The organism is Algoriphagus sp. SE2 (assembly GCF_039563885.1).
GTDB lineage: Bacteria > Bacteroidota > Bacteroidia > Cytophagales > Cyclobacteriaceae > Algoriphagus.
Map to the genome: position 1 here is coordinate 1 of NZ_JBCLWJ010000024.1, position 43955 is coordinate 43955.

34 protein-coding genes are annotated in these 43955 nt (G+C 38.1%); 27 read left to right on the top strand and 7 right to left on the bottom strand.

Annotated features, from left to right (window positions below):
* The 10 genes from coaBC to AAGF08_RS18990 form a co-directional block, all read left to right on the top strand.
* Positions 1 to 987 (top strand): bifunctional phosphopantothenoylcysteine decarboxylase/phosphopantothenate--cysteine ligase CoaBC (coaBC, locus tag AAGF08_RS18945; protein ID WP_343512970.1); only part of this gene is annotated, 987 nt, incomplete at its 5' end.
* Between the two features lie 28 nt (positions 988 to 1015).
* Entirely contained in the window at positions 1016 to 1918 is a 903-nt protein-coding gene (locus AAGF08_RS18950) for a DUF4835 family protein (protein WP_343512971.1), read from the top strand.
* Between the two features lie 39 nt (positions 1919 to 1957).
* The gene (recN, locus tag AAGF08_RS18955) at positions 1958 to 3610 is read left to right on the top strand and encodes a DNA repair protein RecN (protein ID WP_343512972.1); all 1653 of its coding nucleotides are present in this window, start codon (positions 1958 to 1960) and stop codon (positions 3608 to 3610) included.
* Positions 3611 to 3696: 86 nt separating this feature from the next.
* Entirely contained in the window at positions 3697 to 4512 is an 816-nt protein-coding gene (locus AAGF08_RS18960; RefSeq protein ID WP_343512973.1) for an SDR family oxidoreductase, read from the top strand.
* 135 nt (positions 4513 to 4647) lie between these two features.
* On the top strand, positions 4648 to 6240 hold the full coding sequence (locus AAGF08_RS18965) for an amidohydrolase family protein (RefSeq protein ID WP_343512974.1): 1593 nt from the start codon (positions 4648 to 4650) through the stop codon (positions 6238 to 6240).
* Between the two features lie 85 nt (positions 6241 to 6325).
* On the top strand, positions 6326 to 7126 hold the full coding sequence (locus tag AAGF08_RS18970) for an alpha/beta hydrolase (protein ID WP_343512975.1): 801 nt from the start codon (positions 6326 to 6328) through the stop codon (positions 7124 to 7126).
* A gap of 167 nt (positions 7127 to 7293) precedes the next feature.
* Entirely contained in the window at positions 7294 to 7746 is a 453-nt protein-coding gene (locus AAGF08_RS18975; protein ID WP_343512976.1) for a MarR family transcriptional regulator, read from the top strand.
* 87 nt (positions 7747 to 7833) lie between these two features.
* Positions 7834 to 8379 (top strand): YceI family protein, encoded by a 546-nt coding sequence (locus AAGF08_RS18980; RefSeq protein WP_343512977.1) that lies wholly within the window; start codon positions 7834 to 7836, stop codon positions 8377 to 8379.
* 78 nt (positions 8380 to 8457) lie between these two features.
* Positions 8458 to 9408 (top strand): ring-cleaving dioxygenase, encoded by a 951-nt coding sequence (locus AAGF08_RS18985; RefSeq protein WP_343512978.1) that lies wholly within the window; start codon positions 8458 to 8460, stop codon positions 9406 to 9408.
* A complete protein-coding gene (locus tag AAGF08_RS18990; RefSeq protein WP_343512979.1) occupies positions 9401 to 10012 on the top strand; it encodes a dienelactone hydrolase family protein in 612 nt (203 codons plus the stop codon). The genes AAGF08_RS18985 and AAGF08_RS18990 overlap by 8 nt, the downstream gene beginning before the upstream one ends.
* A gap of 42 nt (positions 10013 to 10054) precedes the next feature.
* On the opposite strand, the gene AAGF08_RS18995 is transcribed toward AAGF08_RS18990, so the two are convergent.
* Positions 10055 to 13087 (bottom strand): SMC family ATPase, encoded by a 3033-nt coding sequence (locus AAGF08_RS18995; protein WP_343512980.1) that lies wholly within the window; start codon positions 13085 to 13087, stop codon positions 10055 to 10057.
* The gene (locus AAGF08_RS19000; RefSeq protein WP_343512981.1) at positions 13084 to 14313 is read right to left on the bottom strand and encodes an exonuclease subunit SbcD; all 1230 of its coding nucleotides are present in this window, start codon (positions 14311 to 14313) and stop codon (positions 13084 to 13086) included. Before AAGF08_RS19000 ends, AAGF08_RS18995 begins: the two co-directional genes overlap by 4 nt.
* Positions 14314 to 14381: 68 nt before the next feature.
* Here AAGF08_RS19000 and AAGF08_RS19005 point away from each other — a divergent pair, with 68 nt between their 5' ends.
* The 5 genes from AAGF08_RS19005 (at position 14382) to AAGF08_RS19025 (ending at position 23703) form a co-directional block, all read left to right on the top strand.
* On the top strand, positions 14382 to 14954 hold the full coding sequence (locus AAGF08_RS19005; RefSeq protein WP_343512982.1) for a septal ring lytic transglycosylase RlpA family protein: 573 nt from the start codon (positions 14382 to 14384) through the stop codon (positions 14952 to 14954).
* A 58-nt stretch (positions 14955 to 15012) separates the two neighbouring features.
* Complete coding sequence (locus tag AAGF08_RS19010) at positions 15013 to 16083, top strand: efflux RND transporter periplasmic adaptor subunit (protein WP_343512983.1); 1071 nt, start codon at positions 15013 to 15015, stop codon at positions 16081 to 16083.
* A gap of 3 nt (positions 16084 to 16086) precedes the next feature.
* Complete coding sequence (locus AAGF08_RS19015; RefSeq protein ID WP_343512984.1) at positions 16087 to 19134, top strand: efflux RND transporter permease subunit; 3048 nt, start codon at positions 16087 to 16089, stop codon at positions 19132 to 19134.
* The gene (locus AAGF08_RS19020; RefSeq protein ID WP_343512985.1) at positions 19131 to 22343 is read left to right on the top strand and encodes an efflux RND transporter permease subunit; all 3213 of its coding nucleotides are present in this window, start codon (positions 19131 to 19133) and stop codon (positions 22341 to 22343) included. Before AAGF08_RS19015 ends, AAGF08_RS19020 begins: the two co-directional genes overlap by 4 nt.
* Positions 22344 to 22515: 172 nt before the next feature.
* A complete protein-coding gene (locus tag AAGF08_RS19025) occupies positions 22516 to 23703 on the top strand; it encodes a hypothetical protein (protein ID WP_343512986.1) in 1188 nt (395 codons plus the stop codon).
* Positions 23704 to 23705: 2 nt separating this feature from the next.
* Here the strand turns inward: AAGF08_RS19025 and AAGF08_RS19030 are convergent, their stop codons facing one another.
* Complete coding sequence (locus AAGF08_RS19030) at positions 23706 to 24401, bottom strand: outer membrane beta-barrel protein (protein WP_343512987.1); 696 nt, start codon at positions 24399 to 24401, stop codon at positions 23706 to 23708.
* A 246-nt stretch (positions 24402 to 24647) separates the two neighbouring features.
* Between AAGF08_RS19030 and AAGF08_RS19035 the strand changes: the two genes are divergently transcribed.
* On the top strand, positions 24648 to 25706 hold the full coding sequence (locus AAGF08_RS19035) for a cellulase family glycosylhydrolase (protein ID WP_343512988.1): 1059 nt from the start codon (positions 24648 to 24650) through the stop codon (positions 25704 to 25706).
* A 70-nt stretch (positions 25707 to 25776) separates the two neighbouring features.
* On the opposite strand, the gene AAGF08_RS19040 is transcribed toward AAGF08_RS19035, so the two are convergent.
* The 3 genes from AAGF08_RS19040 to AAGF08_RS19050 form a co-directional block, all read right to left on the bottom strand.
* Positions 25777 to 26076, bottom strand: a complete 300-nt coding sequence (locus tag AAGF08_RS19040) for a hypothetical protein (protein ID WP_343512990.1) — start codon at positions 26074 to 26076, stop codon at positions 25777 to 25779.
* Positions 26077 to 26174: 98 nt separating this feature from the next.
* On the bottom strand, positions 26175 to 27542 hold the full coding sequence (locus tag AAGF08_RS19045; RefSeq protein ID WP_343512991.1) for a DUF5723 family protein: 1368 nt from the start codon (positions 27540 to 27542) through the stop codon (positions 26175 to 26177).
* A 40-nt stretch (positions 27543 to 27582) separates the two neighbouring features.
* Positions 27583 to 29592 carry a dehydrogenase E1 component subunit alpha/beta gene (locus tag AAGF08_RS19050; RefSeq protein WP_343512992.1) on the bottom strand — a complete coding sequence of 670 codons (2010 nt, stop codon included), beginning with the start codon at positions 29590 to 29592 and terminating at the stop codon, positions 27583 to 27585.
* A gap of 521 nt (positions 29593 to 30113) precedes the next feature.
* On the opposite strand from AAGF08_RS19050, the gene AAGF08_RS19055 reads away from it, so the two are divergent.
* The 6 genes from AAGF08_RS19055 to AAGF08_RS19080 all read left to right on the top strand — a co-directional run bounded on the left by AAGF08_RS19055 (position 30114) and on the right by AAGF08_RS19080 (position 38439).
* A complete protein-coding gene (locus AAGF08_RS19055; RefSeq protein WP_343512993.1) occupies positions 30114 to 31031 on the top strand; it encodes a hypothetical protein in 918 nt (305 codons plus the stop codon).
* Between the two features lie 78 nt (positions 31032 to 31109).
* Positions 31110 to 32423, top strand: a complete 1314-nt coding sequence (gene rimO, locus AAGF08_RS19060; RefSeq protein ID WP_343512994.1) for a 30S ribosomal protein S12 methylthiotransferase RimO — start codon at positions 31110 to 31112, stop codon at positions 32421 to 32423.
* A gap of 145 nt (positions 32424 to 32568) precedes the next feature.
* The gene (locus AAGF08_RS19065) at positions 32569 to 33732 is read left to right on the top strand and encodes a hypothetical protein (RefSeq protein WP_343512995.1); all 1164 of its coding nucleotides are present in this window, start codon (positions 32569 to 32571) and stop codon (positions 33730 to 33732) included.
* A gap of 81 nt (positions 33733 to 33813) precedes the next feature.
* Entirely contained in the window at positions 33814 to 34809 is a 996-nt protein-coding gene (locus AAGF08_RS19070) for an adenosine kinase (RefSeq protein ID WP_343512996.1), read from the top strand.
* Between the two features lie 225 nt (positions 34810 to 35034).
* A complete protein-coding gene (locus tag AAGF08_RS19075; protein WP_343512998.1) occupies positions 35035 to 36363 on the top strand; it encodes a pitrilysin family protein in 1329 nt (442 codons plus the stop codon).
* A gap of 27 nt (positions 36364 to 36390) precedes the next feature.
* Positions 36391 to 38439 (top strand): pitrilysin family protein, encoded by a 2049-nt coding sequence (locus AAGF08_RS19080; RefSeq protein ID WP_343512999.1) that lies wholly within the window; start codon positions 36391 to 36393, stop codon positions 38437 to 38439.
* Positions 38440 to 38464: 25 nt separating this feature from the next.
* On the opposite strand, the gene AAGF08_RS19085 is transcribed toward AAGF08_RS19080, so the two are convergent.
* Complete coding sequence (locus tag AAGF08_RS19085; protein ID WP_343513000.1) at positions 38465 to 40105, bottom strand: M61 family peptidase; 1641 nt, start codon at positions 40103 to 40105, stop codon at positions 38465 to 38467.
* A gap of 136 nt (positions 40106 to 40241) precedes the next feature.
* Here AAGF08_RS19085 and rpmH point away from each other — a divergent pair, with 136 nt between their 5' ends.
* Genes rpmH through AAGF08_RS19110 form a run of 5 tightly spaced genes read left to right on the top strand, consistent with a single transcriptional unit; the run spans position 40242 to position 43698 of the window.
* The gene (rpmH, locus tag AAGF08_RS19090; protein WP_092900477.1) at positions 40242 to 40400 is read left to right on the top strand and encodes a 50S ribosomal protein L34; all 159 of its coding nucleotides are present in this window, start codon (positions 40242 to 40244) and stop codon (positions 40398 to 40400) included.
* A gap of 50 nt (positions 40401 to 40450) precedes the next feature.
* Positions 40451 to 40843: a ribonuclease P protein component gene (gene rnpA / locus AAGF08_RS19095; RefSeq protein ID WP_343513003.1), complete on the top strand. Its 393-nt coding sequence runs from the start codon at positions 40451 to 40453 to the stop codon at positions 40841 to 40843.
* Positions 40836 to 42497, top strand: coding sequence for a S41 family peptidase (locus AAGF08_RS19100; protein ID WP_343513004.1), 1662 nt, complete (start codon positions 40836 to 40838; stop codon positions 42495 to 42497). The genes rnpA and AAGF08_RS19100 overlap by 8 nt, the downstream gene beginning before the upstream one ends.
* Positions 42498 to 42499: 2 nt before the next feature.
* A complete protein-coding gene (gene tsaB / locus AAGF08_RS19105) occupies positions 42500 to 43192 on the top strand; it encodes a tRNA (adenosine(37)-N6)-threonylcarbamoyltransferase complex dimerization subunit type 1 TsaB (RefSeq protein ID WP_343513005.1) in 693 nt (230 codons plus the stop codon).
* Entirely contained in the window at positions 43189 to 43698 is a 510-nt protein-coding gene (locus tag AAGF08_RS19110) for a DUF2480 family protein (RefSeq protein ID WP_343513006.1), read from the top strand. Before tsaB ends, AAGF08_RS19110 begins: the two co-directional genes overlap by 4 nt.
* The last annotated feature ends 257 nt before the right edge of the window (positions 43699 to 43955 follow it).

Below are 43955 nucleotides of genomic sequence, written 5' to 3' on the forward strand. Positions count from 1 at the left end.
CACGTAGAACTTGGACTTTGGGCAGATTTATTTTTAGTAGCCCCTATAACTGCAAATTCCATTGCCAAATTTGCAAACGGTCTTTGTGACAATCTTTTGACAGCTACATATCTTTCAGCTAGATGCCCCGTAATACTTGCTCCGGCTATGGATCTAGATATGTTCCAACACCCCTCTGTTCAGGCTAATCTAGCAAAGCTAAACTCTTTTGGGAATAATATTTTGGATCCTGAATCGGGTGAATTGGCTAGTGGTTTATCCGGCCAAGGAAGAATGATGGAACCAGAAAACATTCTAAAAAGATTAGAGAAATTTTTTAAGGATAGAGAAGATTTTAAAAAGAAGAAGGTTCTTATTACAATGGGGCCAACTCAAGAAGCTTTGGACCCAGTCCGGTTTATCAGTAACCATTCCAGTGGTAAAATGGGGATCGCCTTAGCAAATGCTTTTAGAAATAGAGGGGCTGAAGTCTATGTGATTTCAGGACCGATTTCGTTGAAGGTAGATAAAGAATCTTTTCATTGGAAAGACGTGAAGTCAGCGAAGGAAATGTATCATGAGGCTAAATTACTCCAAGCAAAAATGGACATTTGTGTTTTTGCTGCGGCAGTTGCTGATTATGCACCAGCGGAAATTGCTCCTGAGAAAATTAAAAAGAGCGATTCAGAACTTACAATTAAGATGGTTAAAAACGTTGATATTGCTTTTGAATTAGGTAAAATCAAAAAACCAGGCCAGCTTCATATAGGTTTTGCTTTGGAGACAGAAAATGAGGCAGAAAATGCAAAAGCCAAGTTAGATAAGAAAAACTTTGATTTGATCGTTTTAAACTCGATGAAAGAAAGTGGAGCTGGTTTTCAGGTAGATACAAATAGAGTTCATATTTATGGGTCGGGAGGAGGGTCAATAAGCTCCGAAGTTGCAGAAAAATCAAAAATTGCAGAATTGATTTTAGACCAAATCAAATTAGCACCAATTGGGGTTTAAGCTTGATTATTTCCTTATTTTTAAAGCTATGAAGAAAGCGATTTTATGCTTGATTTTGATTCTTGTAGCTCATTTTGGGTTCACTCAGGAATTAAACTTTACAGTAATTATTAATAGTGATCGAGCTAGAATACAGAATACTACTGTGTTTTCTACCATGAAAACTAGCTTTGAACAATTCCTGAATGGTAGATCCTGGACTAATGATGAGTTCCGACCTGAAGAGAGAATTAAGGGGAATCTACTTATTACAATTAATGACGTTCCTCAGGTGGGAGTTTATAATGCTACTGTTCAGATTCAGACCGTGAGGCCTATTTACGGGACAAACTATGAGTCTTTGCTTTTTAATTTTGCTGATAGGAATTGGAATTTTGAGTACATCGAATCACAACCTTTAGAGTTTAATAGGTTTAATTTTTTGAACAATATCAGTTCCTTATTAGGGTATTATGCACATATTGCTTTGGGACTTGATTATGATAGCTTCTCCAGTAAAGGAGGAGATGATTTCTTTGAAATAGCAAACGATATAGTAAATAATGCCCAACAATCAGGAAGACCGGGTTGGGTACAAAGTCCAACAGATCGGAGAAACAGGTATTGGTTAATAAATGATCTTTATACTTCATCTGTTTATTCCCCAATAAGAGAAGCGTACTATTTGTATCATCGTCAAGGCTTAGATATTCTACAGGTAGACCCTGAAAAAGCTTACCAAAACATGCTTGAGGCTGTAAAAATGGTAGCTGAAGCAAACAAAGCCCAACCCAACGGTATTCTTACCATTACATTTATGGATGCTAAAGGGGATGAAATTTCCCAAGTTTTCAAAAATGCCTCTTTGGAAATAAGGACAGAATTAGTCGAACTTCTACTTGAAGTAGACCCAAATAATGCGAGAAAATATAATGAGTTACTGAAAAGCTAATTCCGATTTATAACTTTGTGCTTTTCCTGTTAATTACCCATGCTTATATCACTTAGTATTCAAAATTATGCTTTAATCGATCACTTGCTGATGAAGCCAAGTTGTGGGTTGAGTATGATTACAGGTGAAACAGGTGCAGGAAAATCTATTATGCTTGGGGCAGTTGGTTTACTACTAGGAAATAGAGCAGATACAAAAGTTTTACTTTTTGATAATAAAAAATGCATAGTTGAAGGTGTTTTTGAAATTGGGGCTTATGGACTGAAAGAATTTTTTGAGCAAGAAGATCTTGATTACGATACTACTTGTATAATCAGAAGGGAAATTAGCCCGAGTGGGAAGTCTCGTTCTTTCATCAATGATACGCCAGTTCTTCTTGAGACACTGAAATATTTGGGGTCTAAATTAATGGATGTTCATTCCCAGCATGATACCTTACAATTGGGGACAGGATCTTATCAATTAAATTTGATTGATGCTTTTGCTCAAAGTCAATCTGAATTAAAAACGTATAAGTCAGATTTTAAAGCATTCAAAAAGAATCAAAAGGCATTTGAGGAATTAAAACAGAAAGCCCAAGAATTACAGAAGGAAGCGGATTTCAACCAATTTCAGCTGGAGGAATTAAGTGCTCTGTCATTAAAGCAGGGTGAGCAATCAGAGTTGGAATCAAATCAGGAAGTTCTTGAAAATGCTGAGGAAATAAAGCTAAAGATTAATGAAATGCTCTTACTCTTTGAAGATGAGCAATTTGGGATTAGTCAGGGGATGAATCAGGTTCAGCAAAATATGGGAGTCTTAGCCAGATTGGCACATAAGTTTGAGCCCTTAAAAGAGAGATTCCAAAGTTTAAATATAGAGCTTAAAGATTTGTCAGAATCGCTAAGAAGTGAAGAGTCTGAAGTGGAAGTTGATTTTGATCGATTAGATGAAATTAGAGAGCGATTGAGCAAAATTTATCAGCTCCAAAAGAAACATGGAGTTTCTACAATTGAGGAATTAATTGCTTTGGAGTCTGAATTGGCAGATAAAGTTTTTCAGTTTCAGAATTTAGATGAGACATTAACTTTTGCAAAGGATCAACTTAAGAAAGCAGAGGAGTCTCTTATTAAATCAGGAAATGCTTTAAGCAAGAAAAGAAGCTCTTGTTTTTCAGCATTCCAGAAGCAAATGGAAAATTTGTTGGCTGAATTAGGAATGGAAAATGCGAAGCTTAAAGTGGAGCAGAACCCCAGCTCTCCAACAGCTTCAGGGTTAGACGAAATTGAATTACTTTTTTCAGCAAATAAAGGGGCTTCTTTACAGCCTTTAAAGAAAGTTGCATCTGGAGGAGAGTTTTCTCGATTGCTTTTTGCCATTAAATATCTAATGGCAGATAAAATGGCCTTGCCCACATTAATTTTCGATGAAATAGACTCTGGAATCTCTGGAGAAGTAGCCTTGCAGATGGTAAGAATGATGAAGGAAATATCTAAAAACCATCAGGTTATTTGCATTACTCACTTACCACAGGTGGCAGGACAAGGAGATGTTCATTATTTTGTTTATAAAGACAATTCATCCCAAAAGACAGTAAGTAAAATAAAGGAATTGGATGCTAGCGAAAGGGTAATGGAATTAGCAAAAATGATCGGAGGAGCTAATCCTACCAACTCGGCTATCGAAAGTGCGAAAGAACTTTTAAAACGATAAGTTAAGAGTCTGATCTCCTTTGGTAGGGACCGAATGCCAAATTTTCTCTATTTTTACCCTTATTTTTGAAATCAACCCAATAGTATATGCCAGAAAATTTGCTGAAAGGAAAACTAGGTATCATCACTGGTGCCCTTGACGAGAATTCCATTGCATGGAAAACCGCTCTGAAAGCCAAAGAACAAGGAGCTAAATTTGTATTGACAAATGCACCGATTGCCATGAGGATGGGTGCAATTAATGATCTTGCAAAAGAATGTGAGACCATTGTAATTCCAGCGGATGCTACGAGTCTCGAAGATATTGAAAAGCTTTATACTGAAGCGAAGGAATATTTGGGAGGAGATTTTGATTTTATTCTTCATTCCATCGGAATGTCTCCCAATATCAGAAAGGGGCGTTCTTACGGTGACTTGAACTATGATTGGGCGATGAAGTCATATGATGTTTCTGCAATTTCGTTTCATAAAATGATGCAAGTGGCGGAAAAGATGGATGTAATGAAAGAATGGGGATCCATTGTTGGACTATCCTACATCGCTGCACAGCGAGTATTCCCTTTCTACACTGATATGGCTGATGCAAAATCTTTGTTAGAGAGCATTGCTAGAGGATATGGATATAGATTTGGCAAACTTAAAAATGTCCGTGTTAATACTATCTCACAGTCTCCAACAAAGACAACTGCTGGAACTGGAATAGGAGGTTTTGATTCATTTTACAACTTTGCGGATGCTTTATCACCCCTTGGAAATGCTTCTGCTGAAAGTTGTGCGGATTATATTGTAACGATGTTCTCTGATCTTACCCGAATGGTAACGATGCAAAATCTTTTTCACGATGGAGGTTATTCTTTTACCGGAATTTCGGAAGATATCATGGAAAAGTTTAAAGATTTATAATAAGGTTCTTTCCTTTTATAAGAGCTCTTTGGTTATCCAAAGAGCTTTTTTTGTTTAAGCAGTTCATCCTTTTCTGATTTTTTGTTGCAGCAATTTGCATTATCTTATTGCTCGTTAATATTCAAACCATCAACTATGAAAAAATCTTTGCTTCTAATTGCATTATTCTGTGGCTTTCTTTCTACCTCAGCCTATGCACAAATTGAACCAGCTCCTGACCGTATCGAAGGGGATGGCCAATATGATCGCCTCATTTTAAGAGGTGTCATTTTAATCGATGGTACCGGAGCACCACCGATTGGTCCCGTCGATATTGTAGTGGAGGAGAATAGAATCGCACAAATTCAAGTGGTTGGTTATCCGGGTCTTCCAATTAATGAAAACAGAAGACCCAAAGCAGGCGAAAATGATAAGGTGTATGATTTAGATGGACATTATTTAATGCCTGGCTTTATAGATTCACATGCTCATATTGGCGGTCGAGGTCAAGGAACACCTGCGGAATATGTCTTTAAACTTTGGTTAGCTCATGGGATAACTACAATTAGGGATCCTTCTGCCGGAAATGGCTTAGAATGGGTATTAGACCAGCGTGAAAGATCGAATAAAAATGAGATTACCGCACCTCGAATATTGGCCTACACCTCTTTTGGGCAAGGTTCTGAAGGACCTATAACCAATGCTGAAGAAGCAAAATCATGGGTGAATTCAAATAAGGCAAAAGGAGCAGATGGAATTAAATTCTTCGGGGCAAAACCTGAAGTTATGCAGGCAGCTATTTCTGAAAATAAGAAAATAGGTCTTCGTTCTGCGATGCATCATGCTCAAATGGATGTCGCTAGATGGAATGTACTAAATTCTGCCAGAGCAGGCCTTACTTCAATGGAGCACTGGTATGGATTACCTGAAGCTCTTTTTGAAGATAGAACGATACAGGATTTTCCAGTTGATTACAATTATCAAAATGAACAGCATAGATTTTCTGAGGCCGGTAAACTTTGGCAGCAGGCTGCTAAACCCTATTCAGAACATTGGAATAATGTGATGAATGAATTGTTGGCATTGGATTTCACCCTAGATCCCACGTTCAATATTTACGAAGCGAATAGAGATCTTATGAGAGCACAAAGAGCTGAATGGCATGAGGTCTATACCTTGCCTTCACTCTGGAAGTTTTATGAGCCAAGTAGACAGTCTCATGGTTCCTATTGGTTTGATTGGACGACCGCATTAGAAATCCAGTGGAAGGAGAACTATAAACTTTGGATGACTTTTGTAAATGAATACAAAAATCGTGGAGGAAGAGTAACTGCAGGTTCTGATTCTGGGTTTATCTACCAATTATATGGATTTGCTTATATCCGAGAGCTTGAATTACTTCAAGAAGCAGGATTTCATCCATTGGAGGTAATAAGATCTGCAACGATGTATGGTGCCGAGTTGATGGGGATGGATGAAGAGATCGGAACGGTGGAAGTTGGTAAATTAGCCGATTTTGTAATCGTGGAGGAGAATCCGCTTCAGAATTTGAAAGTGCTTTATGGAACCGGTGCAATTAGAATTGATGAAAATAATAAAGCAATCAGAGTAGGTGGTGTGAAATACACAGTTAAAGATGGAATCGTCTATGATGCTAAAAAGCTTTTGGAAGATGTAAAAGAGATTGTTGAAAAAGCTAAAGCTGAAGAAGGAAGCGTAAAAATTACCCAACCAGGACTGGATTGGTAATTTTATAAAGAATTAAAACTTAGAACCGGGTTGTTTTGTTAGCTTACTAGAAATTGACCCGGTTCATTTTTAAATCTCCAAACCTATGCCTCATATTATAGTAAATAATGTCAAGTTATTCTACACAGATCAAGGTATTGGAGAGGAAACAATTGTTTTCTCACATGGACTACTTTGGAGCCACAAAATGTTTGAGGCGCAAGTCGAGTTTTTGTCCGCTAGATTTAGAGTAATAGCATTTGATCATAGAGGGCAAGGAGAAAGTGAAGTTAAGACTCCTTACGACATGGATACGCTTACCGAAGATGCTTTTTTGTTAATTAAATCACTTTGTAATAAACCTGTACATTTTGCTGGGCTATCTATGGGTGGATTTATTGGGATGCGTATGGCGGCAAGACATCCAGAGATTGTTAAAAGCCTAATTCTTTTAGAAACCTCGGCAAATTCTGAGCCCGTAGAGAATTTACCAAAGTATAAAACCTTAAGCAGTATAGTGAAGTGGTTTGGTGTTATTAGGCCTGTGGCAAAAAAAGTTATGCCTATCATGTTTGCTGAAAGCTGGCTAATGAATCCAATCAACAAGGAGAAAGTAGATTTTTGGAAGAAAGAACTGATGTCTAATCATAAATCTATAACTGGACCTGTAGAGGGAGTTATATATCGAAAGGGAGTGGAGGAAGAATTGAAATTTATTACTTGTCCTACCATGATAATTGTAGGAGATGAGGATGTTGCAACAAGACCTGAAAAAGCCAAATTTATCCAAATGGGTATCCCAGATTCAAAATTGCATCGTGTTCCCGGTGCTGGGCATAGTAGTTGTATAGAGAAACCCAAAGTAATCAATCGGTTAATCGGCGATTGGTTGATTGAGAATAGTTAATCTTTTTAATCAAGTATTTAAGTCAAGTTTTTATTGAGAAGAAATTTTTGATTTGATTTTTATTGTCTCTCAATTCCTGATTTTCAGATAATTACTAATTATTTTTTGTTTTTATGAAACCTTTTCCTAGATTTACATGTATATACATTAAATACAATTGCAGTAAAATGGTGAAAATCGAAGAAGCAATACAACAAAAAGAATTTAAGGACCCTTATAACAAGGTTGTTGTTAATTTATTGTATACCAACAGCTTCTTAGTTACATCCCAAAATGCTTTATTCAAACCTTATGGTATTTCTCCAGAACAATATAATGTTCTTAGGATCCTAAGAGGTCAGAATGGCGTGCCGACAACAGTTTCCTCTATACAAGAAAGGATGTTAAATAAAATGTCCAACGCTTCAAGACTCATTGAAAAGTTAAAGCTCAAAGGTTTTGTAAAGCGTTCCGAATGTCCAAATGATAGAAGACAGGTGGATGTACTAATCACCGAAAAAGGCCTGAAAATATTGACTGAGCTACAATTAAAAGTAGAAAAAGGTAATAAGATGTTCGTTCATTTAAACATAGATGAAGTAAACCAACTTAACGATCTCTTGGACAAATTGAGAGGGTAACTTTTTTTACTCTAATCAATGTATAGACAATTAATGTATTAACAATTCAAGTAAATAACTATAAACCAAAACAAAACAACAAAGATTATGGCAACTACTAAATGGATTATTGACCCTACTCACTCTGAAGTTTCATTCAAAGTTAAGCACCTAGTAATTTCTACTGTAACAGGTTATTTCAGAAAATTTGAAGGAAGTCTAGAAACTGCTTCAGATAATTTTGATGGAGCTACTGTTAAATTCACCGCTGACATCGACAGTATTGATACCAACCAAACTGACAGAGACAATCACTTGAAGTCTGCAGATTTCTTTGATGCGGAAAACCATCCAAAATTATCTTTTGAGGGTAAATTGTCTGAAAAAGATGGAGAGTATAAATTGATCGGTGACTTGACTATGAGAGAAACTACCAAAGAGGTAGAGCTTTCAGCTGATTTAGGAGGAGTTACTGCTGATCCATATGGTCAAACTAAAGCAGGATTTGAAATCGAAGGAAAAGTAAATAGAAAAGAATTTGGGCTTTCTTGGTCTGCAGTGACAGAAGCTGGTTCTGTGGTAGTAAGCGATCAGGTAAGACTAAATTTGAGTGTTCAACTTGTTAAGCAAACTGAACCTGTATTGGCAGATTAAGTTTAAAATACCCATCATTTAAATTTGAAGCTATGGGGATTTTTTCTCATAGCTTTTTCATAAAATACCCTGATATCCATGAAAACTTTAATAAGTGGAATACACCATATCACAGCGATCGCTGGAAATCCTCAAGCCAATGTCGATTTTTATTCAGGAATCCTAGGCTTGAGATTGGTGAAAAAGACCATCAATTTTGATGCGCCTGATGTGTATCATTTCTATTTTGGAGATGAGCTGGGGCGGCCTGGAACAATCTTCACTACTTTCCCTTTTACAGGAGCCAGAAAAGGCACCAAAGGAACTGGAGAACTAACCTACACCGCATTTTCTATCCCTTCTGATTCTTTGGAATTTTGGATCGAAAGGTTGAAAAAATATGGAGTAGCGGTATCAGATGTTCTGACCCGATTTGGTTCAAAACTGATCCGTTTTGAAGATCATGATGGGATGGGGATTGAGTTGGTGGCAACTGATTCTGACGATAGAACTGGTTGGACCTATGGACAAGTTCCAAAAGAATATTCTATCAAAGGATTTTATGGAGCAACCTTAAATCTTCGGGCAAAAGATCAAACCGAAAAGCTTTTGACTGGTTTTATGAATTACAAATTCATTGGCCAAGAAGGAGATCGGTATCGATATGGAACACAAGGAAAACCTGGAGATATTGTGGATATCGTAGTAAACCCTTCTGGAAATAGGGGAATGCAAAGTGCGGGGACTGTCCATCACATCGCCTTTCGTACAGCTAATTCAGAATCGCAATTAGAGATACAAAAGCTTTTAATGGAAAATGGATATCAAACGACAGAAGTAAAAGATAGAAATTATTTTACTTCAATTTATTTCCGCGAGCCAGGAGGGGTGCTGTTTGAAATTGCTACCGATGAGCCAGGCTTTGCTATTGATGAAGATGAAGCGCGTTTAGGTGAATTGATCAAATTACCTGAATGGGCAGAACCAAGCCGTGAAGAAATTGTGAAAAATTTGATTCCGGTTTCCTTAAAAACTGAATCCTATGCCTGAGATAAAAAAAGCAGGAATTCCATTAAATGAAGCTAAAAAAGCAGCTATACTGATTCATGGACGTGGTGCTACAGCCTCCAGTATACTAACTTTGAGTAATCATCTCAATCTAAATGGTTTTGCACTTTTTGCGCCACAAGGGGAAGGTAATACCTGGTATCCTTATAGTTTTATGGCACCAGACCAACAGAACAGGATAGCTCTGGAAAGTTCAATTGCTACTTTGGAATCTGTTTGGAAGCAAATCGAACATGCAGGCATTAAGCCGGAACAGGTTTATTTCATTGGGTTTTCTCAAGGCGCTTGTTTGAGTTTGGAGTTTGCAGCTAGGAATGCTCAGAAACTTGGAGGTATTATTGCTTTTACCGGAGGTTTAATCGGTGAAAAACTTCAACCGGAAAAGTATGCTGGGGACTTCGAGGGCACTCCAGTATTTATTGGAAGTAGTGATCGGGATTTTCATGTTCCAGCTACCAGAATAAAAGAATCTGCCGCACTTATGGAAAAAATGGGGGCGAAGGTTAAAACCTGGCTTTTTGATGATCCAGAACATACAATTCGCCAAGAAGAGATAGAATGGGTCAATAAAAATATTTTAATGTGATTTTCTTATTGAAAAAATCCCCGACTTTGCCGGGGATTTTTTTTAGAATGAATAGGTAACCTGGGAGCCTTTATCGGGATCTAAAGTGACTTGAGCATATACACCGATTTCCTGCTGTAATTCTTCCACATGGGAAATAATCCCCACGATTCTATTCTCATGACGAAGAGATTTCAAGGTTTCAAAAACCACACGAAGGGCATTTCTATCTAAAGCTCCGAAACCTTCATCCAAGAAAAAGAAGCTTTGATCGGCTTGGTTGATTGATTTTACTTTTTCTGCTAAAGCCAATGCAAGACATAAAGATGCCTGAAAAGTCTGCCCACCAGAAAGTGTTTTCAGTAACCTACGTTTTCCTCCATTCAAATAATCAATGACCCAAAAGGTATTATCATCATCTATCTCCAGGCTCAAGCTATTTTTGCTCAATTTCATAAACCGGACATTTGCCGTGTTGCAAAGCTCCTTGAGATAAATCGAGCTCACATATTTTACAAAGCCACTTCCTTTGAAAAGCCGCTCCAATTCTTTCAAATTGCTTTCCCGATTTTCTAGTTTGCCGTAGGTTTCAAGCAATATTTTTTTGTTTTCCAGTTGGCTTTGGATCGTTTTGATTTCTTCGTTTAAAAGTAATAAACTGTTTTGAACCGATTCGACTCTAGCTTTCATTTCTCCTACCAACTCTTTTAATTCGAAAAATGCCGCTTTATCAAATTCGATGACTCCCTTTTCTGATTTGAGCTCATTGATTCTACTTTCCGTAATGGCATTTTTTTGGTCAAATCCCCGGATTTCCAAATCGACTTTTTCTGCATCCAGTGAGTTTTCAAATAGTTTCACCAAAGCTATCTCGTCGGTAAAACCATAAGTTTCTTTAAGGTATTCAAATTCGGATTGAAGTTTGGAGAGCTTTTCACTCGATGCAGTTTTAAGATCCTGAAAACCCTTCAAACTAGTCAAATTAGAAGCTTGAGCCTCCCGTTTTTCTCGGAGATGCTTCTGCTTTCCTTCTAATAATTTGATTGCTTCGTCAATATCTGCTTCGACTTTCAAAATGGTCTCTTGTATCTGATCTGCACTCTTAGAAAAGAATGGCTTACAAAAAGTCGGATCTTTAATTTCTTCTTTTTTGGAAGAAATCGAAGCATTAATGGTGTTTTGACTTAATAGCGCTTGCTGAAAAAGTTTATCGGTCAGCTCAATTTCGCGTCGTTGTGTATTCCAGGTTTGGCGAAGTAGCTTTACCTTTTGCAGTATCTTTTCCTTTGTTTTTCCCGCTTCAGAGAGACTTTCTACTTTGGCTTTTAAATCAGCCTGGCTTGTAATTCCATGGCTAGAAACCATCTGAGTCATTTCTGCCAATGACTTTTTAATTTTCTCGATTTCAGCCTCTTTATCTCTATAGTTTTTCTGATGATTTTCTAAATGAATCTGATATTCCTTTTCCTTCTGGATCAAAGTCAGAATTGTTTCTAGTTTATCTTTTTCCAGACTGATTTCTTCATTTTTGGCTTTTAGTTCTGCCTTTTCTTCCTCTGATTTTAAGGGATTTGGATGTTCTAAAGCTCCACAAAGAGGACAAGGATTTCCATCTTCCAGCAAATGAACATGAACGCCTAAGCCTTGTTTTTGCAGAATTTTATCACGTTCTGACTCCAGTTTAAGAATGTATTGCTTTTGACTTTTTTGCCAGGAGTCGAGATTTGTTTCTTTGGATGGAAGCTTGGAATGAATCTTCGCAACATTTCCTTTAACTGTTATTATTTCCTCTTGAAGTTGATATCGGTCTTTCGTGAGTTTTGATATTTCTGATTCCCAAACTGACCAATCTCTCAAAGCTGTTTGAAAAGCAGAGAGAATTGTTACATCTGGGCTGTCCAACTTCTCAGTTTCTTGTTCAAGGCCTGAAATTTCACCTTCCAACTTTATCTGTGAAGCTTTTTTGCTGTCGATCTCTGGCTTTAAGGTTTCAAGTTTTTGATTCGCTTCATCAAGGTTTGATTGCATTCGTTTTATTTCTAATACTTTTTTAAGATCCCTGATTTTAGCTTCCCTGGCAGGTCTTTCCTGATTTTTTTCTTTTAATTTCCGCTCTTCCTTCTCCAAAACTTTTACCTCTTCCACATATCGGACTTTGAAACGCTCACAATCCACCACGCTGGTTGTGTACTTTTCCAACTCTTTCTTGGTATCATTTATTTGATCCCAAACTGGCTTGAGATAAGTTTTTGCTGTAATAAACTCTTTGTGGAGGAGTCTCTTTTCTTCGATTTCTGGTTTTTTGAGTAGCAATTCCTGATAATTCATTTGGAATTGGTGGAGTTGCTGAGATTTCTGATGAAGATTTTCCTGATGTTTTAATTTAGTTTCCGAAAGCTGCAATTTCAGTGAAAGCTGTTCTGAATCTACTTTTTGTATTTTTTGCGAGGCTATTTTTTCTTCGAGGATTTCCGGAGTAAAAGCTTCTAATCCCGAAAGCTGGGTTTCCATTCTGATTTTTTCTTCCCTGACTGCCTTCAAAAGCGACCCTGTTTTTCCAGATAAATCAAAGCGCTCCAAGCCAAACAATTCTTTCATCATTTCAGCTCTTGGACCAGGCGTTAGGTCAATAAATTCTCTGAATTTTCCCTGAGGAATAATCACTGTTTGCTTGAAGTGCTCCTTCTTCATGCCAATGATCTCTTCCGCTTTCGAAGTGATCGGCTCCCAATTTCCTACTACTTTTTCGTAAAATGTATGTTCGGCAGGTTTAACATCTTCAAACCTTTTAGGATTTCTTTTCGCTGCATATCTCGCCAGAAATGAAGACACATTGTTTTTTCCGGATTGAAATTCAAAATTGATCAATAGCTCCTCACTTTGAAGGTTGAGCATGCTGTTCTTTTCACCTCGATCAGAAAGACGCTCAGTACTTCCATAAAGTGCCAAAAGTATGGCTTCCAAAATGGAGGATTTTCCGCTGCCGACCGCTCCAAAAATCCCGAAAAGCCCAGCAGCTGTCAGTTGGTCAAATTCGATGACTTGCTTTTCCCGGTAGGAATATAGCCCTTGTATTTCCAGTCTAATTGGGATCATGCTTCGTTGGATTGACTGATTACTTCTCTAAAAATTTCCATCAGTTCCTCGTTGGGTTCCTGACCTTTTTCACTTTTATAAAACAGTTGAAATAAGTGACTCATGTCTTTTCCTAAATCTTCAACTTTCAAATGAAAACCTTCCTGTCCTTGTGGATTTTTGATTTGTGGAATTAAGTTGACGATGCCATCGTGGGCTTTCATAATCGCTTTTCTGGTCGCTGCATCGATGGAATGCTCCGTAACGTACGTGATTTCTACAAAGCAATAAGGATTCTCTTCCAGCCAGGTCAGCGTTTCTTCCAACTTTTCAAAAGTCATTCGATACAGTGGCCTGCCTTGTTTCAAGCCGATTGCTTTACAGGTCACTGCTTGGCTTGGTTGAGCCTCGATGAGGACCACTTTCTTTTCCTGATCTGCTTCGCTGAAAGAATAAGCCAAAGGTGAACTGGAATACACAACGGGACAGTGTTCGTGGCCAACTGAATGGTAGCGATGCAAATGGCCCAGAGCCGCATATTGGATTTGTGAGGGGATGTTTTTCGTGAACAAGGCCTGTGTTCCTCCCACATGTAAAATCGGCCTTTCGGATTCAGGTTCTGCTTCTGGCTTTTCTCCTTCTTTCATGAAAAAGAAATGACCTACGAAGATATTTACGCCGTTTTCATCACAATATTTATTTGCGAGGTGCTTCCATTTTTCTTGTAAAATCTCTCTGAATTCCGCCTCACGATCCCCTTCTCCGAGATAGGTTTTTAGTAAAGTTTCGTTGGCATAAGGCGCCAATATCACTCGGATAGGAAAGTCAGACTTCGGAAGTTTCAACTCCACAAATCCAGATTCTGATTTCGTAATTTCAATTCCTGAGTCTAGTTTTCCCGTAGGAATAATACTGTCGTATCTGCTGTAAAACAGGATTCCCAATTCTCTTGCGAGTGGATCCGGAGCCTCGACGAACTGGGTGCTATCATGATTTCCTGAGATGGCGATAATAGGTCTTTCCCCATTTTCCGAAAGCTTTCGAAGCGTTTTATATAAAAGTTCGACTGCTTCATGATTGGGGTTAAAAGTGTCGAAAATATCGCCAGCAAGTAGAATCAAGTCCACATTTTCCTGATCAGCGATATTAATTATTTCTTCGAGCACCAGCTTTTGCTCTTCTAATCTGGAAAATTCCTGAAGTCTTTTGCCTAAATGCCAGTCGGCTGTATGTAAGATTTTGATCATAAATGATTGGAAAAAGTAAAAAACTAAGTTAATCTTATGCTTTGCCGCTTGCAAGCTAAAATAAGGGAATGACAGCAATTGGCATTTTTATTGACTGGCAAGCCGAAATGAAATTTGTTAACATGCGACTGTGGATTTTCCTGCTAATAGCCGTCTTTTCAGGGACAATTTCTCATGCAAAAGTGGAAGGTGATTCCTTGCTGATTCAAGAGGGGGTAGCTAGTTTTTATGGTAAGAGATTTCATTTGAGAAAGACTTCCAATGGGGAAATCTTTCACATGGATAGTTTAACTGCGGCACATAAAACATTACCTTTTGGGACAGTACTAAAAGTGACAAGAGTGGATACTGGTATTTCGGTTTTTGTTAAAGTAAATGATAGACTTCCTAAATATTCAAAGCGTATAATCGATTTATCAAGAGCAGCTGGGACAGAATTAAATATGATTTATGATGGGATTACTCTTGTTAGGTTGGAAGTAGTGAAGCCTGAGGTAATTGAAGAATTAATATTTTTTTACGGTGAAAAAAAGCCACCAAGTATTCGGCTTCGACCGATAGCAAAAGCGATAAATCTATATAAACCATTACCAGATTGGAGCAGGTTACCTGAATTTACAATTATTAACAGGCCCATTTAAAAATTCCTTTGAGTTTGAATAATTTCTTAGTTTATTAAATTCGAAATTGTCTAGCTCCATGGTAAAATTCAGATTTATATTCTTAGCACTTTTAGCTGTCACATTTTTTTCCTGTAAAAGCGACGAAGAGAAGGTCGAAGAAGCCCCTACCGAATCATTCAGAAATGAAGTTGCTGCTACCGAGGTCAATGTGGCTTTGGCTGAAGTAAAAAGCTTTGATTATCTCATTAACGCGATTGGTAAATTGGAAGCTGCAAGTCAAGTTACTGCTGTCATTGAACAGGCGGGTTTTCTGATCGAACTAAATGTCAGAGAAGGGCAATCCGTTAACAAGGGAGAAGTAATTGCAAGGTTAGATCCTACAGAAGCTCAACTTCGACTTGATAAAGCTCAAATCTCCCTTCGGAATGCCAATGCTGAATACGAATCTATGAAAATGGGCTATGAGACTATTTTTGAATCAGGAGATGAGGAAAGGAAAAAGACTATTGAGGAGCAATTAAAAGCAAAAAGTGGTGTTTTTTTGGCTGAAGTTGAGTTGAAAGAAGCCCAACTCAATAGAGACCGATGTGAATTGAAAGCTCCCATCCCTGGTAAAATAGCAGATCTGAAATTCAAAGAAGGAAGTTTAGTTGGAGCGAGTCAAGAGCTATGTGAGATATTAGGGAGTAGCCAATTGATATTGAAGGTGAAGGTTTTGGAATCGGATATTTCATTGATCAGCCCGAACCAAATAGCAGAAGTATTTTCTATTTCAAATTCTCAAAATGCCATTGAAGGTCGTGTCATAGGAATCAACCCTAAGGTGGATGAAAATGGTCTGGTTCAGGTATCCGTTTCCATCAATTCACAGAAAAATTTATTGCCAGGGATGAATGCCCGAGCAATTATCAGAGCTCCCCAAAATAATAGCTTGGTTGTACCGAAAGATGCTTTGGTTTATAGATCAGGCCGTGCGGTAGTCTTTACAATAGAAAATGAGGAGTCAAAATGGAACTATGTGGAAGTAGGGAAGGATAATGGGGAAGAGGTAGAAATTCTGGAAGGGATTGAGCCAAATAGCACCGTGATTACCTCAAACAATTTACAGTTAGCACATCAGGCACCAGTCCAAATTATTAAAGACTAAGTCATGGTTAGATTTTTATTAGCCAGACCGATAGCTGTATTTATGACTTTTATGGCATTGATCGTTTTTTCGGTCATAGCGCTAAGGCTGCTTCCCATTTCCTTATTACCACCCATCGATGTGCCTCAGATTGTGGTAAAAGTGAATTACCCAAATGCTTCCCCAGAGGCTATTGAACAAAATGTATTAAGACCTATCCGAGAGGGAATGGTGACCTTGAATGGTTTGGAGGAGATGGACTCCAAAGCTGGATCAGAAGTAGGTACCATTCGATTGACCTTCGATTACAGCACTAGAATGGAATTGGCATACATTGATGTCAATGAAAAAATAGACCGTTTAACCAATGGACTTCCCGAGGATTTGGATCGTCCAGAAGTAATTCGAATTAATACGTCAGACATTCCTGTAGCCCGTGTTCAGGTGATTCCAAAAGAAGGGATCGATGAAGTCGAAGTGAGCTTATTGGCAGAAAACGTTCTCAAAAAAAGAATTGAGCAATTACCTGGGGTTTCCTTGGTTGATATTAATGGTAAAAAGGAACGAATCATCACAGTCTCTCCAGACATGGATGTTCTAGCTGCATTAGGCCTTAGCCAGCAAAATGTGACTGATGCCATTAGTTCAGGAAATTCAGATTTGAGTGGAATTTCGGTCAAAGATGGTCAGTTCCGATATTATCTGAGATTAGCAACCCGAGTCAATTCACCTTCAGATATTGAGCAATTGCCTGTTAGGGCATCTTCTGGAGCTATCATTCCTATGGGCAAATTGGCAAAAGTCAATTATGAAACGAAAGAGATGTTGGGCTATCATCTTTTTGGAGAAAGGGAAGGTTTGGTGATTACCGTCCACAAACAGGCATCTGCAAAGATGAATGAATTAATGCCAGAGTTAAAGTCTGCTTTGGAATTATTTAAAACTGATTATCCCCAGGTAGATTTTGCACTGACACAGGACCAATCCAACTTATTGAATGCTGCTATTTCCAACTTGGAAACAAGTTTACTTTTTGGTGGAATGTTTGCCTTTGCTGTACTTTTTCTCTTTATGAAAGATTACAGATTGCCCTTAATTATTGGAGTTAGTTTACCTTCCTCTTTGATGATTAGTTTCTTAGTCTTCTACTTCTTTGACCTCTCCATCAATATTATTTCCCTTTCAGGACTAGCGTTAGGGATCGGGATGCTGATCGATAATGCAATTATTGTTTTAGATAACATAACAAGAAAAAGGGAAGCTGGATTAGAGACATTTGAAGCTTGCGTAGAAGGAGTCAATGAAGTGATGGGTGCATTGATCAGTTCGGTTTTAACCACTTTAGCTGTATTTATTCCATTGGTTTTTTTAAGCGGAATTTCTGGAGCTTTGTTTTTTGATCAGGCAGTAGCAGTGACAACCATCCTTTCTGTATCTCTCGGTGTAGCATTTATTTTACTTCCCATGTTATATCTTTTGCTTTTCCAAAAAAGCAAAAAGGATCTTGACAAGGAAGAAGGGCCTTTTTTCAAGAAAGTTTTAGCATTATATGAAGCTGGGTATAGCCGAATCAGTTCCAGCCGTAAGCTTGCATTTATTACCTTTGCCATTTTGATACCTCTTGGTTTAGGTATCAGTATGTTGCTGAAAACAGAAGGACTTCCGGAAATAGAAAAACTGGATGCTACCCTTGAAATCGACTGGAATGAACCGATCAGTGCATCTGAAAATAGAGATAGGATTACATCTTTGATGAGAGTACTGGGCGGAAATTACCTACAAGCAGAATCGGATATTGGGGTAAGACAATTCCTTTTGTTTGACGGAGACAATTCCATCCAACAAGCCTTAATTTATTTTTTATTTGCCTCTCAGGAAGCGAAGAGCAGCCAAACAGAAATTCTGAGAGATTACATTAAAGAAAATTTTCCCGAAGCCTCTTTTACTCTAGGCGATGCGCCTAATGCTTTCGATCAACTTTTTAATTCCAGCCTTCCTTATTACGAAGTAAGATGGAAAGATCTCACTGCGAAAGAGCCTGTAGATGAAGAAAAAATGGATCCTTGGTTGATTCAATTCCCCTCTCAAAACTGGGATCGAGGCCCGGGTTTACAAAAAGAGTCTTCTGTTGTTTTTACGTTGAGAGCAGATAAGCTTGCTGTATATCAAATTCCGGTTTCCGAAGTTCAGGATAAAATCGCCAAGCTTTTCGGTAGCTATACCATTACTGACATTAAGAGATTCGGAGAAATCACTCCAATCAAATTAAAAGAGTCAAATGCCAGATTTGAGGATTTGCTTAGAAGCACCAGAGTTGCTGCTTCCGATAGCGCATCCTACAACCTTGGGGAATTTATTGACTATGGATATGAGGATCATTATAAATATGTCACAGCAGATAAGGGAGGAATTTACCAATCGGTTTACTTGACAGAGGAGAATCCAGATGAGTTTCAGGGTGCTATTTTTAATTGGGGAATAGATAAAAATCTAAGTATTGAAGCGACAGGTCAATATTTCAAAGACAAGGAAAACCTACAACAATTGATTGGAATCTTGTTCATCTCTGTGCTGTTGCTTTATTTTATTTTGGCTGCTCAATTCGAAAGTTTTATCCAGCCACTTATAGTGGTGTTTACCTTGCCCCTTGGGATTGGAGGCGCATTTATAGCCCTATTTATTTTTGGAGCTTCGCTCAATGTAATGTCTGCAATAGGACTTGTAGTTATGCTTGGAATCATGGTAAATGATGCCATTTTGAAAATTGATACGATCAATCGTCTTCGAGTGAAATACGATTCAGAAGATTCAATCTCCTCAGAATTTGCTTTGGAAAAAGCACTTCATGAGGCTGGACAAATTAGGCTCAAGCCGATTTTAATGACCTCGATTACTACTATTCTTGCATTGATTCCCATTGTTTTCAGTAGTGGATTAGGAGCAGATTTACAGCGTCCATTGGTGTATGCTGTCATAGGTGGTTTGACAATTGGAACGGTTACGGCTGTATATTTTGTACCTCTTGCCTATTGGTTTTTTGTACCTAAAAAGAAAAAAACAGCGATCATATGACCCCATTTAGGATCATCATAGTCTTTGTATTGCTGTCTATCTTAGGCTTTGCTGTAGTGCCTTTACTTTCTGTGGACTTAGTACCAAGAGAGCGAGCCCCAGTTTTAACAGTGAGATTCAATGTTAGAAATGCTCCGCCTGAGATTGTAGAGAAACTGGCAACTTCCCCTTTGGAAGGAGCACTTTCAAGGTTATCTGAGCTCAAAAAGATCACCTCGGTTTCTAATTATAATGGAGGAAATATCCGACTGGATTTTGATAAAAAGGCTGATATGGAGATGAAGAAATTTGAGGTTTCTTCAATTATTCGTCAGGTTTATCCCCAGATGGATCCATTGGTTGGATACCCATTGGTTTACCAAAGTGGAGAAATCAGAAATGATGAAAAAACGCCTATTTTGACCTACAGCGTCAATGGCCCTTTTGCCTCTTTTGAGATTAAAAAAATAACGGAAGATGTACTGAAGCCAGCACTGACAAGGTTTGAAGATGTAGAGGAAGTTGAAGTCAGAGGAGCAAATGACCTGCAAGTCTACATTACTTTTGATATCCAAAAAATGCAGGCTTTTGGAATTACAGGAAATCGACTTAGAAGTTCCATTAATCAAGCTTTTGGAAGATCCTATCCAGGATCTGTAATGAATTCTAAGGGAGAGACCTTGTTTGTTCAGGTAGATCGCTCGCTCAAGGATTTGGATCAATTGGAAAACTTGAGAGTACATCAAATAGATGGAAAAGACGTTTATCTGAGAGATGTGGCCAGATTGACTTTGGAAGAATCGGAGCCACTTAGATATTATAGAATCAACGGGAATAATTCGGTAACCATATCTGTTACAAATCGGGAAGGTGTCAACAAAGTATTATTAGCCCAAAACCTAAAGAAATCTATTTCAGATGCACAGGCTTTATTACCACCTGGATTTGAAGTTCGATTAGAAGATGATGATACTGAATACCTTGAAAAAGAATTAGATAAAATATATAAAAGATCAGGTCTTTCGATCTTGATCTTGGTTGTATTTATTTTTTTGATCAACAGGGATTTAAAGTATTTATCCATTCTGTTTGTAGGGATTGTAGCAAACATCAGTCTGACGGCGATGATCCTATATTTTTTGAAAGTGGATATTCATTTATATACCATTGCTGGGTTGACAATAAGTTTCGGATTGATTGTAGACAATGCAATCATCATGATTGATCACTTGCATAAGCATAGAAATCGAAAGGTGTTTTTGGCCTTACTTGCGGCTTCTCTCACGACCATTTTAGCGCTAATGATTGTATTCTTCCTGCCAGAGGAGGATAGGAATAATTTGACAGAATTCTCGATTGCAGTTTCAGTGATGTTGGGGATTTCATTATTAGTTGCCCTGTTTTTTACTCCAGCTTTTTATCAGCTTTTATTTAAAGAGAGGGTTAATCAAGGTAGAGGGTTGACGATTTCAAAGCTACGTAAGAGAGTGAAGTACTTAAGGAATTATCAAGCTGGAATTGCTTGGACTGCCAAGTATCGTAAGACTTTTATTGTTGCTTTGATTTTGCTTTTTGGTACCCCCATCTTTTTTCTTCCTGCAAAATGGGATGATCATGAATGGTATAATAAGACAGTAGGAAATGCCTTTTATCAGGAGGAAATCCGTCCGTACGTAGACAAGGCTTTGGGTGGTGCCTTGAGGATGTTTGTGAGAGGGACTTACGAGAAGTCAAGTTACAGAGAACCAGAGAAAACAAGATTATTTGTTTCCGCCAGATTGCCTTTTGGAAATACGCTAGAGCAAATGGATTTAATTATGCGTGAATTTGAGGTCTATCTGAAGGGAATTGAGGGAATTGATAAGTTTGTGACTAGTGTACAATCAGGACAGCGTGCCAGCATTTCAATTACTTTTAAAGAAGCCTATGAAAACAGCGCACTTCCCTATCAGTTGAAGGGCAGACTTTCAGTAAAGTCTACGGATTGGAGTGGAGCACAATGGCAAATTTATGGAGTAGGGCAAGGCTTCTATACAGGTCCTGGAGGCGAGCAAATCCCTTCATTCACTGTTCAGATGAAGGGATATAATTTTGATGAACTTGAAAGACAGGCGAATGTGATGGCTGAAAAATTATTGGCTCATAAGCGGATCCAGGAAGTCAATACCAACGAACGCAGATATGGAGAGCAGAAAACAGAAGAGTTTGTGCTGCGACTGGATCAAAATCAAATTGCACTTGGAGGTACCAATCAATATGAAATCATCAATGCCTTGCAAGAATTATCCAAACCTCAAGGAGCCAATGGTCAGATCACATTAGAGGATAAAAATTACTTGCTAATGGTAAGGGAAAAAGAATCTCCTTCCTTTAGTCGATTTGATTTAGAGAATAATGGCTTAATCAGTGGGGAAGATAGGATTCTTAAAGTATCTGATTTTGGAACTTTGGTCAAAGAGTCAACGACAAGTGCTTTGAATAAGGAAGATCGGCAATATATACGAATTGTGTCTTTTGAATATATGGGTTCATATAAATTCGGGAATGAATATTTAGACGAAGTCTTGGAAGAAATGGAGCAGATAATGCCTATTGGCTACGAAGTTGAGAAGAGCAATAGGTTTTGGAGTTATGAGCGAGAACAAAGAAAATATAGCTTATTGGGTATATTGATCATTGGGATTTTTATGATCTGTTCAGTACTTTTTGAGAACCTGAAGCAGCCTATTTATATCATTGTGATCATCCCAATCAGTTTTATTGGCTTATTCTTAATCTTCTCTCTTTTCGATTTTTATTTTGACCAAGGGGGATATGCAGCTTTTGTGATGTTGGGAGGTTTAGCGGTGAATGCCGGGATATTCATCGTTAATGATCTGAATAACCGAAGTAATGGACTGTACAATCGAAATGTTTTGAAATCAGTTGCCGGAAAAGCTATCCCAATTTTGTTAACAGTTCTTTCTACTTGCTTTGGTTTAATTCCATTTATTATGGAAGGACAAAATGAGATCTTCTGGTTTTCTCTTGCAATAGGGACGATTGGAGGCTTGGTCTTCAGTATGCTTGGGGTTTTTTGGGTGCTGCCAGTGTTGTTGTGGAAAAAAAGTGAGAAACTTTTGGCTTTGGAAACAGGAGGGGATTTAACTCCTGACAACTCACAATCGAAAGTTATTGAGAAGCCCAAGCGCAATTTGTTTTTTTGGAAAAGGCGCAAAAATGAATTTTGAGAGTTTTAGATCAGCAAGATAAATTTTGCTCTAAGCTAAGGCGAATGATTAAATCATATCGATGAAATCCTCTTTCAACTTAAATAGAAAAGAAAGAAGGATAATTTTTCAAGACCTCTTGTCCTATAAACCGTACCTTTCCCGACTAACCATTATAACTCTACTTTTCGAGATGAAAGATTTATCCATTGTAATCTTTACCGTACTCTTAACGACTGCATTTTTTTCTTGCTCTGAGGAGAAAAAGGAAGAAAGTATTTCTAATCCCCAAGCCGAGATAAAATTTGAAGTGGTTGATTCCATTAAAGTAGATGTTCTAGAGCCCTTAGCAGTATTAGATTACTTGCCTTCTAAAGGTCTGTATTTGATGAAGGAACTTCGAAAAGGGAACATTTTCATAGTGAATGGAGAAGGTGAAATAATTGAAAATCAAGATATTGGCGGTGAAGGGCCTAACCAAATTCAGATGGTTTCCGAAGGCCGTTTTTTTGGTGATTCGGGTTATATTTTTAAAGAATTTTCCGCTACAATGGATTATAATTTATACGACTTGGATTTTCAAAAAACCAGGAAGTTTAAGGGTACTATGCAAGAAATGATGGCGATGTTTATCTTCAACAATCGGCAGACTTTTTCGGTATATGAGAATGGAGGAGATTATTTCTTATTCGGTGAGGAATTCAACTCTTTTTCCAAAGCGACTATAGACTATGATGAGATTGGGGCGGATTTTTACAATAAGGCCAACATGGGTTTTATCTATGACTTAGGGCAGGATTCTGTACAATTTGTGAATACCTACCCCAACGATTGGGCAGCAAAGAAAAATCAAACTTGGATGGGAGTGAGTTATCCTTATTTAGCATTTGACCCTTCATCAAAAATGGTAGCTTCCTTGCCGATTAGCGGGGATCACCTAGGGATCTATACCCTAAAAGGGAATGATCTAGTCTATGAAAAATCAGTTGAACTGACGCATCCTGAGCGAGAGGGATTTGAGGCAAAGGAAGATACTAACCCTATGGTATATCCTGGATTTTATGATGTAAAAATCTTTGGTGAGTACCTGCTAGTCCAATTTATTACTGCTATGCCAGAGGATATTTTCAATGGATTTAAGGCTCAGGGAGAAAACTATTGGCAAGATCCAGCTTTTGGAGAGGCTACGAAGACATATAGAAAGCGGAAATTTATAGTGGTAAAAGATGGGATTCAGATCGGTATCGTAAATGAGCTTCCTAGGATTGGGGATATATATTTCGGACTTCCTAATGGTACACTCATAGTCAAAGCTGCTGATGGAGAAGTGGAGCGGGATTATAATCTGTTTTATAAGATCAGATTAGTGGAGGAGAATTAAAATCACCTAAACGCATCATAGACCACAATCCCCACTGAAGCAGTAATCAACTGAAGCGGACTTTGCCTAGGACTGTACTCAAATTCTCCATTTCCTTTGTTAGGTAAATATTGGGTATCGCGTCTTGTTAAGAACCTTATTGAATTTCCATCTTGGTAATTTATCCTCAATTCCAGCTTCCCGCCGTCCAAGCTAGGAATAGGAATTTGGAGACCTCCTCCGATTTTATAGCCAAAGGACCAATCTTCCATATCCTTGCCTTCTTCCAATACATCCTCAAAAATCGAAGCCCGGATTTTAAATCTTGAATAGAGATAATTTGCTCCAACTTGCATCTCAATGAAAGGGGTAAGCTTGCTACTCATTGAAGGGAGGTATCGGAAAACAGCCATTCCTGACATATAATTGTTGTTTCGTCTGATTCTAAACTCATCCGAAAAACCAGGGTAAAGATCATTTCTCTCCTCAACCTTCGTCCCATAGATGCCATAGTTAAATTCCAATCCTACTTGAAAAGGCTGATTATAAAATTCATATAAAAGAATCCCAGAAATGGTTGGGAAAAATACTTTATCTACTTCTTGTTTCAATTTGGATACTGGAAATCCACCATTTAAGTGACCTCCGGCTAAAAAAAATTGAGCTTTTAGACTTGTGGTACTTATTACAAAAAGAAAGAGTAGGATGTACTTTCGCATAAGAATTCAATTAAATACTCATACGAAATAGATGGGTGAGTTTGTTTGGGAATTTTTATAAAAGAATAAAATATAAAGGTGGTATTGGCTCATATGATCTGAATGTCTTTAGTATCTTAACTTATTGAAATCTAAATCTAATCCATGAATAACTCAGATTCCCGGAGAGATTTTCTTTAAAAATCGACTTTTTTAGGTACCGGAATAACTTTAGCTGGAAGTACTGCAATTCCCGCTTTTGCAAATTTGGCTAAGCCGAAAAACAAATTGCCGGCATGGAAAGGCTTTAACCTTCTCGATTTTTTCTCTCATGATCCAAATGCCGGACGCCCGACTAAACCCGAATATATCCAGTGGATTGCGGATTGGGGTTTCGATTTTGTACGGATTCCTATGTCTTATCCTAGCTATCTTGACATAGATCGTTCACGTCCTATACGACCCGATGAGGTGCTAAATTTTGATGAAAGTCGATTGGAGAAAGTAGATGAACTCGTCGAGCGATGTTTATCTCAGGGCTTGCACGTAAGTTTGAATTTGCATCGAGCTCCAGGTTTTTGTATCAACGCAGGTTTTGTTGAACCCTATAATCTTTGGAAAGACCAGGAAGCTCTAGATGCATTCTGTGCACATTGGGAAATGTGGGCGAAACGATATAAAGGGATTTCCAGAAAGAAATTGAGTTTTGACTTGGTCAACGAACCTTTCCAGCGTGAAGATCCCAATGACCAACATAGCCTGGGAGGACCCGTGGATGTAGCAGATTATTATCGGGTGGCTGAGGCTACTTTGAATACGATAAAGTCAGTGAAAAAATCCCGTTTGGTGATTGCTGATGGAAATGGGGGAGGAGGAATGGCTGTACCCGAACTTGCAGATTTGAAACTTGCCCAAAGTTGTAGAGGGTATCATCCATTTCCGATTTCACATTACAAAGCAAGTTGGGTTTATAAAGATCCTTCAAGTGTTCCCCCTGTCACTTGGCCTTTGGCTCAAGCAGAGAAAGTATTGGATATCGAGGAAATCAGAAGGTATTATGCACCTTGGAAAGCTTTGGTAGATCGAGGTATCGGAGTACACTGCGGGGAATGTGGCTGTTACAATGAAACACCTCATGATGTTTTTCTCAGCTGGTTTGGGGATGTATTGACTGTTTTAAAGGAAAATGGAATTGGCTTTGGGATTTGGGAATTCTCAGGAGCATTTGGCGTGATAAATTCTGGTAGAAAAGATGTGGATTACGAAGGTTGGTATGGAGAAAAGCTGGATCGAAAGTTCTTGGAATTGCTTAGAGCTCAGATATAACCTTTAGATAAGCGGAATAAATTCTCTGTTCCTCATCATCCTGAAAATTAATACCTTAATTCGGTCCAAATTAAATTACGTCCGCCCATAGTGAAGAAATACTGCGACTGGAAATATTGCGACTGCCCACTGTTATGGAGGCTACCGATTTTTTATAAATAGGAACTTTAAGTCCTACAAAAACATCAGCATTTCCTGATTGATTAGAGATCAAATTTGTAAAAATAGATCCAGAGCCGATCATGAGAGGTCCTGCCCGAAGTCCAAATCCCCAAGAAATACTGGAATAATATTGCCTGATGCTGATAGGGCTGTAAACACTAATCCATCTTTTTTCAAACCGGGGTGTAATAGTGAAAGAATTAATCAAATGACTGACTTAATAACTCCAAGGGTGAATAAAATGATTTTTCATATAAAGGGAGTACTCTTTTTACGACCTTTTCGAAATAGATAGTTGCGGAAAAATCAGCTTTCCACCTTTTGACCCTTGCGGTAAATCGGAATTTGTAGCCCAAAATAAAGGTCTGTACTTCTCGACCTTTTTGACAGAATATTGGTTAAAATAGAGCCGGAACCAAGAATTACTGGGCCCATTCGAACTCCAACACCCCAGGAGAGTCCCTCTTCATATTGCCGGTAGCTAAGTGGTGAATACACTGCGATCCATCCCGATTCAAATCTTGGAGTAAGAGTGATATTATTAGTGATTTTACTCACAGGTATTTCCTCGTGATCTCTGAGACTTATGGAGGTATGAGCAGATATGTACATTTTATTGGTCAATGCCACATCTCCATAAACCTGCAAGGAAGTGGGCATTGCTAATGTTTGCTCACGAATATCTTTTGTTCCCTGGTAATTATCATCCAGCACCTCCTCCAAACTCTTCTCGTCAAATTCATCAAAAGATATTCTCGCATTCATATTGTAATCTTTTTCTGAGAAACCTTTATAATTAATACCTCCTAAGTCTAAAACAGAAATTCCTCCCCTAAATAGGTAGCCATCATTGTAAGCACGGTTTCGTTTATCTTTAATCTCAATGATTATTCCTAAATCCACCCCGAAACCGGAATTGAACGTTCCGAATTCAATTTCACCATTTTCAACGCTTTCAGTGAATCCATAATCTAATTGGCCCACTGTGGTTAAAGTGTCCGTGTTTTCTCGATAGATGGCCCCCAAGGTCCCACTAGAAACAGATATACCACCTGCTCCGAAAAGATATTTAAAGGTGGCAGCACCTTTTAGAAGTAATAATTTATTTTCCATTAGAACCCTCCCATAGGTTCCCCCAAGCTCACCCCATGCATGTGTAATACCATTTACATCTCTCATTAGAAGTTGAAATTCCTGCACTTCCTTCTCCTCATCATATATGGCTTCTAGCAATTCACCTCCGAAGTTATTCAGGGTAAAGAAGGTTCGAAACCTTGTGCTAAGGGCAATGCTGTGTTTATCACTCAAGTTGATTTGAAATGAAGGCCCTAGAATATCCGCATTGCCCACGAAATTATTATCTGGTTTAGCATTAATATCTCCAAGGCCTGAAACATCGTCAATAGATAAGATCTCAATGAATGAGTTGAGTTTAGAGATATCAGAGAGGTTGAGTCCTATATAGTCATTGCCTATATAGGAGCTAATAGTAAATACATTAAGTTCAGACTTGAGCCTGGGATTAATTACGTTAGCCGGATTCAGGGTGAGCCCTCGAATTCCGGCCCTGTTATCAATTTGTGCCCCCACAAAGGTCTGGGTAAATGACTTTTGAGCAAAACCCAAAAAAACTATTACCGAAAAAAGAGTCAGGTATTTCTTCAAATAGTTCATGCTGCAGGGTATTAAAGATTGGGTGTTTGGGTTTGATTTTCTAAAAATCATAAAGTTCTTTCAATTTATTCTTAAATCGATCAAAAGGCAAAAATTGCTTCTCTAAATTTCCAGCAAAAGGAACTGGAGTATCCAAACTTCCTTCTCGCATAACAGGTGCATCCAGGTACTCAAAGCAGTTCTCTGAAATCCAGGCACAAATTTCGGCGCCTATCCCTCCAGTTAGGCAATCTTCCTGAAGAAAGATTACCTTTCCAGTTTTTTTGACGGTTGCTGTTACAGCTTCCTTATCCCAAGGCAAAAGCATTCTTAGATCTAGAATGTCGGCAGAAATGCCCAGATCTTCCACGACTTTCTTTGCCCAATGTACTCCCATCCCATAGGTAATCACAGAAAGTTGATTCCCTTCTCGTGCCAAAGCTGCTTTTCCAATCTCTACAGTATAATAGTCATCGGGAATCTCAGCGCTGATGGAACGATACATTCCTTTGTGTTCGAAATATAAATAGGGGTTAGGGTCCTCAATCGCAGCATTCAATAAACCTTTGGCATCATAGGGGTTAGATGGGTATACGATTTTAAGGCCTGGTGTGTGAAAAAACCATGCTTCATTAGATTGGCTGTGAAAAGGTCCTGCACCCATTCCAGCTCCAGTTGGCATTCGAATAACCACATCAGCCTGTTGACCCCATCGGTAATGGATTTTTGCCAGGTTATTGACAATTTGATTAAACCCTACGGAAACAAAATCAGCAAACTGCATTTCTACCATCGCTTTAAAGCCTTGGATAGACAAGCCAAGGCCAGCTCCAATAATAGCACTCTCACAGAGTGGTGTATTTCTTACTCGTTCTGCACCAAATCGCTTTTTGAACCCATCTGTAATTTTAAAAACACCTCCATACTCACTAATATCCTGACCCATAAGGATGAGATTTGGAAACTTTTCCATGGATTGTTTTAGTGCATCTGAAATTGCATCAACTAATCGCTTTTCTGATTTGCTTCCGTTTTCAGATGGGGACATCACTTCTTGTGAAAATGGAGCATAAACATCCGCTAGCTCTGTTTCTAAAGTTGGAGTAATAGCTTCCTCGGCGAAGGCAACTTCCAGTCCATCATTTATAGCTTTTTTGACTTTTTTATTAATTCCTTCTTTCGTCTTTTCATCCAATACGCCGATTTCTTCCAGATAATGTTCATAATTTTCAACAGGATCTAATTTGCTCCAATCCTCCATCAGCTGTTTGGGGACGTACTTGGTTCCTGAAGCCTCTTCATGTCCTCGCATCCGAAAAGTGATGGCTTCCACTAAAACAGGTCTTGGGTTTTTACGGATATCTTCTGCTAATTCCAAAATGGTTTGATAGACCTCCAGTACATTGTTTCCTTGCAATTGAATTGCCTCCATACCGTAACCAGGCCCTTTATCAGTAAAGTGTTTGAAAGCAAACTGCTCCTCACTCGGAGTGGATAACCCATAGCCGTTATGTTCAATAACAAAAATCACAGGAAGTTTCCAAACTGCCGCAACGTTTAATCCTTCATGAAAATCTCCCTCTGAGCTTGCTCCATCTCCAGAGAATACGAGGGTTACTTCTTTTTTCTTGGAAAGTTTACTTGCCAATGCAATTCCATCTGCAATTGCTAGTTGGGGGCCTAAATGGGAAATCATTCCCACTACATGATGTTCAATACTTCCAAAATGGAAGGAACGGTCCCTTCCTTTAGTAAAGCCATTGAGTTTTCCTTGAAATTGGGAGAAAAGCCTTTCCAAAGGCATTCTTCTTCCTGTAAAAATCCCTAAATTCCGATGCATAGGAAGGATGAACTCCTCAGATTTCATCGCATTGACAACTCCAATAGAAATGGCTTCCTGTCCCCAACCGCTAAACCATTTAGAAATTTTCCCTTGACGCAGAAGAATCAACATTTTTTCTTCAATTCGCCTAGGCATTAGGAGGGATTCATAAAGCTCCAAAAGTTTCTTGTCCGAAAGATTTTTTCGATTGAAAACCAAAGGAGATTTATTTTTTGTAGCTGTTTCCATAGCAAAGGGATTTCGTATCTAAGGTACAGGAAGCTAAGAAATCGCCAAAAGAAATATTAGATAGAAAAGATAAAAAAAATGCCCCGAATTTAATCGGGGCTGAAAAATAAATGCAAGGAGTTAAAAAGTGTTTGCTGTATCTTTCAAAATTAGGAATAGGATTTCTATCACTACTAAATCCTACATTAAGGTTCTTTTATTAAAAAATTAAACTGATAATTTAGAGATAATATTTAGGTAGGACTTAATGAAATTTATTATAGTCATTTACTTAAAGATGGTGAAAATAGTTATCTATTTAGTTAAATTTTTGTTGGCTTGATTTAAAGAATTAACTTAATTCTATGAGACTTAAACCTATAATTTCTTTTTTCCTACTGTTGTCTATAGGACTGTCCAATTCTTTCGCTCAGATATCGAGAAAAACAAAAGTTGAAATACGAGAAAATCATTTTTTCATAAATGGTGAACCCACTTATCCTGGGAGATACTGGAAGGGAAATAAAATTGAAGGATTGTTAATGAATTCTAGAATGGTTCAGGGCGTTTTTGATGATCTCAATCCAGAAACCATTAAAAACTGGGAGTATCCAAATACAAAAAAATGGGATCCAGATAGAAATACAAATGAGTTTGTGGAGCAAATGAAGGTATGGAAATCTTATGGCTTACTTTCTTTTACCGTTAACCTCCAAGGTGGAAGTCCTTTTGGATATTCACAAAGTCAGCCTTGGATCAATTCGGCCTTTACAGAAACAGGTGAATTAAGGGATGAGTACTTCTCCAGGCTTGAAAAAATCTTAGATCGAGCTGATGAATTGGAAATGGCTCCCATTGTTGGTCTCTTTTACTTTGGACAAGATGAGAGATTGGCAGATGAAAAAGCTGTAATCAATGCTGTTGAAAATGCAATAGATTGGATCCTTGATAAGGGATATACAAATGTGCTGATCGAGGTTAATAATGAATGTAATGTCCGATATGATCATGAGATTTTACAACCTGAAAGAGTCCATGAATTGATCGAATTGGTGAAATCAAAGAATAGAAATGGACAAAGGCTGCTTGTAAGTACTAGTTACGGAGGCGGAACCGTCCCAAAAGAAAATGTGGTGAGAGCTGCTGATTTTATTTTGCTACATGGGAATGGAGTAAAGGATCCTAATAAAATTTCAGTTCAAGTAGAGGCTACTAGAAGTGTTCCTGGGTATTCAAATCAACCCATTGTTTACAATGAGGATGATCACTTTAATTTTGAACAGGAACTGAATAATTTCACAGCGGCCACTGCAGCCTACGCTTCTTGGGGATTTTTTGATTATAGAATGAAAGACGAAGGGTTTGAGCAAGGATATCAAAGTGTGCCGGTGGATTGGGGAATAAATTCAGAGCGGAAAAAAGGATTTTTTAATCTGCTCAAAGAAATTACTGGGTATTGATTTTTTTGAAACTGCCCACTGAAAACTGAACACTGCTTTCTTTTCCCTACCTTTGCAGCCTTAAAAAGAAGGAATTCCGTGAAAGCAAGAACGTTAAAGAAAGACAAGGTTAATATTATCACCATGGGTTGCTCTAAGAATCTCGTAGATTCAGAAGTGCTTCTCACCCAGCTTAAAGGAAATGGCATCAATGCCAGCCATGAGTCTGGCGCGGATGATAATAACATCATCATCATCAATACTTGCGGTTTTATCGACAATGCAAAACAAGAGTCTATTGACACTATTTTGCAGTATGTCGACGCTAAAGAGCAAGGGCTAGTGGAAAAAGTCTATGTGACTGGTTGTCTTTCTCAACGCTATAAAGACGATCTTGAAAAGGAAATTCCTCAGGTTGATGCATTTTTTGGAACGAGAGATTTGCCTGCGATTTTGAAGAAATTCAAAGCTGATTATAAGCATGAGTTAGTAGGAGAGAGGCTTCTGACGCATTCTTCGCATTATGCTTATATGAAGATTTCTGAGGGCTGCGATAGACCATGTTCTTTCTGCGCTATTCCTTTGATGCGTGGTGGGCATATCTCCAGACCAATAGAGGAACTTGTAAAGGAAGCAGAACATAAAGCTGCTGGAGGAACAAAGGAATTGCTTTTGATCGCTCAAGATTCCACCTATTATGGATTGGATATCTATAAAAAGAGAAATCTCGCTGAATTGATGCGGAGGCTTTCGGAAGTGAATGGCATCGATTGGATTCGTCTTCATTATGCCTATCCAACTGGCTTTCCCATGGACGTCATTGAAGTGATGAAAGAGCGGGAGAATATATGTAATTACCTGGATATACCTTTGCAGCACGGTTCTACAGATGTGCTGAAGGTGATGCGTCGCGGAACCACACGCGAAAAGCAGGAAAATCTAATCCATAGCATCCGGGACATTTTACCTGATATTGCGATTCGGACTACTTTGATTGCTGGACACCCAGGAGAGGGAGAGAAGGAGTATCAGGAAATGGTAGACTTTGTGGAGCGGATGAAATTTGAACGCCTTGGAGTATTCACCTATTCGCATGAAGAAAATACGCATGCTTATTCATTGGAGGATAATATTCCAAAGGAAGTTAAGCAGGAGCGCGCCAATAATCTGATGGAAATTCAGGAGCAGATTTCATATGATCTGAATCAAGAGAAAATCGGGAAAACATTCAAAGTCCTTATTGACAAGAAAGAAGGTGGCCACTTCGTTGGACGTACGGAATACGATTCAGTAGAAGTAGATAATGAAGTATTGATTGATGCCTCAAAATACTATTGCCGGGTTGGAGACTTTGTCAATGTTAAAGTAACCGATGCGACCGAGTTTGATCTGTATGCTGAGGTGGAGGAGTAAGATTTAGTAAGTCCTGCTTCTTAATAAGCAATACAACTAATCTTTTATCCATTTGCAGTTTCTGCTACTTCTAGAGAAGCAGTACAACAATTGATTTTTGCCCTTTAATCTACTTCCCGTATTTTAGCATCCTAAAATCACCCGAATGAAGTTGATCGAAGTCACCACGCCAGCCCATCAGAAAGAGTTTATCGAGATGGCAGTGAGGTTATATAAAAACGAAAAGAACTGGATTAGACCACTGGATGCTGATATCGAAGGTCTTTTTCATAAAGAAACCAATAAGCTTTTTAGAAACGGAGCTAAAGCAAAACGTTGGCTTTTACAAAACGATAAAGGTGAAACGATTGGGAGAATTGCGGCTTTTATCAATCCTAAAATGAAGGAAAAGCAACCAACAGGTGGCTTAGGATTCTTTGAATGTATTGATGATCAAGAAGCAGCCTTCTTGCTTTTTGATACTGCAAAAGCATGGTTGGAAAGTGAAGGGATGGAAGCCATGGATGGCCCGATCAATTTCGGAGAGCGTGATAAGTGGTGGGGGCTTTTAGTAGATGGATTCTCTGAACCAAACTACAATATGCCTTGGAATTTTAAATATTATCAAAGGTTTTTTGAGGATTATGGATTTCAGATTTACTTCAAGCAGTTTACCTATGCCAGAAATGTGCAGAATGTGGGTTTTGATGATAAATTGATCGCCCGTGCGAATGTGATTTTATCAGACCCGGATTATGAGTTCCGGTACATTAAAGGAAAAGAGTTAAAAGAAAAAGCCCCCGAGTATTTTATGACCACGTATAACAAAGCTTGGTCTAGGCACATGGGAAAAACCCTTTCTCTCAAGGAAGCTCAGTTGATGTTCAAAAAAATGAAACCTATCATTGATCCAAAGTTGATATATTTTGGATTTTATAAGGGTGAACCCGTTTCCATGTTTATTCAGATCCCTGAGATCAACCAAATTTTCAAGCATGTAAATGGGAAAATGGACTTGATAGGTAAACTTAAATTCCTTTGGTATAAAACCTTTTCACCACCCAACAAAATGCTTGGCTTGGTGTTTGGAGTAGTGCCGGAACATCAAGGAAAAGGTGTTGAAAGTGCGATGGTAGTCGAATATGATAAAATGAGTGGAAAACCGGACTTCCAATACAAGACCATCGAGATGAATTGGATTGGGGATTTTAATCCGAAAATGATGCGAGTTTGCGAACAGCTTTTGGCAGATATTTACAAAACTCACCATACATATCGATTCCTTTTTGATAGGAAAAAGCCATTTGAAAGACATAAAATATTTAATTGATCGCAAGAGAGTATCCCCAATAAATAGTAAAGTTCAACGAACTTTAAAACGCTAAATAATAAAGAAACACCAACTGTAAAGATGAAAAAATACGATGTAACAGGGATAGGTAATGCCTTGGTAGATATTGAATTTAAAGTGACCGATCAGTTTTTTACCGATAATGAAGTCGAAAAAGGATTGATGACTTTGGTAGATGAAGATCGCCAAAATGCCTTAATGAAGGTAATCAATGCTGAAGAGGCGAAGAAACAGTGTGGAGGGTCTGCCGCGAATACTGTAATTGCAGTTAGTCAGTTTGGTGGAAAATCATATTATTCATGCAGAGTTGCTAATGATGAAATGGGTCATTTTTTTATGAATGATATGAAAGAGGCAGGAGTGGACCATAATTTGAATGAAGACTTTTTAGAAGATGGAGTAACTGGAAAATGTTTGGTCATGGTTACAGAAGATGCGGAGAGAACAATGAATACATTTCTTGGTATTACTTCCACATATTCAACCAAGGATGTCAATGAGGCTGCAATTCTCAACTCGAAATATCTTTACATTGAGGGTTACTTGATCACGTCTGATAATGGAAAACAGGCAATGATTGATGCTAAGAAGATTGCTGAAGAAAATGGAGTGAAAGTAGCATTGACTTTTTCCGATCCTGCCATGGTGAAATATTTCAGAAAACCCTTTGATGATGTCATTGGAGCAAGCGTAGATATGCTGTTTTCGAATGAAGAAGAAGCTATGATCTTTACAGGGAAAGATAATATTTTAGAAGCCCGTGAAGAATTGAAAAAGGTAGCGAAGCATTTTGTGATAACTCAGGGCAAGAATGGAGCCATGATCTTCGATGGAGATACTTTTATAGACATTGAGCCTTATGAAACTACCGCAGTAGATACCAATGGAGCTGGAGATATGTTTGCAGGGGCTTTTATGTATGGAATTACAAACGGGCATAGCTATGCTTCAAGTGGAAAGCTGGCTTCAATGGCAAGCTCAAAAATTGTAAGTCAATTTGGCCCAAGGCTAGAATGGCACCAGACAAAAGATATTTTAAATCGCTTAAACCCTTAATTGAAAAGGCCGAGCTAATTGGAACTAGCTCGGTTTTTTATCATTATTTAACGTAAGAAATTTTCAGGATCTCTTTACATCTTATTTTTTAGTAGAAAGTTTTAAATTGGGGACTTTTAAAAAGAAAATATCCTCTTTTGTATTCGTAAATAAACATTTAAAACATTTCCAAAAAATTAACGATTTAATTACTACACTGAATATTAACAACCCAATCTTATCACAATGAGAAAATTTATAGTTCTGGGTATCATGGCTGGGATACTGAGTCTTCCGGTTATGGCCCAAAAGAAAATTGAATTCAAAGAATTTAATTTGGATAATGGACTGCATGTGATCATGCACCAAGATCAAAGCACTCCGATAGTAGTGACTTCGGTATTATATCACGTAGGTTCCAAAAACGAAAATCCTGAGAGAACTGGATTTGCTCACTTCTTCGAGCATTTAATGTTTGAGGGTTCAGAGAATATTGAGCGAGGACAATACATGAATATCATCCAGGGTAGAGGAGGAACACTAAATGCCTATACTTCTAATGACATCACTTATTATTATGAGTCACTACCTTCCAATGAATTGGAGCTGGCCCTTTATATGGAAAGTGAGCGAATGCTTCATTCAAAAGTGGATGAGACTGGGGTTGAAACCCAACGAGAAGTTGTAAAAGAGGAGAGACGGCAGCGTTATGAAAATCAACCTTATGGAACAATTCTTCCGGAGACCTTAAAGAGAGCTTATTCGGAACATCCCTATCAATGGGCACCTATCGGCTCCATGGAGCATTTAAATGCAGCTTCAATTGAAGAATTCCAGCAGTTTTACAAAGATTTCTATGTGCCAAACAATGCAACTTTAACCATTGCAGGGGATATTGATTATAAACAGACCGAGGATTGGGTTCGAAAATATTTTTCTGAAATCCCAATGGGCAAAAAAGAAATTTATCGCCCAAATGTGAAAGAACCTAAGAAAACGGAGGAGATCAGAGATGTTATCTACGATAATATCCAGATTCCAGCAGTGATTCAGGCATATAATCTTCCTCCAAAAACGGATGCGGATTCTTACGCATTATCGATGTTGTCAACTTATTTGACTGGTGGGGCTTCTTCTTTAATGACCAAAGAGTTGGTAGATAAGCAGCAAAAAGCATTGGTAGTAGCAGCAATTCCATTAGAGTTGGAAGATGGTGGGATTTTCATTATGTACAGTATTGCCAATATGGGCGTGGAGCCAAAAGATTTGGAAACAGAGATTGATAAGCTGATTAAGCAGGTCCAGGAAGAAGGTTTGAGCGATCAGGATTTCACGAAGTTGAAAAACATCATGGAAAACAACATCGTGAGTAGTAACTCTTCAATGGCCGGTATTGCAGAGAATCTTGCAGAGGCGCATGCGATTTATGGAGATGCAAATTACATCAACAAGGTAATGGATGCATATAGTAAGGTGACTAAAGAAGACATTCAGCGGGTAGCTAAAGAATACCTAGACCTGAATGGAAGAGTTGTTTTGTATTATTTGCCAAAGGCGCAGCAGCCAGCTCAATAATTGTTTCACCCAAATACTCAAATTGACATGAAAAAAATAGCAATATCATTTGTATTAAGCTTTTTGATAGCTGTGGTGAGTTTTGCTCAGCTGGACAGAAGCCAATTCCCAAAGTCAGGTCCTGCGCCGGAAATTAAAATTGGCGAAGCCGAGACATTTACGCTCGACAATGGATTGAAAGTCTTCGTTGTGAAAAACGACAAACTTCCTAGAGTATCCTTCACTTTGGTTTTAGAGAGAGATCCACTTTTGGAAGGAGATAAAGCCGGATTGACTGGTTTTGTCGGTGAGATGATGACCGCAGGAACAACAAATAGAACCAAGGATCAATTGGATGAGGAAGTAGATTTTATTGGAGCTAGTCTTTCAGCTAGTTCCACCTCGATCTTTGCCTCTTCCTTGAAAAAGCACCAGGCAAAAGTTCTAGAATTGATGGCAGATGTACTTTACAATCCGGTTTTTCCGCAGGAGGAATTGGACAAATTAAGAAAGCAGTCTTTAACTGGTTTGGCTTCGAGCAAAGATGATCCTGGGGCAATTTCAGCTAGGTTGACTAGTGCTATGATGTATGGTAAAGATCATCCTTATGGCGAAATAGAGACTGAAGAAACGATCAATAACATCACAGTAGCTGATATCAAGAATTATTATGAGACCTTCTTTAAGCCTAATATTGCTTATTTGGCTATCGTAGGGGATATGGACAAAGCAGAGGCCGAGAAAGTAGTCAAGGAATATTTCGCTTCTTGGGAGCCCGGCGATGTGCCAACTTTTACATACGAGACTCCAAAAAGACCGGAAACAAGTGTAGTTGGTTTGGTGGATAGAAGTTCTTCAGTTCAGACCAATATCAACATTGTTCAACCAGTAGAATTGAAAATTGGAGATGAAGATTACATTTCCAGTCGATTGGTCAATCAGATTTTAGGAGGAGGATCGTCTTCTAGATTATTCATGAATTTGAGAGAAGATAAGGGCTATACTTATGGTGCCTATTCTTCTATTTCTTCTGATAAATTGATTGGACAGTTTTCTGCTAATGCAGCGGTAAGAACAGAGGTGACGGATTCAGCGGTAGTTCAGTTTATCTATGAACTGGATCGTTTGGTAAAAAGTGGCGTAACTGAAGAGGAGCTTGAAAAGGCAAAATCCAACCTTGCAGGTTCATTTGGGAGATCCCTAGAAAGTCCATCTACGATTGCAAACTTTGCATTGAATACAGAGAGATACAATCTACCAAAGGATTATTATGCGACCTACCTTCAAAAGATGAATTCGTATACTGTGGAGGACATCAATAAGACTGCAGTTGACTTGATCCAGCCGGACAAAATGTATATCACTGCTGTTGGAAATGGCTCAGAGATTAAAGATAAGCTAGCCCAATTTGGCGAGGTCAAAATGTTTACCAACATGGGAGATCCTGCTAAGGAAATCCAAATGACTGATGCCAGCATGACTGCAGAGAAGGTAATCGAAAATTATATTTCAGCCATAGGAGGAGAAGATGCAGCCTCTGCAATTAAGTCTGCCAAAGTAAGTATGGCTGCAGAGATAATGGGTAACTCACTTGTTATTGATATGGTCTTTGATGACCAGAATTTGAGATACGGGCAGAAAACCTCCGTAATGGGGAACGTCATGCAAAGTACCACTATGATGGATGGGAAAGGGAGTATTTCAGCACAAGGCCAAACCATCGAAATGAGTGATGAGCAATACGAAGAAGGTAAAATGAGTGCCTTGTTTTTACCGGAACTTTACTATGAAGATTTAGGCTACACACTTACTTTAGATGGTGTGAAAGATGTGGAAGGTACGCCAGCCTATAAAGTAATCATAGTTAATCCTTCAGGTGCAAAAATGGCTAATTATTATTCGGTAGAATCTGGTTTGAAAATTAAGAATGAAAATGAAAAAGCAGGAGATACTTTTTACAAGGATTACCAGGAAAAGAATGGTGTTTTAATCCCAATGGGTTGGATGATAAAGTCTCCGGCAATTCCAGTACCATTAGATGCTAAAATCACCTCTTTGGAATTGAATCCAGATCTGACAGAAGCTGATTTTAAATAATAAAAAAGGGGCATGAGCCCCTTTTTTATTTCATCCATTTTTCTCTTATCTCAGTTCCCTTTTCAATAACAAGGTTTGGAATCGGATAGAATTCTTTTGAAGAATCGTATTTAAACTCATGATAGGTTCCATTAATCCTATAGATTACAACATGGATTTTATTTTCCAGGTATTGAAATTTAATTTCATCCCCTATCATTAAGTCCGAATAGGCAGGCGACTCCTGATGAATCTTAATGATTTTATTGTCTGTCGATAACACCCCTAGATCTCTGGCTAAAGGATCTTGGTTCTCTGTCAGATTTAAAGTAATCCCCAAAAGATTCAGTTTTTCTTTAAAGAAAACCAAAAGATCTTCTTTTCCTGATATAAACCTGTCGTAGAAAATTTTAAGAGAGCTTTGATCTGTAGTATGATTTAGAATCAGTTTCCAGAAACTATCATTGGTATACCCAACCATTGGTTTACCAAATTTCTCCCAAGCATCTTTCATCACTTCTGGAAAACTGCTTCCGTTTTCAAGAAGCATTAGATCGAGACAAAAACAAATCAGACTACCGTGGGAATAGATATTTACTTTTCTGTCTGGAATACCTGCCTGATAGCCATCAAGCCAAAGATCAAAGCTGGATTCTAAAATTGATTGATTTTCCCAACCCTGGTTTTGTATTTCTTTTTTTAGAGTATTCTCAATCTGCTTTAAAAAAATATCTAAAGAATAGACTCCGGATTTAAGTAAATACATATCCCCCATGTATGTGGTAATGCCTTCCAGCATCCAACCAGCCTTAGAATATGTTTCTTTTGAAAAATCATACGGAAGAAGTTCTTTTGGGCGGATCCTACAGACATTCCAAGCATGATATAATTCATGGGAACTCACTCCTAACAGATCTTCCATTTGAGATGGATCAGAAAGATTTTCGGCAGGGCCAAAAGTGATTACCGTTCCTTTTTGATGCTCCACTCCATGATAATGGCGATAGGGTAACAATTGAAAAATAAAGTGATACTCTGTCTCAGGGAATTCACCGAAATCACGTATTTGAGTTTTGGTGAATTTTTGAAAACTGTCTAAAAAGCTTTCCTGATCAAACTTCACCTCTCCTTTTATCCAAATATTAAAAAGGCAATTACCAGATTTATACTCCCAATGGGTGATTTCATTTGTAGCAAGTATGGTGGAGTCTACCAGCATTTGAAAATCCTTTGCAAGCAAATCCCCGGATTTATTTTTAGGTAGAGTTGAAATGATTCTTGAAAAGCCTATAGGTTTAAAATCTATTTTAATGGGGTTGTTTTCATAGCCTTTTATTTCAAGACAGCAATTAATAAGGTTTACATAAACTTGATCTTCATCTATCCAGGCTCCACCTGCATCCATTCTTGAAGAGAAGAATTCATAATTCACATAATAGATATGTTTTTTTTTCGCTTGAAAAGACCAGCAATCTTTGCTGATTTTTCGAAATCGAATTTCTTCACCTTGCTCATTTTGAATTTTAAAATCACGGATATATTGAGCATAATTCGCCAGTTGATATCGTCCAGCGCGCCATGAGGGTAGTTGTAAAAGGATTTCCTCTTCATTCACTGAAGTAAATTCTAATTGAATTTGCAGAAACTGCGAAGCAGGGTTGGAACAACTTATTGTATATTTGTGCATAGATATCAAGTTAGTACATGACAAATGTATAGGGTAGGTTTGTATTTCAAAAAATGCTACTTATCTTTGCAGTCCTTTTTGAGGCCTATTCCTCAGGAAGTATGTCCAGGAAGCAAATAGATAAAGATATTCGATCATGAAAAGAACATTCCAGCCTTCTCGCAGAAAAAGAAAAAATAAGCACGGCTTTAAAGAAAGAATGTCTTCTGCTAACGGTAGAAGAGTATTGAAAGCCAGAAGAGCAAAAGGAAGACACAAATTATCTGTGTCCTCTGAAAAGACGTTGAAGAAGTAAATTTCTTTAAGGTAGTTTTCGTATGTTCACATACGGTTATACTCCTTGTAATGAATAATAAACTTCCAAAAAGTGAGCGGCTTCATGCCGAAAAAGAGATCAAGGAACTTTTTAACGAAGGTTCCTCTTTTTTTTTATTCCCTATTAAAGTGCAATTTTTTGTTAAAAAGCAGTATGAGGATGGAACCCCGAAGGTGCTTTTCTCCGTTTCGAAGAAGAAAATCAAAAAGGCCGTAGATCGTAATTTCATCAAAAGACGGATGAAAGAGGCTTATAGGCTCAATAAACAATTGCTTTCACCTCTAGAAGTCAACGGTTTAGTTTTGGGGCTAATTTATGTGGGTTCCGTAAAAATGGAATTTCACAAAATAGAATCTAAGATTACTCAAATATTAAAGCAGCTTGTCGAAAAACTCAATTCCAATATTCCAGATCATGAATAAATCTCTTAAGAAATTCTTACTAGTCTTTATAATAGGTACGGTCGTTATCTCTGGATTCTTTGCTTTTAAGACGAAGAATGACAAGCTATTCGCGATCGCAAAAAATATAGACATCTTCGCTACCATGGTTCGTGAGCTGGATTCCTATTATGTAGATGAAATAGATCCGGATGAGTTGGTGACAATTGGTATTAATGCGATGTTGGAAGAATTGGATCCTTACACAACTTATATCCCGGAAGAAGAATCTGCTGACTTTAGAGTAATGACGACAGGTGAGTACGGGGGTGTAGGTGCTTTGATAGGAAATAGAGGAAAGGGAAATATAATCATTATGCCTTACACGGGTTTTCCCGCACAGTCGGTAGGATTGAAGATTGCAGATGAATTGCTCATGGTTGATACCGTTTCCGTTGTTGGTAAAGCTACTTCTGATGTTTCAACCTTACTTAAAGGGCCTGCTAACACAGAAGTATTTATACAAGTAAAAAGAGGAGATGATACACTGGGCTTTAATTTGACAAGAAGAAAAATAGTTATCAAGAATGTTCCTTATTATGGAAAGGTTGATGATCACACCGGGTACATTAAATTAAGTGAATTTACCACTAATGCCTCCAATGAAGTAAGGAATGCCTTGCTTGATTTAAAAGGACAGGGAGTAGATCGGTTGATTTTGGATTTAAGGGATAACCCAGGGGGGTTAGTCAATGAAGCTGCAGAGATAGTCAATTTATTTATCCCGAAAGGAAAAGAAATAGTAAAAACGATTGGCAAACTCGAAAATGTCAATTACACTTATAAGACCACCAAGACTCCTTTAGATAAGGAGATTCCAATAGTAATTTTGATCAACGAAAATTCAGCCTCAGCCTCTGAGATTGTGGCGGGTGCTCTTCAGGATTATGATCGGGCAGTTTTGATTGGAAGAAAGTCATTTGGCAAAGGATTAGTACAAACTACCATACCGCTTTCCTATAATGCCCAAATGAAAATTACCACCGCTAAATATTATATTCCAAGCGGAAGGTGTATTCAAGCAATCGATTATGCTCAAACAAGGGAAAACGGAGAAATTACTATTGTGCCTGATTCTTTAAGAAAAGAGTTTAAAACTAAAAATGGAAGATTGGTTTTAGATGGGGCAGGGATAGAGCCCGATGAGTTGGTGGAAAAAGTGACCTATGCTCCAATCTCCTATAGCTTGGTTGCTAGAAGTCATATTTTTGATTTTGCAACTGAATACGCAAGGTCACACCCAAAAATCACTAACCCTTCGGAATTCTCCATATCAGATGACGAATATGATCAGTTTGTAAAATGGCTTGATGGGAAAGAGTATGATTACACTACTTATTTGGAGAAATCTGTCAATGATCTGACAAACTATGCAGAGAAAGAAGCCTATTACGATGAGATTAAAGCCCAAATTGAAGCTATCAAGGAAAAGGTGAATCATAGTAAAGAGCAAGATTTGATTACTCACCAAAAAGAAATAAGAAAAATTTTATCAGAAGAAATTGTTTCTAGATATTATTTCCAGGAAGGAATGATAGAAGCAAGTTTGACTGATGATCCTGCTGTGAATGAAGCATTGAATTTTCTCTCTATACCGGATAAGTTTCAACAAATATTAACGGCTTCTACTAAGTAATTATGGCATTGATACTTTCATTAGAGACATCTACCCCTGTATGCTCCGTAGCATTGCATGATAATGGGTCTTTATTGGGAGTAAAGGAAATTGAGGTTCCTGGGGCTCATTCAGAGAGGTTAATTGGTTTAATTGATGATTTGTTAAATGAATGTCAATGTAACAAGAATAAATTAGCAGCAGTTGCAGTTTCAGAAGGCCCGGGGTCTTATACTGGGTTGAGAATTGGAGTTTCAACAGCCAAAGGTTTAGCCTTTGCTTTGTCTATACCTTTAATAGGTGTGAGTACTTTAAAAGCATTGGCAAGGGGTGCAAGCAGTAAAGTGCAGCCCAATTCTAAAATTATTGCCTTGCTTGATGCCAGAAGAATGGAAGTGTACAGAGAGATTTTTGATCACGATTTGAATTCAATTGCATTATTGGATTCAGAGGTGATAGAATCAACTTCTTTTGCAAAGTATCTTGAGGAAGGTTATGTTTTATTTATTGGAGATGCAGTTCCAAAAGTTAAAGAAGTAATAACAAATGATAATGCAGTCTTTTTGGAGGAAAAGATTTCAGCAACTCATATAGGGGAGATCGGTTGGACGAAATTTCAAAAAAATGAATTTGAGAATCTTGCTTATTTCGTCCCGAACTATCTGAAAGAATTTAAAGTTCTCAAGTCAAAGAAAAACCCTTTATTGATATCATGAGTGAGATTGTAAACAGAGTTGCCCAAAGTTCAATCATTTCTTTGGATCTAGAGGAGATTTACCCAAAAGAGGAACGGGTTGTTTTTGACCTTGAGCCTTTTTTGTTTCAAGGTTTGGTATTGAGAGAAAAAGATTTTCGACTTGCCTTAAAAGAAATTGATTGGCTTCAATACAAGAATAAATGGGTTGCCGTATTATGTACTGCGGATGCTGTGATTCCAAATTGGGCATATATGTTAGTGTCAACCTATCTAACTGGAATAGCGAAAGGCTATGCAGTGGGAAGCCTAAAGACATTAGAAGTCATGATTGTAGAGGAGTGTTTGAGCCAATTAGACTTAAACTCATTCCAAGATAGACCAGTAATTGTAAAGGGTTGCTCTAATTTCCCTATTCCTCTTTTTGCCTATGGGCGTATTGTTTCATTAGTTCAAAGCAAGGCAAAGTCGATTATGTATGGAGAGCCATGTAGTACAGTTCCTTTATTTAAAAAACCAAAGTCCTGATTGTTAAATAGGTGCAAAAAATCATGAAAAAGTTTGTGATTTTGTCAGTAGGAAAGCTTGTGAATTTAGCGAAACAGCCCTATGTTTGCACTCCCATTTGAGAAAAGACTCAAACAAAATTGAAATAGAGTGGAAAGGGAGAAAAATAAAATTTAATTTTTTTTTCAATTTGAGTTTTGAATCAAAAATTAAATCCCGATATTTGCACTCGCTTTCGGGGAAACGTTCCCCGACAACTCCCAAGAAAGCTTGGGAAA

Coding starts and splice junctions, on each gene's coding strand:
- AAGF08_RS19110 (WP_343513006.1), top strand. CDS start 43,189: ATGAGTGAGATTGTAAACAGAGTTGCCCAAAGTTCAATCATTTCTTTG.
- AAGF08_RS18960 (WP_343512973.1), top strand. CDS start 3,697: ATGCCAGAAAATTTGCTGAAAGGAAAACTAGGTATCATCACTGGTGCC.
- AAGF08_RS18975 (WP_343512976.1), top strand. CDS start 7,294: ATGGTGAAAATCGAAGAAGCAATACAACAAAAAGAATTTAAGGACCCT.
- AAGF08_RS19075 (WP_343512998.1), top strand. CDS start 35,035: ATGAGAAAATTTATAGTTCTGGGTATCATGGCTGGGATACTGAGTCTT.
- AAGF08_RS18990 (WP_343512979.1), top strand. CDS start 9,401: ATGCCTGAGATAAAAAAAGCAGGAATTCCATTAAATGAAGCTAAAAAA.
- AAGF08_RS19070 (WP_343512996.1), top strand. CDS start 33,814: ATGAAAAAATACGATGTAACAGGGATAGGTAATGCCTTGGTAGATATT.
- recN (WP_343512972.1), top strand. CDS start 1,958: ATGCTTATATCACTTAGTATTCAAAATTATGCTTTAATCGATCACTTG.
- AAGF08_RS19000 (WP_343512981.1), bottom strand. CDS start 14,313: ATGATCAAAATCTTACATACAGCCGACTGGCATTTAGGCAAAAGACTT.
- AAGF08_RS19010 (WP_343512983.1), top strand. CDS start 15,013: ATGGTAAAATTCAGATTTATATTCTTAGCACTTTTAGCTGTCACATTT.
- rpmH (WP_092900477.1), top strand. CDS start 40,242: ATGAAAAGAACATTCCAGCCTTCTCGCAGAAAAAGAAAAAATAAGCAC.
- AAGF08_RS18965 (WP_343512974.1), top strand. CDS start 4,648: ATGAAAAAATCTTTGCTTCTAATTGCATTATTCTGTGGCTTTCTTTCT.
- AAGF08_RS19055 (WP_343512993.1), top strand. CDS start 30,114: ATGAATTCTAGAATGGTTCAGGGCGTTTTTGATGATCTCAATCCAGAA.
- tsaB (WP_343513005.1), top strand. CDS start 42,500: ATGGCATTGATACTTTCATTAGAGACATCTACCCCTGTATGCTCCGTA.
- AAGF08_RS18970 (WP_343512975.1), top strand. CDS start 6,326: ATGCCTCATATTATAGTAAATAATGTCAAGTTATTCTACACAGATCAA.
- AAGF08_RS18995 (WP_343512980.1), bottom strand. CDS start 13,087: ATGATCCCAATTAGACTGGAAATACAAGGGCTATATTCCTACCGGGAA.
- AAGF08_RS19100 (WP_343513004.1), top strand. CDS start 40,836: ATGAATAAATCTCTTAAGAAATTCTTACTAGTCTTTATAATAGGTACG.
- AAGF08_RS19015 (WP_343512984.1), top strand. CDS start 16,087: ATGGTTAGATTTTTATTAGCCAGACCGATAGCTGTATTTATGACTTTT.
- AAGF08_RS19065 (WP_343512995.1), top strand. CDS start 32,569: ATGAAGTTGATCGAAGTCACCACGCCAGCCCATCAGAAAGAGTTTATC.
- AAGF08_RS19005 (WP_343512982.1), top strand. CDS start 14,382: ATGACAGCAATTGGCATTTTTATTGACTGGCAAGCCGAAATGAAATTT.
- AAGF08_RS19045 (WP_343512991.1), bottom strand. CDS start 27,542: ATGAACTATTTGAAGAAATACCTGACTCTTTTTTCGGTAATAGTTTTT.
- AAGF08_RS18985 (WP_343512978.1), top strand. CDS start 8,458: ATGAAAACTTTAATAAGTGGAATACACCATATCACAGCGATCGCTGGA.
- AAGF08_RS19025 (WP_343512986.1), top strand. CDS start 22,516: ATGAAAGATTTATCCATTGTAATCTTTACCGTACTCTTAACGACTGCA.
- AAGF08_RS19050 (WP_343512992.1), bottom strand. CDS start 29,592: ATGGAAACAGCTACAAAAAATAAATCTCCTTTGGTTTTCAATCGAAAA.
- AAGF08_RS19085 (WP_343513000.1), bottom strand. CDS start 40,105: ATGCACAAATATACAATAAGTTGTTCCAACCCTGCTTCGCAGTTTCTG.
- AAGF08_RS18950 (WP_343512971.1), top strand. CDS start 1,016: ATGAAGAAAGCGATTTTATGCTTGATTTTGATTCTTGTAGCTCATTTT.
- AAGF08_RS19080 (WP_343512999.1), top strand. CDS start 36,391: ATGAAAAAAATAGCAATATCATTTGTATTAAGCTTTTTGATAGCTGTG.
- AAGF08_RS19030 (WP_343512987.1), bottom strand. CDS start 24,401: ATGCGAAAGTACATCCTACTCTTTCTTTTTGTAATAAGTACCACAAGT.
- AAGF08_RS18980 (WP_343512977.1), top strand. CDS start 7,834: ATGGCAACTACTAAATGGATTATTGACCCTACTCACTCTGAAGTTTCA.
- rnpA (WP_343513003.1), top strand. CDS start 40,451: ATGAATAATAAACTTCCAAAAAGTGAGCGGCTTCATGCCGAAAAAGAG.
- AAGF08_RS19020 (WP_343512985.1), top strand. CDS start 19,131: ATGACCCCATTTAGGATCATCATAGTCTTTGTATTGCTGTCTATCTTA.